The organism is Kineosporia sp. A_224, assembly GCF_002198655.1.
In the GTDB taxonomy this organism is placed as follows: Bacteria; Actinomycetota; Actinomycetes; order Actinomycetales; family Kineosporiaceae; genus R-H-3.
Window position 1 is genome coordinate 1 of record NZ_MWLN01000167.1, and the last position, 57156, is coordinate 57156.

At 74.9% G+C, this 57156-nt stretch carries 49 protein-coding genes and 2 pseudogenes; 28 read left to right on the forward strand and 23 right to left on the reverse strand.

The window, feature by feature from the left end:
* The 10 genes and pseudogenes from EDJALFJO_RS15330 to EDJALFJO_RS15375 form a co-directional block, all read right to left on the reverse strand.
* Window positions 1-958: pseudogene (locus tag EDJALFJO_RS15330) on the reverse strand (hypothetical protein); the annotation flags it as partial.
* Window positions 959-1179: 221 nt separating this feature from the next.
* A complete protein-coding gene (locus EDJALFJO_RS15335; protein ID WP_158220449.1) occupies window positions 1180-3621 on the reverse strand; it encodes a SpoIIE family protein phosphatase in 2442 nt (813 codons plus the stop codon).
* 200 nt (window positions 3622-3821) lie between these two features.
* Window positions 3822-4808 carry an electron transfer flavoprotein subunit alpha/FixB family protein gene (locus EDJALFJO_RS15340; RefSeq protein ID WP_088286738.1) on the reverse strand — a complete coding sequence of 329 codons (987 nt, stop codon included), beginning with the start codon at window positions 4806-4808 and terminating at the stop codon, window positions 3822-3824.
* Entirely contained in the window at window positions 4805-5587 is a 783-nt protein-coding gene (locus EDJALFJO_RS15345) for an electron transfer flavoprotein subunit beta/FixA family protein (protein WP_088286741.1), read from the reverse strand. Before EDJALFJO_RS15345 ends, EDJALFJO_RS15340 begins: the two co-directional genes overlap by 4 nt.
* A 4-nt stretch (window positions 5588-5591) precedes the next feature.
* Entirely contained in the window at window positions 5592-8108 is a 2517-nt protein-coding gene (locus tag EDJALFJO_RS15350; RefSeq protein ID WP_088286744.1) for an FAD-dependent oxidoreductase, read from the reverse strand.
* A gap of 290 nt (window positions 8109-8398) precedes the next feature.
* Window positions 8399-8767, reverse strand: a complete 369-nt coding sequence (locus tag EDJALFJO_RS15355) for a hypothetical protein (RefSeq protein WP_088286746.1) — start codon at window positions 8765-8767, stop codon at window positions 8399-8401.
* Between the two features lie 356 nt (window positions 8768-9123).
* On the reverse strand, window positions 9124-10710 hold the full coding sequence (locus EDJALFJO_RS15360) for a methyl-accepting chemotaxis protein (RefSeq protein ID WP_088286748.1): 1587 nt from the start codon (window positions 10708-10710) through the stop codon (window positions 9124-9126).
* A gap of 198 nt (window positions 10711-10908) precedes the next feature.
* Window positions 10909-11484: an ATP-binding protein gene (locus tag EDJALFJO_RS34370; protein WP_158220450.1), complete on the reverse strand. Its 576-nt coding sequence runs from the start codon at window positions 11482-11484 to the stop codon at window positions 10909-10911.
* Window positions 11485-11612: 128 nt separating this feature from the next.
* On the reverse strand, window positions 11613-12290 hold the full coding sequence (locus EDJALFJO_RS15370; RefSeq protein WP_088286752.1) for a response regulator: 678 nt from the start codon (window positions 12288-12290) through the stop codon (window positions 11613-11615).
* Window positions 12287-14893: an ATP-binding protein gene (locus tag EDJALFJO_RS15375; protein WP_088286753.1), complete on the reverse strand. Its 2607-nt coding sequence runs from the start codon at window positions 14891-14893 to the stop codon at window positions 12287-12289. Before EDJALFJO_RS15375 ends, EDJALFJO_RS15370 begins: the two co-directional genes overlap by 4 nt.
* 132 nt (window positions 14894-15025) lie before the next feature.
* Between EDJALFJO_RS15375 and EDJALFJO_RS15380 the strand changes: the two genes are divergently transcribed.
* The 5 genes and pseudogenes from EDJALFJO_RS15380 to EDJALFJO_RS15395 all read left to right on the forward strand — a co-directional run bounded on the left by EDJALFJO_RS15380 (window position 15026) and on the right by EDJALFJO_RS15395 (window position 18993).
* The gene (locus EDJALFJO_RS15380; protein WP_088286755.1) at window positions 15026-16960 is read left to right on the forward strand and encodes an APC family permease; all 1935 of its coding nucleotides are present in this window, start codon (window positions 15026-15028) and stop codon (window positions 16958-16960) included.
* A gap of 85 nt (window positions 16961-17045) precedes the next feature.
* On the forward strand, window positions 17046-17411 hold the full coding sequence (locus EDJALFJO_RS15385) for a PadR family transcriptional regulator (RefSeq protein WP_088286757.1): 366 nt from the start codon (window positions 17046-17048) through the stop codon (window positions 17409-17411).
* Window positions 17408-17647, forward strand: a pseudogene (locus EDJALFJO_RS35640) (ABC transporter); the annotation flags it as partial. The gene EDJALFJO_RS15385 and the pseudogene EDJALFJO_RS35640, both read left to right, overlap by 4 nt.
* A gap of 93 nt (window positions 17648-17740) precedes the next feature.
* A complete protein-coding gene (locus EDJALFJO_RS36450; RefSeq protein WP_369812542.1) occupies window positions 17741-18268 on the forward strand; it encodes an ATP-binding cassette domain-containing protein in 528 nt (175 codons plus the stop codon).
* Window positions 18265-18993 carry a hypothetical protein gene (locus EDJALFJO_RS15395; RefSeq protein ID WP_198950336.1) on the forward strand — a complete coding sequence of 243 codons (729 nt, stop codon included), beginning with the start codon at window positions 18265-18267 and terminating at the stop codon, window positions 18991-18993. Before EDJALFJO_RS36450 ends, EDJALFJO_RS15395 begins: the two co-directional genes overlap by 4 nt.
* Here the strand turns inward: EDJALFJO_RS15395 and EDJALFJO_RS15400 are convergent.
* On the reverse strand, window positions 18965-19663 hold the full coding sequence (locus EDJALFJO_RS15400) for a VCBS repeat-containing protein (RefSeq protein WP_158220451.1): 699 nt from the start codon (window positions 19661-19663) through the stop codon (window positions 18965-18967). The genes EDJALFJO_RS15395 and EDJALFJO_RS15400 overlap by 29 nt on opposite strands.
* Between EDJALFJO_RS15400 and EDJALFJO_RS34375 the strand changes: the two genes are divergently transcribed.
* The 6 genes from EDJALFJO_RS34375 to EDJALFJO_RS15430 all read left to right on the forward strand — a co-directional run bounded on the left by EDJALFJO_RS34375 (window position 19643) and on the right by EDJALFJO_RS15430 (window position 22547).
* Entirely contained in the window at window positions 19643-19909 is a 267-nt protein-coding gene (locus tag EDJALFJO_RS34375; RefSeq protein WP_088286764.1) for a hypothetical protein, read from the forward strand. The genes EDJALFJO_RS15400 and EDJALFJO_RS34375 overlap by 21 nt on opposite strands.
* A gap of 159 nt (window positions 19910-20068) precedes the next feature.
* A complete protein-coding gene (locus EDJALFJO_RS15410) occupies window positions 20069-20368 on the forward strand; it encodes a hypothetical protein (protein WP_088286766.1) in 300 nt (99 codons plus the stop codon).
* Between the two features lie 114 nt (window positions 20369-20482).
* Window positions 20483-20716 (forward strand): hypothetical protein, encoded by a 234-nt coding sequence (locus EDJALFJO_RS15415; protein ID WP_088286768.1) that lies wholly within the window; start codon window positions 20483-20485, stop codon window positions 20714-20716.
* Between the two features lie 18 nt (window positions 20717-20734).
* Window positions 20735-20860, forward strand: a complete 126-nt coding sequence (locus tag EDJALFJO_RS35995) for a hypothetical protein (RefSeq protein ID WP_255392565.1) — start codon at window positions 20735-20737, stop codon at window positions 20858-20860.
* A gap of 377 nt (window positions 20861-21237) precedes the next feature.
* Window positions 21238-21552, forward strand: a complete 315-nt coding sequence (locus EDJALFJO_RS15425) for a putative quinol monooxygenase (RefSeq protein WP_088286770.1) — start codon at window positions 21238-21240, stop codon at window positions 21550-21552.
* Window positions 21553-21590: 38 nt separating this feature from the next.
* The gene (locus EDJALFJO_RS15430) at window positions 21591-22547 is read left to right on the forward strand and encodes an NAD-dependent protein deacetylase (protein WP_088286772.1); all 957 of its coding nucleotides are present in this window, start codon (window positions 21591-21593) and stop codon (window positions 22545-22547) included.
* Here the strand turns inward: EDJALFJO_RS15430 and EDJALFJO_RS15435 are convergent.
* From EDJALFJO_RS15435 to EDJALFJO_RS15455, 5 genes are all read right to left on the reverse strand, one after another.
* The gene (locus EDJALFJO_RS15435; protein ID WP_088286774.1) at window positions 22513-23757 is read right to left on the reverse strand and encodes an ABC transporter permease; all 1245 of its coding nucleotides are present in this window, start codon (window positions 23755-23757) and stop codon (window positions 22513-22515) included. The two genes, EDJALFJO_RS15430 and EDJALFJO_RS15435, sit on opposite strands and share 35 nt — an antisense overlap.
* Window positions 23754-24635, reverse strand: coding sequence for an ABC transporter ATP-binding protein (locus EDJALFJO_RS15440; protein WP_088286776.1), 882 nt, complete (start codon window positions 24633-24635; stop codon window positions 23754-23756). The genes EDJALFJO_RS15435 and EDJALFJO_RS15440 overlap by 4 nt, the downstream gene beginning before the upstream one ends.
* A gap of 101 nt (window positions 24636-24736) precedes the next feature.
* Window positions 24737-25408 (reverse strand): response regulator, encoded by a 672-nt coding sequence (locus EDJALFJO_RS15445; protein ID WP_369812543.1) that lies wholly within the window; start codon window positions 25406-25408, stop codon window positions 24737-24739.
* Window positions 25409-25482: 74 nt separating this feature from the next.
* Window positions 25483-26895, reverse strand: coding sequence for a sensor histidine kinase (locus EDJALFJO_RS15450; protein ID WP_088286778.1), 1413 nt, complete (start codon window positions 26893-26895; stop codon window positions 25483-25485).
* Between the two features lie 112 nt (window positions 26896-27007).
* Window positions 27008-30058 (reverse strand): hypothetical protein, encoded by a 3051-nt coding sequence (locus tag EDJALFJO_RS15455; RefSeq protein ID WP_088286780.1) that lies wholly within the window; start codon window positions 30056-30058, stop codon window positions 27008-27010.
* 304 nt (window positions 30059-30362) lie between these two features.
* On the opposite strand from EDJALFJO_RS15455, the gene EDJALFJO_RS15460 reads away from it, so the two are divergent.
* The 3 genes from EDJALFJO_RS15460 (at window position 30363) to EDJALFJO_RS15470 (ending at window position 33814) form a co-directional block, all read left to right on the forward strand.
* Window positions 30363-30878 (forward strand): TrmH family RNA methyltransferase, encoded by a 516-nt coding sequence (locus EDJALFJO_RS15460; RefSeq protein ID WP_088286782.1) that lies wholly within the window; start codon window positions 30363-30365, stop codon window positions 30876-30878.
* Window positions 30879-30946: 68 nt separating this feature from the next.
* Entirely contained in the window at window positions 30947-31618 is a 672-nt protein-coding gene (locus EDJALFJO_RS15465; RefSeq protein WP_143448598.1) for a carbonic anhydrase, read from the forward strand.
* Between the two features lie 66 nt (window positions 31619-31684).
* A complete protein-coding gene (locus tag EDJALFJO_RS15470) occupies window positions 31685-33814 on the forward strand; it encodes a SpoIIE family protein phosphatase (protein WP_143448599.1) in 2130 nt (709 codons plus the stop codon).
* Window positions 33815-33884: 70 nt separating this feature from the next.
* On the opposite strand, the gene EDJALFJO_RS15475 is transcribed toward EDJALFJO_RS15470, so the two are convergent.
* Window positions 33885-34097 (reverse strand): BldC family transcriptional regulator, encoded by a 213-nt coding sequence (locus EDJALFJO_RS15475; RefSeq protein ID WP_088286788.1) that lies wholly within the window; start codon window positions 34095-34097, stop codon window positions 33885-33887.
* Window positions 34098-34347: 250 nt separating this feature from the next.
* Here EDJALFJO_RS15475 and EDJALFJO_RS15480 point away from each other — a divergent pair, with 250 nt between their 5' ends.
* The 10 genes from EDJALFJO_RS15480 (at window position 34348) to EDJALFJO_RS15525 (ending at window position 44680) form a co-directional block, all read left to right on the forward strand.
* A complete protein-coding gene (locus tag EDJALFJO_RS15480) occupies window positions 34348-35667 on the forward strand; it encodes an MFS transporter (RefSeq protein WP_088286790.1) in 1320 nt (439 codons plus the stop codon).
* Window positions 35668-35678: 11 nt separating this feature from the next.
* On the forward strand, window positions 35679-36089 hold the full coding sequence (locus tag EDJALFJO_RS15485) for a DUF2510 domain-containing protein (protein ID WP_198950338.1): 411 nt from the start codon (window positions 35679-35681) through the stop codon (window positions 36087-36089).
* Between the two features lie 56 nt (window positions 36090-36145).
* Window positions 36146-36496 carry a thioesterase family protein gene (locus tag EDJALFJO_RS15490; RefSeq protein ID WP_088286794.1) on the forward strand — a complete coding sequence of 117 codons (351 nt, stop codon included), beginning with the start codon at window positions 36146-36148 and terminating at the stop codon, window positions 36494-36496.
* Between the two features lie 175 nt (window positions 36497-36671).
* A complete protein-coding gene (locus EDJALFJO_RS15495; RefSeq protein WP_198950339.1) occupies window positions 36672-37874 on the forward strand; it encodes a glycosyltransferase in 1203 nt (400 codons plus the stop codon).
* A complete protein-coding gene (locus EDJALFJO_RS15500; protein WP_088286798.1) occupies window positions 37871-39466 on the forward strand; it encodes a glycosyltransferase in 1596 nt (531 codons plus the stop codon). Before EDJALFJO_RS15495 ends, EDJALFJO_RS15500 begins: the two co-directional genes overlap by 4 nt.
* The gene (locus EDJALFJO_RS15505) at window positions 39463-40290 is read left to right on the forward strand and encodes an ABC transporter permease (RefSeq protein WP_088286800.1); all 828 of its coding nucleotides are present in this window, start codon (window positions 39463-39465) and stop codon (window positions 40288-40290) included. Before EDJALFJO_RS15500 ends, EDJALFJO_RS15505 begins: the two co-directional genes overlap by 4 nt.
* The gene (locus EDJALFJO_RS15510; protein ID WP_198950340.1) at window positions 40268-41095 is read left to right on the forward strand and encodes an ABC transporter ATP-binding protein; all 828 of its coding nucleotides are present in this window, start codon (window positions 40268-40270) and stop codon (window positions 41093-41095) included. Before EDJALFJO_RS15505 ends, EDJALFJO_RS15510 begins: the two co-directional genes overlap by 23 nt.
* 206 nt (window positions 41096-41301) lie before the next feature.
* On the forward strand, window positions 41302-42468 hold the full coding sequence (locus EDJALFJO_RS15515; RefSeq protein WP_198950341.1) for a glycosyltransferase: 1167 nt from the start codon (window positions 41302-41304) through the stop codon (window positions 42466-42468).
* A gap of 74 nt (window positions 42469-42542) precedes the next feature.
* Window positions 42543-43628, forward strand: coding sequence for a DegT/DnrJ/EryC1/StrS aminotransferase family protein (locus EDJALFJO_RS15520; RefSeq protein WP_088286804.1), 1086 nt, complete (start codon window positions 42543-42545; stop codon window positions 43626-43628).
* Entirely contained in the window at window positions 43628-44680 is a 1053-nt protein-coding gene (locus EDJALFJO_RS15525) for a Gfo/Idh/MocA family protein (RefSeq protein ID WP_088286806.1), read from the forward strand. The genes EDJALFJO_RS15520 and EDJALFJO_RS15525 overlap by 1 nt, the downstream gene beginning before the upstream one ends.
* 40 nt (window positions 44681-44720) lie before the next feature.
* Here EDJALFJO_RS15525 and EDJALFJO_RS15530 read toward each other — a convergent pair whose 3' ends face one another.
* The 5 genes from EDJALFJO_RS15530 to wecB are packed head-to-tail and all read right to left on the reverse strand — an operon-like array spanning window position 44721 to window position 52339.
* A complete protein-coding gene (locus EDJALFJO_RS15530; RefSeq protein ID WP_088286808.1) occupies window positions 44721-46220 on the reverse strand; it encodes a glycosyltransferase in 1500 nt (499 codons plus the stop codon).
* 2 nt (window positions 46221-46222) lie between these two features.
* Window positions 46223-47626, reverse strand: a complete 1404-nt coding sequence (locus EDJALFJO_RS15535) for a glycosyltransferase family 4 protein (protein WP_088286810.1) — start codon at window positions 47624-47626, stop codon at window positions 46223-46225.
* Window positions 47623-48177: a hypothetical protein gene (locus tag EDJALFJO_RS15540; RefSeq protein ID WP_088286812.1), complete on the reverse strand. Its 555-nt coding sequence runs from the start codon at window positions 48175-48177 to the stop codon at window positions 47623-47625. The genes EDJALFJO_RS15535 and EDJALFJO_RS15540 overlap by 4 nt, the downstream gene beginning before the upstream one ends.
* Window positions 48174-51272 (reverse strand): glycosyltransferase, encoded by a 3099-nt coding sequence (locus EDJALFJO_RS15545; RefSeq protein ID WP_088286814.1) that lies wholly within the window; start codon window positions 51270-51272, stop codon window positions 48174-48176. The genes EDJALFJO_RS15540 and EDJALFJO_RS15545 overlap by 4 nt, the downstream gene beginning before the upstream one ends.
* Window positions 51269-52339, reverse strand: coding sequence for a non-hydrolyzing UDP-N-acetylglucosamine 2-epimerase (gene wecB / locus EDJALFJO_RS15550; protein ID WP_088286816.1), 1071 nt, complete (start codon window positions 52337-52339; stop codon window positions 51269-51271). The genes EDJALFJO_RS15545 and wecB overlap by 4 nt, the downstream gene beginning before the upstream one ends.
* Window positions 52340-52637: 298 nt before the next feature.
* On the opposite strand from wecB, the gene EDJALFJO_RS15555 reads away from it, so the two are divergent.
* Complete coding sequence (locus EDJALFJO_RS15555; protein WP_088286818.1) at window positions 52638-53930, forward strand: nucleotide sugar dehydrogenase; 1293 nt, start codon at window positions 52638-52640, stop codon at window positions 53928-53930.
* 33 nt (window positions 53931-53963) lie between these two features.
* On the opposite strand, the gene EDJALFJO_RS15560 is transcribed toward EDJALFJO_RS15555, so the two are convergent.
* Window positions 53964-54590, reverse strand: a complete 627-nt coding sequence (locus EDJALFJO_RS15560) for a DapH/DapD/GlmU-related protein (protein WP_088286820.1) — start codon at window positions 54588-54590, stop codon at window positions 53964-53966.
* A 217-nt stretch (window positions 54591-54807) separates the two neighbouring features.
* Here EDJALFJO_RS15560 and EDJALFJO_RS15565 point away from each other — a divergent pair, with 217 nt between their 5' ends.
* From EDJALFJO_RS15565 to EDJALFJO_RS15575, 3 genes are all read left to right on the forward strand, one after another.
* Entirely contained in the window at window positions 54808-55068 is a 261-nt protein-coding gene (locus EDJALFJO_RS15565; protein ID WP_088286822.1) for a three-helix bundle dimerization domain-containing protein, read from the forward strand.
* 156 nt (window positions 55069-55224) lie between these two features.
* Complete coding sequence (locus EDJALFJO_RS33565; protein ID WP_158220452.1) at window positions 55225-56151, forward strand: HD domain-containing protein; 927 nt, start codon at window positions 55225-55227, stop codon at window positions 56149-56151.
* Window positions 56148-57083 carry an LLM class F420-dependent oxidoreductase gene (locus EDJALFJO_RS15575; protein ID WP_088286824.1) on the forward strand — a complete coding sequence of 312 codons (936 nt, stop codon included), beginning with the start codon at window positions 56148-56150 and terminating at the stop codon, window positions 57081-57083. The genes EDJALFJO_RS33565 and EDJALFJO_RS15575 overlap by 4 nt, the downstream gene beginning before the upstream one ends.
* Window positions 57084-57156: the final 73 nt, after the last annotated feature.

The following is a 57156-nucleotide window of genomic DNA, read 5'->3' on the forward strand; positions in this document are numbered from 1 at the left end:
CGCCCGGGCACGCCCCCTCGGCCGGCGCCGGCGGCCGCGCGGTGCAGGGCCGCTCGAGCGCGGCGCCGACCTCGCTGAGCCCCTGCGCCGGCCGCGTCGCGAGGCCGCTCGCCCGGGACGGGTCGAGCCGGTCCAGCCACGCGCCGAGCAGGGGCAGGCCGGTGCGGTCGGCGTGCCGCCGTGCGGCCTCCAGGTAGCCGGCCGCGACGGCGGGGCGGTCCTCGGACGCCGCGACGACCGCGAGGTGCGCCGTCGCCGCCGCGGCCCGGGCGTCGGACCCCAGCTCGCCGGCGGTCTCGCGGGCCAGCGTCAGGTACCCCCGGGCCCGCACCGGGTCGCGCTGGTCGAGCATGGCCGTGCGGCCGGCGACGAGGGCCAGGTCCGCGCGCACGCCGAGGAGCCGGGTGCGGTCCTGCGCCGAGCGGGGCCGGGTGAGGTCGTGCCGGTTCTCGGCGAGGAGCCGCCCCAGCCCGCCGGGTACCGGCAGGAGCCGGCAACCGTCGGGTCCGGCGATGCAGAGCCGGTCGGCGGCGGCCGCGGCGCACGCGCCGGTGCAGTCCTCGACCGCGGCACCGGCAGGTCGTCGTCGGGCGGCCGGACGGCGGGTCCCGGCGGGCGTCGCGGAGCCCGCGCCGGCGCGCGCCGCGGACGGTGCCTTGACCGCCCGCCCGGACGCCGCCCGCGCCCCCGCGGCAGGCGCCGTACCGGCCGTCGTCGGACCCGTCGCGGCGGGCACCCCGTCCCCGGCCTGCCCGGGGAACGCCGCGAGCAGCGCCCCGCCGGCCTCGAGCGCGGTGTCGCAGCGCGTCGCGAGCTCGAGCGAGCCGGGCTTCTCGCCCCGCTCCACCTGGCCCAGGTAGGTGAAGTCGTACGCCACGAGGGTCTGCAGCCCGCGCAACGAGACCCCCTGTGCCGTGCGTGCCGCGCGCAGCGCCACGCCCCAGTCCGCCTCGCCCACCAGTTGCCTCCCCATCGGGTGCCGCACCACAGTCGGTCCCCGGACGACGATCGCGCGCGACGGCCGACCGTCGCGGCCCCGTTCCCGTCCTGCGGAACGCCGGGCCTCAACGGTGGAGCCGGGTGCCGCCGGCAGCCGGGACCAAGGTCCGTGGACCCGGACGACCCGCCGGCCGCCGGTGGGCCTACGCCCGCCCGTAGGCCCACCGGTGGTCGGCGGGGCTACCGGACAGCGCCCGCGGGGTGTGCGTCCGCGCGGTCCGGGCGGGCGAGCCGGAACCACACGTCCTTGCCCGAGTCCGCCCGCGGCGCCCAGCCCCACGCGTCGGCGAGCGCCTCGACGAGGAGCAGCCCGCGTCCCGACTCGGCGAGGTCGAGGAGGTCGTCGACGTCCTCGCTCGGTCCGCCCTGGGCCGGGACGCGCTGCCCCGCAACGGGTTCGACGGGTGACGCGTCGCCGATCCGGACGACGAGACCGTCCGTGCCGACGTGCAGCGTGAGGTCGATCGGCCCGTGCCCGTGGCGGACGGCGTTCGCCACGAGCTCGCTGACGAGCAGCGTGGCCGTCTCGAGGCAGTCCTCGTAGCCCCAGCGGGCCAGAGCGCCCGCGACGTGCCGGCGGGCCGCCGCCGCGGACTGCGGCCGGGCGCTGAGCCGTACGTGCACCGAGTCCGGCCCGTCGTCGTCCGGGCCGGTGCCTGCCGCGCGGGGCGCGCTCACCCGCACCGCGAGCACCGCGATGTCGTCGTCGTGCGCGCCGTCCCGGCCCATGACCCGCAGCGCAGCGGCGCATGCGGCGTCGGCGGTCGCCGGGCGGCTGCCGCTCAGCCCGCCCGCGAGCCGCTCGAGGCCGTCCACGACGGCGACGTCGCGGTCCTCGACGAGCCCGTCGGTGAAGAGCAGGAGGCAGTCCCCGGCGCCGAGCCGGACCGTCGTGTCGGAGTACGCGGCCGGGTGCCCGACGCCGAGCGGCGGTCCCGGGACGACCTCCACGACGGCGACGTCCTCCGCCGGCGAGCCGCCCGGACCACCGGTCGGGCGCACGAGCAGGGGCGGCGGGTGCCCGGCGCTCGCGACGACGGTCATCCCGGCCGCCGGGTCGTGGACTGCGTAGAGGCACGTCGCGAAGCGGTCCTCGTCGAGGGCCGCCATGAAGCCCGCGAGGCGGCCGAGCACCTCACGGGGCGGGTACCCCTCGGTGGCGTAGGCGCGCAGCGCCGCCCGGAGCTGGCCCATGAGCGCGGCGGCGGTGGCGCCGCGGCCCATGACGTCGCCGACGCAGAGCCCGAGCCGGCCGTCGGGCAGGGGGACGACGTCGTACCAGTCCCCGCCGACGAGCGTCCCGGAGCCGCCTGCGAGGTATCGCCCGGCGACCTGCAGCCCGGGGAGGACCGGCAGCGCGCGAGGCAGCAGTGCCCGCTGCAGGTCGGCCGCGAGGTCGCGCTGGCGCTCGTAGGCGTCGGCGTTGGCCAGGGCGAGGGCGGCACGGCGGCCGAGCTCGGTGAGGAACCGGGCCTCGCCGTCGCTGAAGGCGGTGCCGGTGAGCCGGTTGAGCGAGAGCACGCCGAGGAACGTCCCGCCGGCGACGAGCGGCACGTGCACGCTCGACCGGGTCCCGAGGGCGCGGACGGCGTACGTCGCGTCCGGGCGGCCGGCGAGGACCGACTCGGTGAACGCGGCGTCGATGTTGCGGTGCACCTGGGTGCGGCCGCTCGCCCAGGCCGTCCCCGGCCCGGGCCGCCCGCGCCGGACGTCGAGCCCGGCCAGGAGCGTGTCGAGCCGGTCCTGCGCCGCCGGGTCGCCGTGCCGGGCGGCAGCGGGCCGCAGGGCGTCCGCGGGCTCCGCGACGGGGGTCAGCACGAAGGCGAGGTCGGCGACGTCCGGCACGACGAGCCCGAGCAGCACGTCGAGCACGTCCTGGCGGCGCAGCGACCCCGACAGCGTGATCCCGGCCTCGGCGAGCGTCGCGGCCCGCCGGCGCTCGGCGGCCTCGGCGGCGAAGAGCCGGGCGTTGTCGACGGCGAGGGCGGCCCGGGCGGCGAGGATCTCGACGACGCCGAGCTCGCGGCGGCCGAACGGGCGCCCGGACAGGCCGGTCATGCTCACGGTCAGGGCGCCGATGACGCGGCCGCGGGCGACGAGCGGCACGACCGCCCCGGCACGGTTGTCGAGGGTGGCGAAGAGGGCGGCGAGCTCGGGGTCCCCGGCGGCCCGGGCGGCCTCGAGCTCCTGGGTGAGCCGTTCGAGGAGGAGCGAGGCGCCCGAGGCGATGGCGCGCGGGACGACGGAGGCCCCCGGCCGGCGCGCGTCGAGCTCGCTCATCCGCCAGAGCAGGTGCTGCTGGTCCGGGTCGCGGTGCGCGACGGCGGTCCGCACCCGGCGACGCTCGATCTCGCCGAGGACGTCGGGGGTGTCGCCGCCGTCCTGCTCGGCCGGGACCGGGCCCGGGTGGTCCCCGGGCGGGGCGACGAGCGGGCCGTCCCCGTCGACGAGGTCGAGGGCGCACCAGTCGGCGAGCGCGGGGACGACGGCCGCGACGACCCGGCGCAGCGCCTCGTCGATGTCGAGGCTCGTCGACAGGTCCTCGCCGACCCGTTCGAGCACGGCGAGCGCCACGAGCGCGTGGGCGCCGTCGTCGGGTGCGGGGGGCGGCTCTGCGGGCATGACTCTCCATCGCCGGCCCCCGAGGCTGGACGTGCCACCGCCTCGCGGCAATGACGCTCCGAGCATGGATGACCACGACAGGTGACAGCAAGGACATCCCCGGAGAATCGCCCGAAGGGCCCACCTCGTGCCGACGCCCCCGGACCGTCGTGCGTCCGGGGGCGTCGGTACGGGGTGTCGACCGGGTGCCGGCCGGGCAGTCAGCCCTTGCGCTTGCGGATCTCCGCGTTGACCGCAGGGACGATCTCGTGCAGGTCACCGATGACGGCGTAGTGCGCCTTGGTCACCATCGGCGCCTCGTCGTCGGTGTTGATCGCGATGATCGTCTTCGCCGACGACATGCCCGCCCAGTGCTGGATCGCACCGCTGATGCCGCACGCGAGGTAGAGGTCCGGCGAGACCCGGCTGCCGGTCTGGCCGACCTGCTCGTGGTGCGGGCGCCAGCCGAGGCTCGTGACGACCCGGGAGACGCCGAGCGCACCGCCGAGCAGCTCGGTGAGCTCGAGGAGGTCGCCGAACTGCTCGGCGCCGCCGACCCCGCGGCCCGCGCCGACGACGACGCGGGACGTCGTGAGCGCCCCGCTCTCGTTGACGACGGGCTCGGACCGGACGACGCGCGCCACCAGGTCGGCGTCGGTGAGAGCGGGTGCGAACACCGACACGGACGGCGAGGACGGCGCCGCGGCCGGCGCCGGGTCGACGGCGTGCCCGGCCATCGTCACGAGGGCGGGTGCGCCCGCCGCGCCGGACAGGTGCACCTCCTCGAGCGCCGCGCCGCCCATGACCTGCCGCCGGACGACGAGGGTCCCGGCCGTGCCGGCGTCGGCCGTCACGGCGTTCGCGGCCATCGACAGGTCGAGGCGGGCCGCGACGTGCGCGAGCACCTCGTTGCCGCGCGGGCTGGCCGCGGCGAGCAGCGTGGTCGCGCCGGTGGTCTTGGCCGCGTCGATCGCGGCCGCGGCCCAGGCCGCCGCCGAGTACGCCGCGAGGCGCTCGTCGTCGGCATGGTGCACGGCCGAGACGCCGTGCGCCGCAAGGCCTTCGAGCGTCGCCGCCGGGTGCGGCCCGACGACGAGCGCCTGGACGTCGCCGTCACCGGACGCCGCGATCCCGCGGGCGAAGGTGAGGGCCTCCGCGGACAGCAGCTCGACGCCGTCCGCCTGGGTCTCCACGAGGACGAGGATCATCGCCCGACCACCCCGATCTGCTCGAGCACGTCGACGAGGGCCGGCGCGGCGTCCGCGCCCTCGCCGAGGATCTGCACCTGGCTCGGCTGCTCCGGCGGCAGGTGCAGCCGCACCCGTCCGGAGCCGGCCGGCTCGAACCCCGGCGTGACGTTCTCCACCGGTGCCTTCTTCGCCTTGATCCGGCCCGGCAGCGACGGGTAGCGCGGCGTGATGCCGCCCTCCTTGACCGTCAGGACGGCGGGCAGCGGGACGTCGAAGTGCTCGACGCCGTCCGGCCCGTCGCCGAGGGCGGCCACCCGGCCGCCCTCGGCCGACTCGATGACCTGGAAGGACCGGACGCCGGTGACGACCGGCCAGCCGAGCCGGTACGCCAGCCGGATCCCGACCTGGAAGTCGCCGGTGTCGGCGGCGTCGTTGCCGAGGAGCACGAGGTCGACGGCGTCGTCCGAGCCGGCGCGTGCCCCGACGACGTCCGCGACGGCCCGGGCGACGTCCGCCGGGCCGAACGCGTCGCTGTCGGCGACGACGTGCACGGCGCTCCTCACGCCCATCGCGAGGGCGTCGCGGAGCTGCTCGAGGGCGTCCTCCGGCCCGACGGTGAGCACGGCGGCGGTGCCGCCGTGCGTCTCGACGAGCTGGACGGCCGCCTCGACGGCGCACTCCTCGTGCGGGCTCGTCGTGTAGCCGACGTGCCGGGTGTCGACGCCCATGGCGTCGTCGGTGAGCGTCACGGCCGACGAGGCGGCCGGGACGCGCTTGATGCAGACGAGGGTGTTCATGCGCTCAGCCCCTGATCCGTGCGTTCTCGGGGTCGAACAGCGGCGTCGCGTCGGTGGCCGCGACGGTCACCGGGTACTGCTCGCCGAGGTACTCGACCTTGTACGAAGCGCCGACCACCGCGTGCGACGGCGGCAGGAACGCCATGAGGACGTGCTTGCCGAGGCTCGGTGCCGAGCCCGCCGACGTCACGTACGTGGGGCGGCCGTGCGCGTCCCGGATGAGGCTGCCGTCGGCGGCGAGGACCGGCTCGCCGCCGAGCATGTAGCGCTTCACGCCCGTGGACGACGTGTGGTCGTCGACCGTCAGCGAGCAGAGCACGGTGACCGGCTCGGCGTCCCGTTGCGCGAGGTAGGCCGCCTTGCCGACGAACTCCGCGTCCTTGACCTTGGGCCGCTGCATGCCGACCTCGATGATGTTCCGCTCGGTGTCGAGCTCCGTGCCGTAGGCCCGGTAGCCCTTCTCCAGGCGGCCCGTCGTCCCGTAGACGCCGATGCCGACGGGCACCGCGCCGTGCGGGGCGCCGGCCTCCAGCAGCAGCGACCACAGCCGGGCGCCGGTCTCGAAGGGCACGTAGAGCTCCCAGCCGAGCTCGCCGACGTACGAGATCCGGGAGGCGAGCACGAGCAGCGAGCGCACCTCGATCGTCCTGCAGTCACCGAACTTGAACGCGGCGTTCGACAGGTCGTCCCGGGTCAGCGACTGGAGGATGTCGCGGGCCTTCGGGCCCCAGATCCCGATCGTCGTGAACGCCGAGGTCTGGTCGACGACGTACGCGCCGCCGTCCGCCGGCATGTGGTCCTCGAACCACTTGCGGTCGGCGTTGCCGTGCGCGCCGCCGGTGACGACGCGGAACTGGTTGCGGCCCAGGCGCATCACCGTCAGGTCGGCCTTGAAGCCGCCGTTCGGCGTGAGCACCGGGGTGTAGACGACGCGGCCGTCGGCGACGTCGACGTTGAGGACGACGACGCTCTGCACCGCCTCGCACGCCTTCGGCCCGACGACGTCGAACATGCTGAAGGCCGTGAGATCGATGATCCCGGCGGCGTCGCGCATCGCGAGGTGCTCGGCGTTGATGATCGGCGACCACCAGCGCGCGTCCCACTCGGCCTCGCGCGGCATCACGGCGTCGCCGTACTTCTCGACGAGCGGCGCGTTGCTCTCGTACCACCACGGCCGCTCCCAGCCGGCGGTCTCGTGGAAGACCGCACCGAGCGCCTTCTCCTGCTCGTGCATCGGCGACAGCCGCACGTCGCGGTTGCTCGACCACTGCTCGCCCGGGTGCACGATGCCGTACGTCTTGTTGAACGCCTCGGAGGTGCGCGCCTTGACGTGCTCACGCGTGCGCTGGTGCGGGTAGAAGCGGGCGATGTCGCTGTGGTGGAGGTCGATCTCGCTCTCGCCCTCGACGATCCACTCGGCGACGGCGCGCGCGGTGCCCGGGCCCTCCTTGACCCAGACGGCCGCGGCCGACCACAGGCCCTTCACCTCGGGGGTCTCACCGAGGATCGGGAAACCGTCGGGGGTCAGCGAGAGCAGACCGTTGATGGCGTAACGGATCCCGGCGCTCTCGTCGCCGAGCAGCTCCGGCATGAGCTCGAGCGCCTGCTCGAGCTGCGGGTCGAAGTCGTCGCTCGTGAAGGGCAGCTCGGTGGGGGAGAGCGCGGACTGCTCGATGGACGGGATGTCCTCGGGGTCCCAGAGGATCGGTCGGTGCGCGTAGGAGCCGACCTCCATGTCGCCGCCGTGCTGGCGCTCGTAGCAGAAGGTGTCCATGTCCCGGATGATCGGGAAGTTGATCTCGCCCGGCAGGCCCTGGAAGGCGGCGATCGGGCCGACCGAGATCATCTGGTGGACGGCGGGCGTCAGCGGGATGTGCGCGCCGGCCATCCGGGCGATCTTCGGGCTCCACACGCCGCAGGCGATGACGAGCACCTCGCACTCGATGTCGCCCTGCGACGTCCGGACGCCCTTGACCCGGCCGTCCACGACGTCGACCCCGAGCACCTCGGTGTTCGGGACGCTGACGAGCGCGCCCGTCTCGACGGCCTTCTCGCGCATGAGGGTGCCGAACCGGACCGACTCGACGACCCCGACGGACGGCGTCCAGAAGCCGCCGACGATCACCTCGGGGTCGAGGAACGGGACCTTCTCCTGAACCTCCTTCGGCGTGACGATCTCCGACTCGATGCCCCACGCCTTGGAGCTCGTGATGCGGCGGGCGAGCTCCTGCATGCGGACCTCGGAGCGGGCCACCTCGTAGCCGCCGGACTGCGTGAAGCAGCCGTACTCGGTGTACTGCTTCACCGAGTCGCGGGTGATGTCGGTCATCTCCCGGGAGTGGTCGACCGAGAAGATGAAGTTGCTCGCGTGACCGGTGGAGCCGCCGGGGTTCGGCAGCGGGCCCTTGTCGATCTGCACGATGTCGCGCCAGCCCAGGCGGGCCAGGTGGTAGGCCAGGCTGTTGCCGACGATTCCGGCGCCGACGACGACCGCTCGGGCGCGGGCGGGCAGGGCACTCATGTCAGGTCCTTCCGCGGTGGGTCCCGCTGTTCTCGGCGCCGGGGCGGCGCTGCTGGCATCACGTGCTGGGTGTTGCGCAATAAGAAACGGCAAGCGCCATACGGAACGACTACCAAGGATGCCAAGTCCACGGCGTGCGTCAAGCCTGAGTCCGGTCACAGTGTGCGGACGGGGCAAAACAGGGGCGTCCTCCCATGGGGGCGTCCCGCCGACACCGAGGTTCGGCGGGGCGCCCCCATGGGAGGACGCCGGCGGGCCGGGGCCCGCGGTGGTGCTGCGTGGTGCGCGGGTCAGTCCCGGGGGCCCCGCGGCGCGGGGGTCCGTACGGCGACCGAGGGGTCGGACGAGGCTCGCCGCACCTGGGACAGCGCGAGGGTGTCGGCCGCGGCGGGCTTGCGGTCCCGGCCGGCCCGCTCGACCGTGTCGACGAGCCCGGCGAGGGTCGTGAGCACCTGGTGCGGGGACACGTCCGGCGGCAGGGTGACCCGGGTCTCGAGCCCGGGGCCCTCGACGACGAGGCGGGTCGTCGCGGTCGGCGGGCGCCGGAAGACGCACAGGCAGATCGCCTGCGCCAGGGTGGGGAGCTGGTCCTTGAGGTCCCTCGTCGACGAGACGCCGGTGACGACGTCGAGCCCGTCGATGCTCACCGTCAGGGTCACGCTGTCGCTCGGGACGGCAGGGACCAGGTCCTCCTCGCGAAGCGCTGCGAGAACGTCGGATGGAACGTGGAGCTCAACTGAGGTCACGACACGACTCCGTCGTCATGGGGCCAATTGCCAGCGAAATGGGCTGACCGGAAGATAACGACGGACACTACAAGTAGTTGGCAGGCATTTACCGTCAGTAACACGACAAGATCCCCCGAACACCTGAGTCGAGGTGTGCAATCCGACACGCCGCACTGTCGGCGACGAGTCTTCTGAGTCTTCCGAGGCTCATGAGGCAGGTGTGACCTCCGGGGTTGTCGTGGCGACAGAGCGTGATCTGCTCCGTCGCCACGACCGGTGGTCCGATCTCAGAACTTCCTGAACTTCGACTCGTCGAACGGCAGTGCGTCGGCACGGCCTGCCGCGGCCGCCGCGTTCGCCGCCGGTGGGCTCGACAGCACTCGTCGCCGGGTCTGCGCCGGCACCGCGGCGCCGCGCCCGTCGCCCACGACGAACTGGGCCGTGATCTGCTGGAGCTGGCCGCTCTGGTCGGACATCTCCTCCGACGTCGCCGCGAGCTCCTCGGACGCCGAGGCGTTCGACTGCGTCGTCGAGTTGAGCTGGTTCATGGAGCTGTTGACCTGCGCTGCGGCCGTGGCCTGCTCGGCCGAGGCGGCCGCGATCTCCTGGACGAGGTCCGACGTGCGCCGGATGCTCGGCACGATGTCGTCCAGGAGGGTGCCCGCCCGCTCCGCCGTCCGGACGCTCTCGCCGGCGAGCTGGCCGATCTCCTGTGCGGCGACCTGGGAGCGCTCGGCGAGCTTGCCCACCTCGGTCGCGACGACCGCGAAGCCCTTGCCGTGCTCGCCGGCCCGGGCGGCCTCGATCGTCGCGTTGAGGGCGAGCATGTTCGTCTGGAACGCGATCTCGTCGACGATGGCGATCTTGTCGGCGATCTCCTTCATGGCCTGGACCGTGAGCCGGACCGCGCGGCCGCCCTCCTCGGCGTCGGTCGCGGCCTTCGTGGCGATCGCCTCGGTGGCCTTGGCGTTCTCCGAGTTCTGGGTGATGCTCCCCGCCATCTCCTCCATGCTCGCGCTCGTCTCCTCGACGGTGGCGGCCTGCTCGGTCGTCGACTGCGAGAGGGACTGCGACGCCTGGCTGATCGTCCGGGCGGCGACCGCGAGCTGGTCGGCGGTCTCGACCGCGACCGTCAGGGGTGTCGCGATCGTGTCGAGCGTCGCGTTGACCCCCTCGACGATCTGCCGGAACCCGCCCTGATGCCGGTTCGCGTCGGCACGGACGTCGAGCTTGCCCGCGACGGCGGCGTCCGACAGTCGCGTCGCGTCGGCGACGAGTGCCTGCAGGTTGCCGCGGACCTTCTCGACGGTGTCGTTGATGAAGGCCTTCTTGCCGGGCAGCTGCTCGAGCGGGGCGTCGAAGTCGCCCTCGCCGAAGGCCTTGACGACGGCCATCGCCTTCTTCTTGACCGCGATGTGGGCGCCGACCATCTCGTTGACGCCGCGGGCCATGACGGCGAACTCGCCGGGGAACTGCTCCACGGGGATGACGACGTCGATGTCGCCCCTCTCGTGCTCCGCCGACATCCGGTTCATCGCGGACATCAGGTCCGACAGCAGCGTCTGCACGTCCCGCAGCGCCGTGAGCGCGCGACCCGCCTCGTCGGTGCGCGCGGTCGGCGGGACGGCGGACAGGTCGCCGCCCGCCAGCCCGGTGGCCCCGGCGGCCAAGGCGTGCAGCGCGCCCGTCACCGGCCGCGCGAGCAGGAACCAGACGAGCAGCGCGACCACCGCGAACGCGGCGAGGCCGGTGACGCAGACCCGCACCGGCGCGTCCGACGTCAGGGCGGACTCCACGGTGACCACCGCCATGACGGCGAAGGTCGCGGCCAGCGTGAGCACGGCACGTGCGGTCGTCGAGATCCCTGCGAGCATGTGGTCCTCCTGGCGCGGGCGGTCGGGTGTCGGCCCTCGACATGCCGGACCCGGCGGCACGCCGGGGCCGTGGAGGCCGCCGAATGCTCTCTCGGCCGGCCGGTGCGGCCCATGAAGCGCGCCGCAGGTGATTCATTCCGACGGCCGGACGATCACCCGGACGCAGTCGCGCCGTCCGCCGACCGGGTGACGGCCGCCCTAACGGGAGTCCTGGACCCGGTCGTCCGACCGCGGCGCGAACCACTCGTCCCGCAGCTCGACGGCCGTGGCCGGTGCCTCGTCCCACCGCCCCGGCATGGCCACGGCGGTCCCGCCGGACGCCAGGTCGACCCCGGTCCCGCCGTCCGGCCCGCTGCACACGCACGCGGCGGCGTACGCCCAGCCAGGGGCGAGCGCCCAGCGGGCCCAGATGCCGGCCCGGCCGCCGTCGTAGGACGCGCCCCAGGCGTCGGCCACGGCCGCGACGATCTGCAGCCCGCGACCGCCGGAGCGTTCCCACTCGTCCGGCCCGGCCGCCGTCGCGGCCCGCATCGCGCGGCGCGGCGGCCCGGTGCCGGCGTCGCTGACGAGGATCTCGAGGGTCCCCGAGTCCACGGTGATCCGGCACGCGGCGTCGCCCGGGGAGTGCACGAGCGCGTTCGTCACGAGCTCGTTGAGCACGAGCAGTGCCCTGTCCAGCTCGCCGTCGAGCTCCCACCGACGGAGCACCTCGGCGGCCCACCGCCGGGTCAGGCGCGGCGACTGCGGATCGGCGACGAGGTCGCGTTGCGCCACGCGGCACACGGCCGCATCACATCCTCTCGGGCCGGCCTGTCGGTCGTTCGGTCGTGCCGGACCAATGCACCGCGGAACGGTCCCTCGCGCATCTCGGGCGGTCCCCCGGGTGGCCGGCCGTGACCGGGTCAGGGGACGAAGCGGTACCCGAGCCCCGGGTCGGTCACGAGGTGGCGCGGGTTCGACGGGTCGTCCTCGAGCCGGTCGCGCAGCTGCTTCATGTACTGGCGCAGGTAGTGCGTCTGCTTCTCGTAGGTCGGCCCCCAGACCTCCCGGAGCAGCGTCCGCTGGCCGACGAGGCGGCCGGGGCTGCGCACGAGCATCTCCAGGAGCCCCCACTGGGTCGGCGTGAGGTGCACGGTGGTCCCGTCGTCCGCACGGGCGGTCCGGTCCTCGACGTCGACGGTGAAACGGCCGAGCCGCACCGGCTCGGCCGGCCGGCTGGGGGCGTGCCGCCGGGCGACGGCCCGCAGCCGCGCGAGCAGCTCCTCGACGTCGAACGGCTTCGTCACGTAGTCGTCGGCCCCGGCGTCGAGCGCCGCGACCTTCTGCCGGGCGTCGAGGCGGCCGGACAGCACGAGGATCGGCACCGGCGACCAGCCGCGCAGCGAGCGGACGACGTCCACGCCGTCGATGTCCGGGAGCCCGAGGTCGAGGACGACGACGTCCGGGTGCTCGGCGGGGACGGCGGCCAGCCCGCCCCGGCCGTCCGCGGCCGAGACGACCTCGTAGCCGCGGGCCCGCAGCAGGATCGCGAGCGTGCGGCGCAGGGCCGGCTCGTCGTCGACGACGAGCACCTTCGTCATGCGGGGCTCCCGGTGGTCGTGGCGGCGTCTGCTGCGTCCGCGGCGTCCGCGGCGTCCGCTGCGCCGTCCGCGTCCGGCAGCGGGTCCCGGACGGCGGGCAGGCTGACGGTCATCGTCAGCCCGCCGCCCGGGGTGTGCTCCGGGGTCAGGCTGCCGCCGAACGCCTCCACGAGCCCCCGGGACAGGGCCAGCCCGAGGCCGACGCCGGTGCCCGCCTCGGTGTCGCCGAGCCGCTGGAACGGCAGGAAGATCCGGTCCCACTCGGTGCTCGGCACCCCTGGTCCGGAGTCGACGACGCGGATCTGCACCTCGCCGCCGTGCTCGCTCGCCCGGACGACGGGCGGCGCTCCCGGCGGGCTGTGCCGCAGGGCGTTGGCGAGGAGGTTCACGAGGACCCGCTCGAGGAGCGCGGGGTCGACCCGGACGGCCGGGACCCCGTCGGCCACCCGGACGGCGACGCCCCGGCCGGCCGGGGCGAGGTCGTCGAGCACCTGCGGCAGCACGTCCGCGAGGTCGACGACCTCGAGGGTCATGGCGAGCGCGCCGGCCTGGAGCCGGCTCATGTCGAGGAGGTTCTCGACGAGCCGGCCGAGCCGGGCGAGCGAGGAGCCGGCGTCGTCGAGCAGCGTCGTCCGGTCGTCGTCGTCGAGCATGCCGCCGTGGGTGCGCAGGGTCTCGACGGCGGTCGTCGCCGTCGCGAGCGGGGTGCGCAGGTCGTGGCTCACCGCGTCGAGCAGGGCGGTCCGCAGCCGGTCGATCTCGGCGAGCGGCCCGGCCTGCGCCGCCCGCGCCGCGAGCCGTTCCTGGGTCAGCGCGACGGCGGCCTGCGCCGCGAACGCCTCGACGAGCCGGCGGTCCGCGGCGTCGAGCGACCGCCCGGTGAGCGCGAGGGAGAGGTCGGAGTCCGGGCCGGCGACGGTCACCTCGACGTCGCCGTCCGCGGGCCGCGCCGCCGGCCGGTCGCCGACGGCCGTGACGACCTGCCAGGCGTCGGGGTCGGCGGTGCCGCGACCGACCCGCTCGAGGAGCGTCACACCGGTGAGCCCGAACGTCTCCCGGAGCTGGTCGAGCAGGGCCGGCAGCGGACGGCTGCCGCGCAGCACGCTGCCCGCGAGGGTGGACAGGGTCTCGGCCTCGGCCCGGGCCCGGGCGGCCTCGGTGGTCCGCCGGGCGGCGAGGTCGACGACGGTCGCGACGGCGAGCGCCACGACGAGGAAGACCGACAGGGCGAGCACGTTCTCCCGCTCCGCGATGGTGAAGAGCCCGACCGGCGGGGTGAAGAAGTAGTTGAGCAGGGCGAAGGCGCCCAGGGCCGCGAGCACGGCGGGCCGCCGTCCGCCGACGAGCGCGACGGCGACGACGGCCGCCAGCATGACGAGGATGTCGCTCGGCAGCGACAGTGTGCCGCCGAGGGCGAGCAGCCCGGCCGTCAGCAACGGCAGCCCGAGCACGGTGAGCGCGTAGCCGGTGGCCCGGCGCCGGCCGGAGAGGGCACTGCGCCGAACCGGGTCCGGCCGTGCCCCGGACGTCGCCTCGTGCGTCACGAGGTGGACGTCGATGGTGCCCGAACGGGCGGTCGTCGTCGCGACCGTCCCGGGCGAGAGCAGGTGCGCGAGGCGGCCGCGGCGGCTGGCCCCGAGGACGAGCTGCGTCGCGTTCACCCCGCGGGCGAAGTCGAGCAGGGCCGTCGGGACGTCCCCGCCGACGACCTGGTGGTACGTCCCCCCGACGGCCTCGACGAGCAGCCGCTGCCGGGCGAGGTGCGCCGGGTCGGCCCCGGCGAGCCCGTCGTTGCGGGCGACGTGGACGGCGAGCAGGTCCGAGCCCTTGCTGCGGTCGGCGATCCGGGCCGCGCGGCGCACCAGCGTCTCGCCCTCCGGACCGCCGGTGAGGGCGACGACGACCCGCTCCCGGGCCTCCCAGGTGGTATCGATGGAGTGCGCGGCGCGGTACCGGTCGAGCTCGTCGTCGACCTTGTCGGCGACCCACAGCAGCGCGAGCTCGCGCAGCGCCGCGAGGTTCCCCACCCGGAAGTAGGTGCCGAGCGCGGCGTCGACCCGGTCCGCCGGGTACACGTTGCCGTGCGCCATCCGGCGCCGCAGCGCCTCGGGCGTGGAGTCGACGAGCTCGATCTGCTCGGCGGCCCGGACGACGGCGTCCGGGACCGTCTCGCGCTGGGCGGCACCGGTGATCTGCCGGACGACGTCGTTGAGCGACTCCAGGTGCTGCACGTTGAGCGTCGTGATGACGGTGATCCCGGCGTCGAGGAGCATCTCGACGTCCTGCCACCGCTTGGCGTTCCGTGAGCCGGGCACGTTCGTGTGCGCGAGCTCGTCGACGAGCGCGACCTGCGGGCGGCGGGCGAGGACGGCGTCGACGTCCATCTCGGTGAACGTCACCCCGCGGTGCACGAGGGTGCGCCGCGGGACGAGGTCGAGCCCGTCGACGAGCGCCGCGGTCTGCGCCCGCCCGTGGGTCTCGACGAGGGCGACGACGACGTCGGTGCCGCGCTCCGCGCGCCGGTGCCCTTCCTCCAGCATCCGGTACGTCTTGCCGACGCCCGGTGCGGCGCCGAGGTAGACGCGCAGCTCTCCGCTGGTCATGGCAGCAGTCTCCACCTCCGCGCTCCCGCCGCCTCCGAGATCCCGCCGCGTCCGGGATTTCTACGCGATCCCTACGCGGGACGTCGCCCCGGTCACAGCGCCACAGCCCCTGTCCTGCCTACCGTCGGGATCATGTCCACGACGACGGGCGTGCGCGAGTGGTTCCTCGACGGCATGCCCAAGCGGTCCGGCGAGCCCGCGGGGGGTTCGCCGGCCGGCGCACCCGACGAGCACCGCCGGCCCTGGTGGCAGGTCATGTGCCTCACCGGCGTGGACTACTTCTCGACGCTGGGCTACCAGCCGGGCATCGCCGCCCTCGCCGCCGGGGCCGTCGCGCCGATCGCGACCCTCGTGCTCGTCGCCCTCACCCTGCTCGGCGCGCTGCCGGTCTACCGCCGGGTCGCGACCGAGAGCCCGCACGGCGAGGGCTCGATCGCGATGCTCGAGCGGATCCTGCCGTGGTGGCGCGGCAAGGTCTTCGTCCTGGTGCTCCTCGGGTTCGCGGCGACCGACTTCGTCATCACGATCACCCTCTCGGCCGCGGACGCCACGGCGCACATCCTCGAGAACCCGCTGGTGCCGCACGTGGACCGGGGCCTCGCCGTCCCGGTGACGCTCGTCCTCGTGGCCGCGCTCGGCGTGGTCTTCCTGCGCGGCTTCCGGGAGGCGATCGGGATCGCCGTCGTCCTCGTCGTGGTCTACCTGTCGCTCAACGCCGTCGTCATCGGCGTGGGCCTGTGGCACGTCGTGGAGAACCCGGAGGTGTTCGGCGCGTGGACCCGGCTGCTCGCCGTCCAGCACCCCGACCCGTTCGCGGTCGTCGTCGTCGCGCTCATCGTCTTCCCGAAGCTGGCCCTGGGCCTGTCCGGGTTCGAGACCGGGGTGGCCGTCATGCCACAGGTCCGCGGGCTGCCGACGGACACCGAGAAGGACCCGGTCGGCCGGGTCGCCGGCACCCACCGGCTGCTGACGACGGCCGCCGTGCTCATGAGCTTCTACCTGGTGCTGTCCTGCCTCGTGACGACGCTGCTCGTCCCGGCGGAGCAGTTCGCGGACGGCGGCGCCGCGAACGGTCGCGCGCTCGCCTTCCTCGCGCACGAGTTCCTCGGCCCGGTGTTCGGCACCGTCTACGACGTGAGCACCATCGCGATCCTCTGGTTCGCCGGGGCGTCCGCGATGGCCGGGCTGCTCAACCTCGTGCCGCGCTACCTGCCGCGCTACGGGATGGCCCCGCGCTGGGCCCGGGCGGTCCGGCCGCTCGTGGTGGTCTTCACCGGGGTCGCGTTCTTCATCACGTGGGTCTTCGACGCGGACGTCGACGCGCAGGGCGGCGCCTACGCGACCGGTGTGCTCGTCCTCATGACCTCCGCGTCGGTCGCCGTGACGCTGTCGGCGCGCCGCCGGCGCCGCAAGCTCGCGACCGTGTGCTTCGGCACCGTCTCGGCGGTCTTCGCCTACACGACGGTGACGAACGTCGTCGAGCGCCCCGACGGCCTGAAGATCGGCGGCCTGTTCATCCTCGCGATCGTCGTCGTGTCGCTGCTGTCCCGGGCCGGCCGGGTCTTCCAGCTGCGCGGCGCGGGGATCACCTTCGACGCGAACGCGACGGCGTTCATCGAGGGCGCCGCGAAGTGCGGCACCCTGCGGTTCGTCGCCCACGACCCGACGGAGCGGACGGCCCAGGTGTACCGCGACTCGACCGTGCGGGTCCGCGCCGACAACGACATCCCGCGCTGGGCACCGCTCGTGTTCGTCGAGGTCACCGTCGTCGACGCCTCGGACTTCGAGACGTCGCTGGAGGTCCGCGGCGAGGAGCGGTTCGGGCACCGCATCCTCACGGTCCGCAGCTCGGTGGTCGCGAACACGCTCGCCGAGGTGGCGCTCGCCGTCCGGGACCGCACCGGTCTTGTCCCGCACGTCTACTTCCGCTGGACCGAGGGCAGCCCGTTCACCAACCTCCTTCGGTTCCTCTTCGTCGGCGCCGGCGAGATCGCCCCGGTCACCCGCGAGGTGCTCCGCGAGGCGGAGCCCGACCCGGCCCGGCGGCCGCGCGTGCACGTGGGCTGAGCATGCCGGTGGGGAGCACCGACCAGGCAGGGTGCTAGTCAGTCTGTCTTGCTACCGACCTTCTAGATAGGTAGCCTGCCTAGCCATGTCGGACGTCGCGAAGGGCTTCCCCGGCCCGCTGCTCCACGGCTTCCTCGACCTGTGCCTGCTCGGGCTGCTCGTCGCGGAGCGGGACTACGGGTACGGGCTCGGCCAACGGCTCGGCGCCGCGGGGTTCGGCGAGGTCCCCGGCGGCACCCTCTACCCGGCGCTGCTGCGGCTCGAGCGGGGCGGGCTCGTCGAGGTCGCGTGGGAGGCCTCCGACACCGGCCCCCGGCGCAAGTACTACGCCGTGACCCCGGCCGGGCGCGAGGCCTTCCAGGAGCAGGCCGACCGATGGGCCGCGTTCAGCCGGAGCGTCGACACCGTTGTGGCACAGGCGGTCCCGGCCGCACCGGAGCGGTCCCGGTGAGCGCCGCGGTGCACTGGGAGAGCGACCTCGCCCGGGCGCTCGTCGCGCTCGGCGTCGAGCCCGCGCAGGCCGCGCGGCTCGCGCGGGACAGCGTGGCCGAGGCCCGGGACGCCGCGACGGCACCCCCGGACCTCTACGGCCCGGCGACCGTCTACGCCCGCACCCTGGCCGGGGCGCTGCGCGGGCCCGGCCAGGACGCCGCGTCGGCGGCGGCGTCGGCGGCGTCGAGGACGACGNCGCCGGGCCGTAGAGGCCCGGTCGCGCTGCGGCTGCGCGGTGTCGGCAAGCGGTACCGGCGCCGCGTCGTCCTCGACGGGGTCGACCTCGAGCTGCGGGCCGGCGAGGTCGCGGCCGTCGTCGGCGCCAACGGCTCCGGGAAGTCCACGCTGCTGCGGATCTGCGCCGGCCTGACCCGGGCGTCGTCCGGCCGGGTCGAGCGCGTCGGCGACGTCGGCTACGTCCCCCAGGAGGGCGGCGTCGTCGGCCAGCTGACCCCCGCCGAGCACTTCGAGCTGCTCGGGGCCGCCGCCGGGATCGGCGCCGGCCGGGCCCGGTCCACGGGCGAGCACCTCGCGACCCGGCTGTCGTGGCGCCCGGACCCCGGCCTCGTCGCGGAACGGCTCTCGGGCGGTACCCGGCAGAAGCTCAACCTCGTGCTCGGAGAGCTGCACGCGCCGGGCCTGCTGCTCCTCGACGAGCCCTACCAGGGGTTCGACCAGGGGTCCTACGTCGACTTCTGGGAGCAGGTCTACGTCTGGCGGGACGCCGGGAAGGCGGTGCTCGTCGTGACCCACCTGCTCCACGAGCTCGACCGGGTCGACCACGTCCTCGACCTCGGCGCCGGGGACCCGCGGTGAGCCGGCCGCTGCAGGCGCTCGGCGTCGTGGCCCGGCTCACGGTCCGCGAGGTGCTGCGCCGCCGGACGGTCGTGGCGCTCGTCGTCCTGCTCCCGCTGGCCTTCTACACGGCGCGGCGCGACCTCCAGGGGCAGTCGATCCGGATGCTCGCGCTGGGCCTGGGCTGGGCGGTGTCGACCCTCGCGCTCTTCACCGCCTCGGCGGCGCGGTCGTTCGACCTGAGGCTGCGGCTCACCGGCATCGCCCGGCCGGTGCCGGGTCTCGGCCGGCAGGTCGCGATGACCGGGTGCGGGCTCGTCCTCGCGGCGGGGTACGCCGTCCTCGTCGCCCTGGACCAGGACGTGCGGCGGCCGTGGGCGGTGGTCCTGCTGCTCGTGACGACGGTCCTCGTCGCGGCGCCGCTCGGCGCCGTCGTCGCGACCGTGCTGCCCCGCGAGCTGGAGGGCGCGCTCGCGCTGCTCATCGTGCTGGCGACGCAGATGCTCGCCGACCCGGCGGGGAACCTGGCGAAGGTGCTGCCGTTCTGGTCGACGCGGGAGATCGGCACGTACGCGATCGACGGCACCGACGGCGGCTACCTCGCCCGCGGGCTCACCCACTTCGCCGTGACCTGGCTGCTGCTCACGGGCCTGGCCGTGGCCGCGGCGGGCGTCCGGTTGCGGCTCGTGCGGCTGCCCGCACCGGCCGCGGACGACGTCACGCGAGCGGGCGCAGGTCCGCGGTGAAGCCGGTGCCGAACACCTGGCGCGACCGCAGCCCAGTACCGGTGCCCGGGTAGCGCAGCAGCCGCCCGGTCGCGCGGTCGACGGCCAGCAGGTCGTTCCAGCCGTCCCGGTCGACGTCGCCGGCCCCGACGAGGTCCCGCACCGCGTCCCAGCCCGAGGCACCGATCCGGACCCGCGGCCAGAACCCCGCGGTGGTCCCGGACCCCTTGCCGCGGTAGAGGAAGAGCTCGCCCGTGGCGTTCTTGCGGGCCACCAGGTCCGGGTGCCCGTCCCGGTCGAGGTCGCCGACACCGGCCAGCTCGCCCATCGACGCCCAGGCCAGGCCGACGAGCCGCCGCGCCCCGAGGGACGTCCCCCGGCCGGGCACGAGGTAGAGCCGCCCGGTGGCCTTCTCGACCGCCACGAGGTCGCCGTACCCGTCGCCGTCGAGGTCGCCGACGCCGGTGATCTCGCGCATCCCGGCCCAGCGCGGCCCGCCGATCCGCACCGGTGCGCGCAGCCGGGTCCCGGTGCCCCGGAAGAGCAGGAGGCGGCCCGTCGTCCGCGAACGGGCGACGACGTCCTCGTACCCGTCGCGGTCCAGGTCCCCGACCCGGGTCGTCGCGTCGTAGCCGCCCCAGCCGGTCGCCAGCGTGCGTCGGACGGCGGCGTGCAGGCCGTCGCCGCGCACGAGCAGGAGCCTGCCGGTGGACCGCTGCACGACGAGGACGTCGGCCTGCCGTCACGGTCGACGTCCCCCGTGGAGGTCGGCGGTGCGAGCCGGTCGCGCACGTACAGCTCGCCCTCGATCGGCTCGTCGTCCCACGGGTCCCAGACCTTCTTCCACAGGCCCTCCGGGCTGAGGTTGGTCGAGGACGACGACTGGACCAGCGCCGTCCGGCCGTCGGCACTGATCGAGCGGGACGTGCCGCCGTAGTTCGCGAGCTGCCCCGTCGAGGACGCGGAGAGGAGGTCGAGGGCGCCGGTCCGCCGGTCCTGGACGAACGCGTGGAAGTACCGGGCGGCGGGCTGCGACCCGGCCGGCCGCAGCGTCGAGTAGATCGCGTCGAGCACGACGAACCGGCCGTCCGCGCTCATGGCCGTCGCCGAGCACTGCTGGGTGGGGTCGACGCGGTGGCACACCTCGTCGGCGACCCCGGTGCGGCGGTCGACCACGGCGCCGCCGACGAGCACCAGCCGCCCGTCGGTGCTCAGCGCGACCGGTGGTCCGACGGCCTGCCCGGAGGCACCGCCGCTGGCCTCGACCCGCTGCGTGCGGGCCGCCGCGAGGTCGCGGACGTACACGCCGTTGGTGCTCGGACCCGCGGGGTCGAGGTCCGTCCGGGCCGACGCGAAGGCGAGCACCGACCCGTCGGGGCTGAGCGCCGCGTGGTAGGCGCCGTCGGCCAGCTGCGCGCCGTCGTCGGCCACGTCCGCGCGCACCGTCGTCCCCGCGGCGAGGTCCCGGACGAAGAGGTCGTAGCTGCCGTTCGAGTCGCCCGGCACGAGCGTGCCCGCGAGCGAGCGGAAGGCGACCCGGTGGCCGTCGGCGCTCACGGTGGCGTCGCCCGACTCCGCGTCCGCCTGCGCCCCGGCGCCCGACACGCTCACCCGGGTGGTCGTCCCCGCGACGACGTCGCGCAGGAACACGTCCCACGTGCCGTTCGTGTCACCCGGGACGAGGTCGGACGCCTCGGACTCGAAGGCGACGTACCGGCCGTCCGCGCTGATCGAGGGCCAGTAGGCGTGCCCGCGGGACGGCGTGCCCCGTGAGGTGCGGTTCACCACGATCGTCCGGCCGCTGCGGCGGTCGAGCCGCAGGACGTCGAGCGTCCCGCTCGTGTCGCCCGGCGCGAGCACGGGGGACGCCGTCATGAACGCGACGTAGCGGCCGTCACCGCTGATCGCCCCGCCGAGGCAGTCGGAGGTCGTGTGCACCCCGGTCGCGGACACGCACACCGGGACGGTCGACCCGACCGGGCCCGTCCAGGGCGCTGCGGCGGCGTCCGTCGCGGGCAGGGAACCGACGGCGGCCGCCGCGGCCGCGACGAGGAGGACGAAGGGGGCCCGGGTACGCCGGGAAGGACGGGACATGGTCGAGCAGCTCCCCGTGCGACGAGCCGATCGAGCCCCCCGGCTCTCGACACCAGGCATATCACCGCTGCGAGCGCCTCCCCGGGACCTTGCGCCCCCGAGCGGCTATCGTCGCGACCGCCCCGCCCCGATCCCCCGGAGCGACCCGCACCCGTGCCGCTGAGGAGCCCCATGTCCGTCGTCGTCGTCGCCACGATCACCCCGCAGCCAGGCCAGCACGAGGCGGTCAGGGCCGCCCTGCTCGAGGCGATCCCCGCGGTCCACGCCGAGGACGGCTGCGAGCTCTACGCGCTGCACGAGAAGGACGACCGGCTCGTCATGATCGAGCAGTGGTCCAGCGCCGAGGCGCTCGCCGTCCACTCCAAGGGCGCCGCGCTCGCCGAGCTCGGCCCCAGGCTCGCGGGCAAGGTGACCGCCGCCCCGGAGGTCGTCGTCCTCACCGCCGTCCCGGCGGGTGACCCGGCCAAGGGCGTCGTCGTCTCCTGAGGCGCGCGCCGCCGGACCCCATGAGGCAGCATGGCCGCATGGGTGAGCCGGTCCGTCGCGTCCTGAGCCGCCCCGCGTACCTGCGCGAGCTCGACGCGTCGCAGGTCGTCGAGGTCGGGGACGTCGGCACGCTCGCCGGGCTCGTGGCGGCGGGCGGCGTCGTGGTGCTGTCGGGGGCGGGCCTGTCGACCGACTCCGGCATCCCGGACTACCGCGGCCCGCAGGGCGCCCTGCGCCGGCACGCCCCGATGACCTACCAGGACTTCACCGGCAGCCCGGGCGGCCGGCAGCGCTACTGGGCCCGCAGCTTCGTCGGCTGGCGGCACGTGAGCAAGGCCGCGCCGAACGACGGGCACCGGGCCGTCGCGGCGCTCGAACGGGCCGGGCTGCTCGACGGCATCGTCACCCAGAACGTCGACGGCCTCCACGAGGAGGCCGGGGCACGCGCTGTCGTCGACCTGCACGGCAGCCTCGACCGCGTCGTGTGCCTGCAGTGCGGGGACATCAGCGACCGCGGCGTCCTCGACGACCGGCTGCGCGCCGCGAACCCGGGCTTCGAGGAGGTCGCCCGCCGGGCGCTCGCGCTGCCCGGTGCGGACGGCGAGGTGAACCCGGACGGCGACGTCGCCCTGCCGGACGAGGCGGTCGACGGCTTCGTCGTCGTCGACTGCCTCGTCTGCGGCACCGGGGCGCTCAAGCCCGACGTCGTCTTCTTCGGCGAGACCGTGCCCCGCGACCGTGTGGAGCGCTGCCTGGCCCTTGTGGACGCCGCGCGGCTGCTGCTCGTCTTCGGGTCGTCCCTCACGGTGATGTCCGGCTACCGGTTCGTCCTGCGCGCGGGGGAGCGCGGCGTCCCGGTGGCCATCGTCAACCAGGGACCGACCCGCGGGGACGCGCGGGCCGCCGTCCGCCTCGACGCCCCGCTCGGCCGGGTGCTCCCGGCGCTCGCGGAGCGCGTCCTCACTCCTCGACCCGCCAGGCCTGCCGCACCGTGACCCGCCCGCCGCCCTGGAGCAGCGAGCGGCGGTAGAGCCGCTCGCCGACGCGGACGGTGGCGGCAGCCGCGGCGAGCAGGATCGCGAGCGCCAGCAACGCCTCCGGCCACGACGCGTCGCCCTGGAGCAGCCGGATCGGCATGACGACGGCGGACAGCGGCGGCACGAACGACCCGATCACCTGCCACTGCCCCTCGAGCAGCAGCCCGCCGAAGAGCACGGCCATGACGAGGAACGTCAGCGGCGTCGTCGTCGACTGCAGGTCCTCGGTGCGGCTCGCGAGCGAGCCGGCGACCGCCCAGAGACAGGCGAGCGAGACGAACCCCGCGAGGAAGAAGACGACGAACCACACGACCGGCCCGGAGACCGATGTCACGAGGCTGCTGTAGTCGGTGAAGGCGAGGCCGACGAGCCCCACCGCGACGAACAGCGTCATCTGCGCGACCGCGAGCACGGTGTTCCCGAGCACCTTGCCGGCGAGCAGGTGCCGCACGGGGATCGCCGTCGCGATGATCTCGACGACCCTGGACTGCTTCTCCTCGACCACGCTGTTCGCCAGCGTCACACCGAACATCAGCGCAGCCATGTAGAAGAGGAACGTGAACGCGAACGCGAGGGCGTCGACGAGCTCGGCGCGCTGGGCGTCGCCCTCGAGGAAGGCCGTCCCGAGCGTCGCCCCGCGCTCGAGCGCCTCGAGCGTCGTCCCGGCCGCGGAGGCGTTGGCCCGCAGGGCTTCCGACCGGACCACCTCCTGGACGACGGCCTTCAAGGAGTCGTTCGGCCCGTCCTTGGTCGTGAGCACCCAGCGGTCGCCGTCCCGGTGCAGCCAGGCGTCCGCGGACCCGTCGAGGACGGCGGCCCGCGCCGCCGCGTCGTCCGGCACCGCCAGCGGGTCGACGACGACGTCCTCGTCGATCGCGGCGGCGCCGGCCCGCACCTGCTGGGCGATCGTCGTGGCGGACGGCGTGACGGCCACGTCGTACGTCGACGTCCGGCCGGCGAGGACGACCTGGAGCACCATGATCCCGGCGATGATCGCCAGCGTGACGACCGTCCCGATGAGGAACGAGCGGTCGGTCGCCTTGACCATGATCTCGCGCCTGGTGACGAGCAGCCAGGCACTGCCGGTACCGGTGCGGCCGCCGGGCGCGGCGTCGGACGGTGCGGCGGGGGTGCTGCCACGGCGGTCGAGGTTCGTGGGCGCGGTCATGCCGCCACCTCCCGGTAGAGCTCGCTGAGGGCGGGGACGACGGCCGCGAACTCGCGGATCCCCCCGCGGGACAGGGCTTCTCGCAGCAGTGGCTGGACGACGTCCGGGTCGAGGACCTCGAGCAGGGCGCTCGTGCCGTCGACGTCGACGACGTGCAGGCCGCCGACGCCGCGCACCCAGCCGGCGTCCCCGTCGAGCACGAGCCGGAACCGCTGCGGCGAGCCGCCGCGCAGGTCGTCGGCCGTGCCCTGGGCGACGACCCGGCCGCGGGCCATGATGACGAGCCGGTCGCAGAGCCGGTCCACGAGGTCGAGCTGGTGGGAGGAGAACAGCACGGGCACGCCGCCGCGGGCCCGTTCCCGGAGCAGGTCGGCCATCGACTCGACCGCCGCCGGGTCAAGTCCGGAGAAGGGCTCGTCGAGCACGAGCGCCACCGGGGACGTCATGAGCGCGGCGGTGACCTGGACCCGTTGCTGGTTGCCGAGGCTCAGCTTCTCGACGCGGTCCTTGGCACGGTCCGCGAGCCCGAAGCGCTCGAGCAGCTCGAGTGCCGAGGCGCGGGCAGCGCGACCGTCCATGCCCGCGAGCCGGGCGAGGTAGACGAGCTGGTCGAGGACGGGCTGCTTCGGGTACAGGCCGCGTTCCTCGGGCATGTAGCCGAACCGGCGCCGGTCGGCCGCGGTGATGTCGCGGCCCTGCCAGAGCACCCGGCCGGCGTGGATGCCGAGGACGCCGGTGATCATCCGCATCGTCGTCGTCTTGCCGGCGCCGTTGCCGCCCACGAAGCCGGTGAGCAGGCCGTCCGGGACGGTGATGCTCACGGCGTCGACGGCGGTCACGTCACCGAAGCGTCGGGTGAGGTCGATGGTCTCGAGCATGGCTCCACCGTAGGCAGCGTGGCCGGGCGGCGGATCCGCCGCCCGGCTGAGCCGATGGAGGCGCTGCTGCACCGCGGCTCCGCCCTGCGGCGGACGGGGCCTCAGCCCGCGGTACGGAGCAGGCCGGACTCGTGCGCCACGACGACGGCCTGGACCCGGTCCCGGACGCCGAGCTTGGCGAGCACGTTCGAGACGTGCGTCTTCACCGTCGCCTCGCCGAGGTAGAGCTCCCCGGCGATCTCGGCGTTCGACCGGCCGCGGCCGAGCAGCACGAGCACCTGCCGCTCCCGGTCCGTGAGCCGGTCGAGCCCGGGGTGCGTCGGCCGGGCGGGGTGCGCGGCCGCGGTGGCCGGTGCGCCGCTGCCGGGTGCCGACGTGTGCGCCGCGCCGTCCGCCGGGGAGAGCACGGGGGACAGGGCCGTCATCCGCTCGATGACCCGCAGGGTCACCTCGGGGGCGAGCAGGGCCTGGCCGTGACCGGCCGCGCGGACGGCGTCGACGAGCTGCTCGGGGTCGGCGTTCTTGAGCAGGAACCCGCTGGCCCCGGCGCGGAGCGCGTCGAACAGGTAGTCGTCGCGGTCGAACGTCGTGAGGATGACGACCCGGCCGAGGTTCTCGGCGACGATCCGCCGGGTCGCCTCGATCCCGTCCATGACGGGCATCTGGACGTCCATGAGGATGACGTCCGGCGTCGTCTCCCGGGCCCGCTCGACCGCCTGCGCACCGTCGGCGGCCTCGCCGACCACCTCGAGGTCGTCCTCGACGGAGAGCATGAGCGCGAACCCGGACCGGACGAGCTGCTGGTCGTCGACGAGGAGCACCCGCAGCGTCGCCCCTGCACCGATGCTCACGAGCGGGCCTGGGCGGGGACGGCGTCCGGCGTGGCCCGCGGACCTGCGTGCTCGTACGAGAGCGGCAGCCGTACCCGGACCCGGTACCCGCCGGTGACCCGCGGCCCGATCTCGGCCTGCCCCCGGTGCGAGGCAACCCGTTCGCGGATCCCGAGCTGGCCCAGCCCGCTGCCCGACGTCCCGGCCCGGGGCCGCCCGTCGTCGGTGACCTCGACCTCGGCGTGCCCGCCGCCGGCGCCCGCCTCGCTGACCCGGACGACGACGTTCGCGGTCTGCGCCGTCGAGTGCCGACGGACGTTCGCGAGCGCCTCCTGCGTCGTCCGGTAGATCGACAGAGCGACCGGCGCGGGGACGCGCGCCGATGCTCCGGCGGGCTCCTCGACGAGCCGGTAGGACGCCGTGAGGCCGTCGCCGTCGAACGTCGCGACGAGGTCGGCGAGGTCCGGCAGGCCGGGCTCGGGTGCGCGCCGGCCGTCCGTGGCCGTCGGCGGGCCGTCGTCCCGCTCGTCGACGGAGCGCAGCGTGCCGAGCAGCCCGCGCATCTGGGAGACGGCCTCCCGCGACGACTCCTCGACCTGGGCGAGCGCGCGGCTCGCCGCGTCGACGTCCCGGCCGATGACCCGGCGGCCCGCGGCGGCGTGGATCCCGATGACCGAGACGTGGTGCGCGACGACGTCGTGCAGCTCGCGGGCGATCCGCAGCCGCTCCTCGAGCACGGCCCGGCGGCGCAGCGTCTCGCCCTGCGTCTCGAGCAGGCCCGCCTGCTCGGCGAGCCGCGCCCGCTGCCGGGCGCCGCGCCAGCTGACCTGCCCGACGAGGACGGCGCCGCCGAAGTAGACGACGTTGACGAGGGTCGTGATGAGGACGGCCGCCGCGACCGGGGAGACGAGCCCGAAACGCTTGGTGGCGTCCTCCTCGAGGCCTTCGACGATCTGGTCGACCCCGCTGCCGAACGCGAAACCCCAGGCGAGCCAGGCGAACATGAACGTCACGACGACGCTGACGACCACGAGCATCTCGCGCCGGCTGCGGGCCCACGCGACGCCCGAGAAGATGGCGCAGAAGTAGACGACCTGCATGCTGAGCTGGCCCATGACCTCGGGCATCGTCACGCCGACGACGAACATGTGCGCGGCGGCGAGCACGAGCACCGTGAGCGGCCGGCACCGCCGCCAGACGAGGATCCCCGCGCCGAGCACCACCGCCGCCCACTGCACCCACTCCGGCGCCGTGACGCTCTCCGTCAGCCCCGCGCTGCGCATGAGCTCGAAGGTGACCGCGGAGAACAGCAGGGTCCCGAGCCCGACGACGGCGTCCCAGCCGTCGAGCGCGCCGGGACGCTCCCAGTCGTCGTCGAGCGCGAAGAAGCGCGTGAGGCGCTCGCGGAGGGCGACGGAGGGCGCGGGCATGCGTCCAGCGTACGAACTCCCGCGCGGCGGGGCCTCCACCCCGAGGTGGAGACGACAGCGGCCGGGTGCCGGCCCTCCTCCGCGCGGGGGAGGAGGGCCACCGCACCAGGTGTCAGAACGTGTCTGAGACGGTGAACGTCACTTTCGCCTTGCCGATGCTGTCCGTCTGCGGGTCGACGACCAGCTGCCAGGTGCCGTCGAAGAACAGGGGCGCGCCGAAGGTCCCCGAACTGTCACCCGCGGGGATCTCGATGCTCTGCCAGGGGCTCCCGAAAGGCGTCATGAGTGTGAGCTGGGCTCCCGCGAAGCGGGAGCCGGTCACCGTGTAGTGCACGAACTTGTCCGTTCCGTCCGCCGTGACCTCGAAGGGCAGCACCACATTCTGCACCGGCTGCTTGACCTCGACGTTGGTCGTACGCCCCAGCCTGCCCGGCTGCACCTGGTCCGTGGCGGTCCAGACGGTGAGGGTTGCGCGGCCCGTCGCCGGCCCCTCCGCGTCGAGGACGAGGCTCCATCGGCCGCCCGTGTCAGCCACCAGAGGCATCTCGAGGAAGGACGTCGAGCTGATGTTGTCGAACCATGCGAGGGAGCCGTCGGGCCGCAGCAGCCGGGCCTGGACGGTGCTTCCGGTCGACGTCGAGACCGTCGGGAAGGCGGCGCCGATCCGCTGGCCCGCACGGACCTGGAAGCGGAACACCGGGTTCTGTCCCTTGGTGAAGGTCGACGTCACGCGCGCGCTGATGTCGATCGTCCGGACCGGGTCGGTGGTCAGCCCGACGGTGAGGGCCACGGTACCTACGTCGGTCCCGGTGGGATCGAGCTCCAGGGTCCACGTTCCGGAGGAGGGCAGGACCCCGAGCTCCACGTAAGGGACGTCTAAGAACGACGAGTCGTCGGCGATGACGAGCCCGGTCTCCGAGATCATCCGCATCCTGGTGCCGACCGTGCGCGCCGACACCTCGACGAGCACACGCTGTCCCGCGGTGCCCCGGAAGGTCAGGCGGCGCACGTCACCTGCCCTGTCGAACGTCACGGTCTGCTGCCTGCCGACGGTCAGCGCGGATGTGAGGGTGCGAGGTGCCAGGCGTGTGAGGGTGAGTGACCCCGTGGTGTCCCCGAAGGGGTCCACGAGGATCGTCCAGGTGCCCGCGACGTCGAGCGGGTCGGCGCCCTCGATCCAGGCCTCGCCACTGCCGAAGCTCGAGACGACACCGCCGGCGAACAGGCTCCCGTCCGGGCGGACGACGAACACTTCGGCCGCCGGGTTCTGCGACGAGACGAAGGCGACGTCGGACACGGTGAGCGCGACCCTGTCGCCGATCGCCCCGTCGAAGGTGTAGCGGGCGAGCGCACCGCGCTCGTCGACGGTCACTGTCGTGGGAACCCCTACGGCGATCGGGCCCCCGCCTGCAGCGGGCTCACCGACCTTGAGGTGCACGGTCCCGGTGGCGAGCCCGTTGCCGTCGACGACGATCTTGAGGGCAGGTCCTGAACCGTCCCCCGTGATCTCGAGGAAGGCGGCACCCCCGGGCTGGACGTCGCGCTGGTCGACGCCGCCGTCACCGACCTGGAACGAGAGCCTTGCGGCAGGTTCACCGGCGGGAGCACCGCTGAGCGTCTCGTCGGTCACGGTCGCCACGATCTTCTGCCCGACGGCCAGGGGCACCAGCACGGCCTGGTTCTGACCGACCTCGCCGATGGTGAGGTCGGCCTCGAACGGCAGCGGGGCGTCCTGCGTCACGGTCGTGGCGCGGACGGCCCGGAGGTCCACGGACAGCCCGGAGCCCGAGGGCTCCGTGAGCACGATGTCGAACAGACCGGAGGTGAGACTGGAGAAGGACGTCGACGTCCCGGCCGTACTGCTCAGCGTCGCATCGGCGTAGCGCTCGCCGAAGGAGGACTCGACCTTGACCGGGGAGGCGGTCACGGAAGGGTCACCGTACGATGCCGGCCCGAAGTACAGCTCGACGGGGCTCTGCGCCTCGACGGCGACGGAGTACCTGACCGAGGTCTGTCCGGGGGCCAGCGCCAAGGACGTCGTCGCGCCGAGCGTGACAGGTGTCGCCGTTCCGGGGTCGAGCCGCACCCGAACCCCCATGAAGCCTGTGGTCTCGCCGTCGTTGACCAGCCTGAGAGTCGCGCCCACATCGGGCACGGAGAACTCCGGCACGGTGAACGTCTGGCGCCCGGAGCGGACCGTGCCGACGACAACGGTGGGCGAGCCAGGCACGTCGAGCTCCAGGCTCAGAGCCCCGGGCGTGCCGTCGGGGTGCTGGAGCGAGGCGTCGAGCACGTGCACGAGGGTGTCTGCACCGGTCCGCGTCTCCAGGAAGAACGTCGGCTCGTCCTGTGGCTGGCTGATCGAGAGCTGAGTGGCGTCTGGTGCCCCGTACTCGATCACGCCGGTCCCTCGGGGCACGGCGTTGATGCGTACCTGCAGTGATCCGGTGTGGTCGAAGGTCGGGTCGACGACGACGGTCATCGGCTGGTCAGCCGGCATCTGTCCCACGAAGTGCCCAGGTGAGACCTCCGTGAGGTCCGATCCGACCACGTCGAGCAGGGTCACCCGGAGCTTCGGGAGGGTTCCGACGGGGAGCTGCGCGGTGAGGTTCTCCTGCGTGACGAAGACCGACACCTGGTAGTAGTCCCCCGGCACCGTGAGCCGGGCCCGCTGCCCGGGCGCGGTGAACGCGAGCCCGACGAGCTCGCCGAGCCGGACGGTCTGCACGGTGTCGACCGAGTAGTGGAGGGTGAAGGTCATGGCGCGGGTCGGCGCCGTCACGGAGCAGCCGCAGCTCAGCCGTAGCTCGGCAGGCTGTTCCGTCGTCGGGTCGGGATACGGCGTGAACTCGACGATCCGCTCGAGCGGACGGCTCTCGGAGACAGTGTTGCCACTACGAGCCTCGGGGTTGTTCGCGAAGAACAGGTTCGCGTTCACGGTGAGCCCGGGATCCATCGAGGACACCGTGATCGTCGGTCGCGCTCCGGCCGGCACCGCCAGCGTGTAGACGACGACCGACTCCCCGGGCAGGGTCGTCGTGGTCGTCACATCGGCCACCAGGGCGCCGCCGTTGATCTCCGCCGCCTGCGCAGGGATCGGAACGAGCGCCACCGAGGTCGCGGCGAGGGCCGCGCCGAGGAGCAGGGCAAGACGACGGCGCACGTGTCCCCCAACCGTCCGTCGCGGCGTCGCGGCGGAGCGTCCGGCGACGCCCCGTGCGTCGCGTGACCGCGCATCCTCCGGCAGTCACGCCCGCGCGACAACAGAACCGGAGATCGCCTAACGTGGTGCAACGACCGCTGCGCAGAGCGTGCTGGACGCATCGGACAAATCCGGTGCACGAGGCAGCGGGTAGTCTGGAAAGCCCCATCCCCGTCGACGGTCCGGGCGCACCGAGAAGCGTCCTGCGCATGACGACACTGCTCCAGAGACCCACCTCCCGGGACGGAGACGGCGTCCCGGCCCGATGACGGCCACGGCGCGTACCCGCAAGGAACTGATGCGGTCCCGGCGGGGCCGGGCCCATGGCTGCTGGGACCACCTGTTCGCTGCGGTGCTGTGGCCGCAGCACGGCGCCAACCTGGGCACCCTGCTGCGTACGTGCGACGCCGTCGGTGCCTGCCTCGTCGTCCCGCGGCGCCCGTGGGTCGAGGAGGCCGTCGCCCGGGGGAACACCCTGCGCCACCACTCGTGCGTCCACCGCTTGCGGGGCGATCCGGTCGGATGGCTTGCCGCGCAACGGGTCGTGGGATCCCGGGTGGTCGGTGTCGAGCTCGCCGAGCCGGCGGTCCGGCTCGCGGACCTGCCGCCCGCGCGGGAGCGGACCGTCATGGTCCTCGGTCACGAGAGCACGGGCATCCCCCAGGAGGGGCTCGACCTGCTCGACGTCGCCGTCGAGATCCCCATGCTGGGCACCGGCCACAGCCTCAACGTCGCCGTGGCCGGTTCGCTCGTGCTGTACCGTCTCGCCGGGCTCGTGTGAGCGGGACCGAAGGCCGCGGTCGGCCGGTGCTGCGTGGCTACCGTTGTGCAATGCCTGACCGAGGTGCAGTGCCCGATCGCGACGACAGCGTCCGCCTCGGCCCGGACGAGGCGCTGCTTCGGCTCGTCGAGGGCAACCGCCGGTTCGTGGCCGACGAGGCCGAGCACCCCGACCAGACCGTGTCCCGGCGGGCCTTCCTCGGGGGCAGCCAGCACCCCTTCGCGGCCGTCTTCTCCTGCGCCGACTCCCGGGTCCCGCCGGAGATCGTCTTCGACGCGGGGCTCGGTGACCTGTTCGTCGTCCGCTCCGCCGGCCACGTCCTCGACCACGCGATCCTCGGCACGCTCGAGTTCGGCGTCGACCAGCTGGGCTGCCCGCTGCTCGTCGTCCTGGGGCACACCGGGTGCGGCGCGGTCCGGGCGACGTTCCAGGTGGTGTCCCGGCACACCGGCGCGTCCGGCACGGACATCGACACGCTCGTCGAGGCGATCACGCCCGCCGTCGTCGACGCCGGCCGGGACGGCGTGGACGACGCGCACCTCGTGGACGCCGCGGTGCGGCACAACGTCGAGCGCGTGGTCGCCGGCGTGGTCGCCGCCCCGCTCGTGGCACCGGCCGTCGCGCGTGGCGCAGTGCTCGTCGTCGGTGCCGTGTACGACCTGTCGACCGGGGTCGTCGAGCTCGTCGTCACCCCGCGATCGGGGACGTCGCCGCTGGTCACCCCGCGGATGGCCACCTAGAACTGCCGCCTGCGGGATCCGTTGCCACCCTTGACGGGTGTGTGGTGGCGGACCAGGAGGAGCGTGGTGAGCAGCACGGTCGACAGCACGAGGCCCGTGCCTGCTGGCGCGGCGTACGGTCCTCCGCTGGTCGAGCTCGACGCCCCCGCCGCGGTGCTGCTCGTCGAGCTCGCCTCGCGCAGCGTCGTCCACGCCAACGACGTCGCGGAGCAGCTCGCGCCGGGCGTCGGGCTCCCGGCCGGCATCGACGCCTGGGGCGACGCCGCCGACCTGCGCGACCTCGACGGCGCGGAGCTCACCGACACGGCGCACCCGCTCTCGCTCCTCACCGGTGGGCGTCCCGTCGCCGGGCAGGCCGTCACCGCGGCCCGGCTGTCGAAGCTCGGACGGCGGCGCGCACCGCTGTGGGTGGTCGGCCTGCCGCTCAGCGGCGACCGGCTCGCCGGGTTCGGCCTCGTCGTCCTGCTCCCGCTGCGCCGTCGCGACCAGGCCGACGAGGTCGTCCGCCGCGCGGAGATCCACCTGCGGGAGCGCGCCCTCGTCGCGACCGGGGTCACGTTCACCATCGCCGACGCCCAGGCCCCCGACAGCCCGCTGCTGTGGGTGAACCCGGCGTTCACGACCGTCACGGGCTACACCTCCGAGGAGGTCGTCGGCCGCAACTGCCGCTTCCTCCAGGGGCCGGGCACCGACCCGTCGGCGCGCGCGCAGCTGCGGGAGGCGCTCGCGGCCGGGCAGTCGGTCACGACGACGATCCTCAACTACCGCAAGGACGGCAGCGCGTTCTGGAACCTCGTCGCGATCAACCCCGTGCACGACGACGCCGGCACGCTCACCCACTTCGTGGGCATCCAGTCCGACGTCACGGCCCGGGTCACGGCGGACGCCGAGCGGGACAGGGCGCTCGCCGCGGAGCAGGCCGCCCGGGCGGACGCCGTCCGGGCGCAGGAGCAGCTCGCGCTCCTCGCCGGCGCGAGCGCCCGGCTCGCGTCGACGCTCGACGAGCGGACGTCGCTCGAGCACCTGCTGGCGCTCGCCGTGCCCGGCCTGGCGGACTGGGCCATGGTGACGACCTTCGACGACGCGGGCGGCATAGGTGAGCTCGTCGCGCGGCACCGCGACGGCCGCGAGGGCGACGTCACCGAGCTGACGAAGCGCGCCCGGCACGGGCTCACCGACCGGGCGCCGATGTTCCAGCAGCACCGCGGGGCGCGCGCGTGGCGGGTGGACCGCTACGCCACGAGCCCGCAGCGGGCCGGCTACTCCGACGACCCGGAGCTGCTCGCCCTGAGCGAGAGCCTCGGCCTGCAGTCGGTGATGTTCGTGCCGCTGCCCGGCCGCCGGTCCGTCCTCGGGTCGATGGTCCTCGCCCGTGGCGAGGGCCGGGAGCCGTTCACCGGCACCGAGCTCGCCGTCGCCGAGGACCTCGGCCGCCGGGCCGGCCTGACCCTGGACAACGTCCGGCTCTACGAGGCCGAGCACCACATCGCGGAGACCCTGCAGCGCAGCCTGCTGCCCGAGCTGCCCGCCGTCGACGGGCTGGAGTTCGTCGGCCGCTACCGGGCCGGTGCCGAGATCGCCGAGGTCGGCGGGGACTTCTACGACGTCGTCCCGCTCACCGACGGGACCGTCGGCGTCTGCGTCGGCGACGTCGTCGGGCACGACCTCGCCGCGGCCGCGGCGATGGGCCACCTGCGCGGTCTGCTCCGGGCGTGCGCCTGGGACGCCGCGGACGCCGGCCGGGACTGCGCCGACGTCGTCGCCCGCGTGGACCGGATGGTGCAGGGCCTGCACACCGTGCCGATGGCGACGCTCGTCTACGCCACGCTCGGGCCGCCGACGGGGACGGACGGCGCGTGGACGCTCGCGTACTCCAGCGCCGGGCACCCCCCGATGCTGCTGCGGCACCCTGACGGCCGGGTCGAGACGCTGGACGCCGCGAACGGGCTGCTGCTCGGCGTCGAGGCGTGGAAGCGTTCGGTCGCAACGGTTCCGGTGCCGGCCGGGTCGCTGCTGCTGGCCTACACGGACGGCCTCGTCGAGCGGCGCGGCGAGGACATCTCGCACGGCCTCGACCGGGTCCGCGACGTCCTCGCCGCGGCCCGGCCGGGAGAGCCCGGGCGGCTGTGCGACAGGTTGCTCGCGGAGAACCCGACGGACGACGACACGGCGGTGCTGGCGATCCAGGTCGGCTGACGTGGACCACCGGCCCGGGCCCGTTCACCCGGTGGGCGTCACCCGGCGCTGGTCACCTGCGGACGCCGGGTCAGTCGGCGGAGCCGCGCTGCTGCGGCATCCGGTTGAGCAGCTTGTGCACCTGGTCCGCCGGGTAGCGGCGGTGACCGCCGAGCGTGCGGACCGGCTGGAGCAGGCCGGTGCGGGCCCAGCGGGTCACGGTCTTCGGGTCGACGCCGAACATCGCCGCCACCTCGGCCGGCGTGAGGAGAGCTGGAGGTCGGTCCTGCTGCTGGCTCGCCATGACGTGGGTCCTCTCGTCCACCGGCCGTCGCGACGATGTCCGGCTGGGTATCTTGAGGTTAGATGACCTATTTGTGATCTAAACGTGCTTAGCGGTGAAAGGTATATCACAACGGGCGAACGGTCGAGATTCGGCGACAGGTGGTACATCACTACCCAGCAGAGAGTAACTGACCATGGGCTCGCCGGGCAGCGGCCGGCCCGAAAATGTGCGAGACAGCAGCCGTCGCCGGGCCTAGCGTCCTGACCTCGTGGAGCGGCTCGCCGAGGTGCTGGTCCCGGCCCGGCTCGGGCCGGGCTTCCGGCGGTTGCTCGCCTCGTCGTGGACGAGCAACCTCGGGGACGGCGTCGCCGCCGCCGCGGGCCCGCTGCTCGTCGCCTCGCTCGACGCGTCGCCGTCGGTCGTCGCGCTCGCGGCGACCCTGCGCTGGACGCCCCCGCTGCTGTTCGGGCTCGGCGCCGGGGTGCTCTCCGACCGGCTCGACCGCCGCCGGGTGGCCGTCGCGGCCAACTGCGCCCGGCTGGCCGTCATCGGCGGGCTCGTCGCGGCCCTCGCGACCGGGACGGCGACCGTCGGGCTCGTGCTCGGCGCGCTCGCCCTCGTCTCCACGGCCGAGGTCTTCGCCGACAGCGCGGCCCGCACGCTCACCCCGATGCTCGTCCGCCGCGAGGACCTGCCCCTGGCGAACGCCCGCCTGACGACCGGCTTCATCACCCTCGACCAGCTCGCCGGACCGCCGATCGGCGCCGCGCTGTTCGCCGCCGGCCGGGTCTGGCCGTTCGTCGGGGAGGCCGTGCTCCTCACCGCCGCGATCGCGCTGCTCGCGCGGGTCGTCGTCCCGCGGGTCCGGCCCGGCGGTGAGGGCCCGGACGACGGTCCTCTCGGTGGTCCGGACGGCGGTCCCGACGGCGCAGCACCCGCAGCGTCCGCGGCCGACGGCCGGCGCAGCGTCCGCCGCGACGTCGCCGAGGGCTTCGTGTGGACGTGGCGCCATCCCGCCGTCCGCACGCTCGCCCTGACGATCCTCGTCTTCAACGTCACCTTCGGGGCGGCGTGGGCCGTCCTCGTCCTCTACGTCCACGAGCGGCTCGGGCTCGGCGCCGTCGGCTTCGGGATCCTGTCGACGGTGTCGGCGGCCGGCGGGCTGCTCGGGACCGGGCTCTACGGCTGGATCACCCGGCACGTCAGCCTCGCGGACGTCATGCGCATCGGCCTCGTGCTGGAGACCCTGACCCACCTCGGGCTGGCGCTGACCCGGTCCGCGGTCGTCGCGGGAACGATCCTCTTCGTCTTCGGCGCGCACGCGTTCGTCTGGGGCACGACGTCGACGGCGGTCCGGCAGGCAGCCGTGCCGCTGCGGCTGCAGGGCCGCGTCGACAGCGTCTACACCCTGGCCGTCTTCGGCGGCCTCGTCGTCGGTTCCGCGGTCGGCGGTGCGCTCGGCGAGCGGTTCGGCGTCACGGCGCCGTTCTGGTTCGCCTTCGGCGGCTCGGCGGTCTTCCTCGTGCTGCTGTGGCGCGAGCTCGCGCGGATCGCCCTCAGGTCCGCGCCGGCGGTGCCGACAGGCTGACCATGGACGTCGTGCCGCAGGCCCCCTCGCCCGGGTGGTACCCCGACCCGGTGGCGCCCGGGGGCGTGCGCTGGTTCGACGGCGCCGGCTGGACGCCGCACGTCTGGCCCGCACCGCCGGCGGCGGTCGCGTACGCGCCGGTGCTCACGGCTGCACCGGCGGGGATCGGCGCGACACCCTCGGACCCGGTGCACTGGCTGCTGCCCACCGGCCGGACCTGGCAGTCGATCGTCGCCGGCTACGTCGCCCTCGTCGCCGCGTTCGTGTGGTTCCTCGGACCGGTCGCCCTGCTCCTCGGTGTCGCCGCGCTGCGGGCGTCGGCGGCGGGCCGGGGGCACGGCCGCGGCCGGGCCTGGTTCGCCGTGGTCGTCGGGACGTCCGCCACCCTCGCCGGGCTGGCGCTCGTGGCGTCCTGGCTCTGACGGCTGGCATCCTGGCCCCGACGGCGCCGTCGGCGGCGCTGCACGAGGAGGCGCACGTGCTGGAGTCGCTGCAGGCCGGGATCACGGGGGACGCGACGATCACGGTGACCCCCGAGATGTCGCCCCCGCACCTGCCGGAGAAGGTCCTCTCGACGCCGACGATGGTCCGCCTCATCGAGGAGACCTGCCTGGAGAGCGTGCAGCCGCACCTCGACGCGAACGAGACCTCCGTCGGCACGCACGTGAACTTCAGCCACTCCGCGAAGGTCGTCGCGGGCGAGGCCGTCCGCATCGTCACCGAGGTCACCGAGGTCGACCGCCGCCGGATCGAGTTCGTCACCCGGGTCACCTGCGGCGACCGGGTCGTCTCCGAGGGCACCCACCAGCGCTTCGTCGTCCGCTACTAGCCGCCGCCCGCCCCGGGCTGCTCCGCCCGGGGAACCCTGGCGCCCGGCGGCGGGGCCCGATGTCCGGCCGCCGGTGGCCCGGTGTTCACCTGGAGCCGCCGTCAGTTCACCGCCCCCGCCTAGCGTCGCGGCGCGGCCCGTCGGGCCGTCGGCAGCGGACGACCGGGCGGAGAGGGTGGGAGTGCGCGTCCTCATGCTCGTCGCGACCGCCGTCGCGAACGACACCCGGGTGCTGCGCGAGGCGACCGCTCTCGTCCGGGCGGGGCACGCCGTCCACGTGGTCGGGTTCGGGGTGCCGCCGGGGTTCGCCCCGCCGGACGGCGTCACGGTCTCCTCCGCGGGGCGCCGGGCCCGAGCGTCGCGCCCGGAGACCCCCGGGGCCGTGGTCCCGACGAGCGCCGCGCGCCGCGCGCGTCCCCTCTGGTGGCGCGGCGCCCGCTGGCTGCTGCTGCCCGAGCATCGTGCCCGCGCCTTCGGCCGCTGGGCCCGCGAGGCCTACGCCGACGCCACGGACCGCAGGTTCGACGTCGTCCACGCGCACGACTTCAACACCCTCGAGCTCGGCGACCGGCTCGCCCGCGAGCACGGCGTGCCGCTCGTCTACGACAGCCACGAGCTGTGGTTCGGCCGGCCCGTCGTCGGGCGGCCGACGCCGCTGCGCGACGCCCGCGGACGGCGCACCGAGGCCCGGCTCGGCAGCCGGGCCGACGCCGTGGTGACCGTCGGGGAGGGTGTCGCCGAGGCGCTCGAGGACGCCTACGGCTGGCGCGACGTCCGCGTCGTCCGCAACACGTTCGCCGTCCTTCCGCCGCCGACGGCACCGCTCGTCCCGGCCCGGCTGCTCTACGCCGGGCGGTTGGCGCCCTACCGCGAGCTCGAGGTCGTCGCCGCGGCCAGCCGGGACCTCCCGCTGCCCGTCGACATCCTCGGGCCGGCGGACGAGACATGGCTGCGGGACTTCGACCCCGGTGCCGCCCGGGTGCTCGACGCCGTCCCCGCCGATGAGGTCTCGTGGCTGCTGCGCGGTGCCGGGGTCGCCCTCGTCACGCACTCCGACCGCTGGCCGAACCACCGGCTCGCGATGCCCAACAAGCTCTTCCAGGCCGTCGCCGCCGGGGTCCCCGTCGTCGCGACGGACGTCGGGGAGCTCGCGACCCTCGTGCGCGGGTACCGGCTCGGAGCCCTCTACCGGCCCGGTGACCCCGCCTCTCTCGTGGCGGCCGTCGCCGACGTCCTCGCGGGGTACGACCGTTACGCCGCCGCCGTCCGGGTCGCGGCGGCATCGCTCACGTGGCCGGCCGACGAGCGGATGCTCCTCGACGTCTACGCCGGCCTGCCCACCGGACCGAACCACCTCACCAGGAGCCGCGTCCCATGACCGAGAACGACCCGACGACCCGCCCCGCACCCCTGCTCGCCGTCATCGTCGACAACCACGTCGTCGGTGACTCGCGCGTGCAGAAGTGCGCCCTGGCGGCGGCCGCGGCCGGGTACCGGGTCGTCCTCGTCGGGCGGGCGCCCGGTGCCGCCGACACGTTCACGATCGGCGCCGGGGACGTCACCGTCGAGGTGCGCCGGGTCGAGGCGCCCTTCCAGCTCCTGGGCCTGGCCCGCCGCGTCCCCCGGGGACGGTGGCGCTACCCGTTCGCGTACCCGTCGGTCGACCACAACGCCCGCCGCGGGCTGCGGCTCAAGGCCCTGACCGCCGACCTGCGGGCCCGCAAGCTCATCCTGCGCCAGAGCGGGGAGATCGCGGGCTGGCGCGGGCGCGCGAAGGACCTCTCGCTCAAGGCCGAGACCGTGCCGCTGCGCGCCAGGTGGCTGCTGCACCGGTTCCGGCAGGTCGGGTTCCGCGCGCTGAGCGAGCGGGTCAAGCGGGACGACGGTCTCGCAGTGCGGGCGGGGACCCGGCTGCGGACGGCGCTGCGCGGCCCGGGCGCCTGGCGCGGGCTCGACCCGGTGCTGCTCGACGTCGAGCTCGGCTTCGGCCCGTGCCTCGACGAGCTCGCGCCGGACCTGCTGCACGCCAACGACTTCCGGATGTGCGGTGTGGCGGCCAGGGCTGCGGCACGGGCCGCCGCCCTCGGCCGGCGGGTGCCGGTCGTCTACGACGTCCACGAGTGGGTCGCGGGCGTCGCCTCGAAGACCCCGCGCTGGCGGGCCGCCAACACCGGCCACGAGGCCGAGTACATCGGCCGGGCGGACGCCGTCCTCACCGTCTCCGACCGTCTCGCCGACATGCTCCAGGACCGCTACCGGCTGCCCCGGCGGCCCCGGGTCGTCCTCAACGCCCCGCAGTTCGAGCCCGACGGGCCGGCGCCGGACGGCGGGCTGCGCGCGGTCTGCGGGCTGGCGGACGACGTCCCGCTCCTCGTGTACAGCGGCAGCGCCGCCCCGCAGCGCGGCATCGACACGGTCGTGGACGCGCTGGTCCACCTGCCGCTGGTGCACCTCGCGCTCGTCATCTCGCACCCCCGCCGGGCCGAGGAGATCACCGCCCGCGCCCGGGAGGCCGGGGTCGCGCACCGGGTGCACGTGCTGCCCTACGTGCCACCGCAGGACGTCGTGCCGTTCCTGCGCAGCGCCACCGCCGGGCTGGTCCCGATCCACCACTTCCCCAACCACGAGATCGCGCTCATCACCAAGTACCTCGAGTACGCCCACGCGGGCCTGCCGATCATCTCCAGCGACACCGAGACGATGGGCACCACGACCAGGGCGCTCGGCAACGGCGAGGTCTTCGTCGCCGAGGACGTCGCGGACCTCGTGCGTGCCGTCGCGGCGGTGACCGCCGACCCGCAGCGGTACCGCGCCGCGTACGACCGGCACGCCGACGTGCTCCGGTCGTGGTCCTGGCAGGAGCAGGAGGCCGTCCTCCTCGAGGTCTACGCCGACGTCCTCGCCGCCGCGGGAACCGCTGCGCCGCAGCGGGTCCGTGCCGACCTCGCGGTCCGGGCGGGTGCCCGGTGAGCGACGTCCAGGTCTACACGCCGTTCCGGCGCGGGCTGCCCCGGCTGGGGCCGTACGCCCGCGAGGTGTGGGCGCGCAGGCAGTTCGCCCTGGAGCTCGCCCGCACCGAGATCCGGACCGAGAACACCGGCACCGGGCTCGGCCAGCTGTGGCTCGTGCTCAACCCGCTGCTGCTCGCGTTCGTCTACTACGTCCTCACGTCGATCCTGTCCGGCAGCCCCGGCGGCGCAGCGCGGCTGGCGCACATCATGGCCGGGCTGTTCCTCTACTACTTCTTCTCCAGCGCGGTCATCGGCGGCGCGATGTCGATCCTGTCGAGCAGCCGGCTCATCCTCAACACGGCGTTCCCGAAGATGCTCCTGCCGATCTCCGTGGTGCTCGTGAGCTTCCTGCGGTTCCTGCCCTCGCTGGGGATCTACGCGGTCGTGCACGTGCTGGCCGGGCAGCCCGTCAGGTGGCAGATGCTCTGGGGCGTCGTCCCGCTCGCGCTCGTGCTCGTCTTCGCGACCGGTCTGGCGATGCTGCTCGCGACGGTGAACCTCTACTTCCGCGACACGAAGTCGTTCCTGCCGTACACGATGCGGGTCTGGCTCTACCTGAGCCCCGTGCTCTGGCTCCCCGAGCAGGTGCGCGGCAGCCTCGCGTTCCTGCGGTGGGCCAACCCGCTGTTCCCGCTGCTCGGCTCCTGGTCCGAAGCCGTGGTCGAGGGTCGCGCCCCGCAGGCGTGGATGCTCGGCGCCGGTGCGGCCTGGGCCGTGGTGGCCCTCCTCGTCGGCGCGTGGGCGCTGCTGTCCCGGGAGCGTGAGTTCGCTGTCCGCCTCTGAGGCCTTCCTCGAGACCCCGCCGGTCGACGTACCGGCACCGCTGAGCGTCCGCGTCGAGGACCTCCACGTCACCTACCGTGCGAGCCTCGAGCGCCGGCCGACCGTCGCCCGCCGCCTGCGCCGGCTGGGTCGGGGGGAGCGGGTCGTCCGCGAGGTGCACGCCCTGCGCGGGGTGAGCTTCGACGTCCTGCAGGGGCAGGTCGTGGGTGTCGTCGGGGCGAACGGGGCGGGCAAGTCGACGCTGATGCGGGCGCTGGCCGGGATCCTGCCGCCCACGCAGGGCCGGATCGAGGTCCACGGCCGGGTCAGCACCCTGCTGGCGCTCGGCGTCGGCTTCAACGCCAAGCTCACCGGCCGGCAGAACGTCACCCTCGGCGGCCTCGCGGCGGGTCTCGACCGGGAGGAGATCGCCCGCCGGTACACCGAGATCGCGGACTTCGCCGAGCTCGGCGAGGACTTCATGGACATGCCGATGCTCACCTACTCCTCGGGGATGTACGCGCGGCTCGCCTTCTCCGTCGCGGTCCACATGGAGCCCGACATCCTCATCGTCGACGAGGCCCTGTCGACCGGCGACGCCCGGTTCAAGGAGAAGTCCTTCGCCCGGATGCAGGAGCTCTGCGCGCAGGCGCGGACGATCTTCCTCGTGAGCCACGGCCTGAGCACGATCACGCAGCTGTGCACCGAGGCGATGTGGGTCGACAAGGGGGCGCTCGTCGAGCGCGGCGACCCGGCGAAGGTCGTGTCGGCCTACCGGCGCTTCCTCAAGGTCGGGGCCACGGCCGTCACGCAGGAGGACGTCTGAGCCGGGCCGGCCGACGGCGGCTCCGATCGGACAGGCGCTGACCAGCAGGTGAACGGACGATCTCGCACGGGCGACCTCCTGCCGCCGGAGAGCGTTGCGCCACAACGTGTTCGGCTCCTGCTCACCTTCGGTCCGTCTGTGCAGCGCCTGGCTCTGGTTGCCTGGGGCACGTCGCGGGCACCAGGCCCGCGCGCGAGGCGGAGGCCATGTCCAGTCCGGGGTCGGTCATGAACGCAGCCCTCGCGCGGCCGCGTCCGCGGGCGCTCGCCCCGGACGTCTCCCTGATCACCTCGGGGCACGACGTCGCGGACGCCCGGCTGCACCGCGAGGTCGGCGGGGCCCTCGCCCGTGGCCTGCGCGTCGAGGTGCTCGGGCTCGGTGCTGCCGGGGACGCCCCGCACGGCGTGCACGTGCGCACCTGGGACCGGCCGCGCGGCCTGGTCCGGCGCCTGCTCCACGCGACGGCGCTGCCGTGGCGCGCGAGCGGCCGGGTGCTGCTCGTCGTCGACCCCGAGCTCGTCCTGCCGGCGCTCGTCCGGGCCCGGCTCACCGGGCGCCGGCTCGTCGTCGACCTGCACGAGGACTACGCGGCCCTGCTGCGCGACCGGGCCTGGGCCGCACGCGGTCTCGGCCGCCTCGTCCGGCTCGGCGTCGGCCTCGTCGTGCGGGCCGCCGGCCGCGCAGACCTCGTCGTCGTCGCCGACGACCACGTCCCGCCGCTGGTCGTCGCCGACGCGCGCGACGGCGCGGGCCGGCGCGTCGTCGTCCGCAACCTGCCCACCGCCGTCCACCTGCCGCAGCCGGCGCCGATGGCACCGGCCCCGCGGCTGGTGTACGTCGGGGACGTGCGTGCGAGCCGCGGCCTGCACACGATGCTCGAGGCCGTCGAGCAGGCCCCCGGCTGGTCCCTCGACGTCGTCGGACCCGTCGCCCGTGAGGACCAGGACCGCCTCGAGACCTGGCGCGCGACGTCGTCCGCGGCCGGCCGGGTGCGCTGGCACGGCCGCCGGCCGCCCCGCGAGGCCTGGCACCCCGTGGCCGACGCGTGGGCCGGGCTGTGCCTGCTCGACGACACCCCCGCCTTCCGGGACGCCCTGCCGAGCAAGGTGTACGAGTACCTGTGCTCCGGGCTGCCGGTCATCGTCACGCCCCGCCCGCGGATGGTCGAGATCGTCGGGCGCAGCGGTGCCGGTGTCGTCGTCGCCGACGCCGCCGAGGCGGCCGCCGTGCTCCGTCGCTGGACGGCGGACCCCGCCGAACCGCAACGGCTGCGGGAGGCCGCACGCGCCTTCGCCCGCACGCTCGGCGACGGCACCGACCACTACGCCGACCTCGCCGGCCGGGTCGCGGCCCTGGGCCGCCGCCGCTCGTGACCCGGACCGCCCGGGCCCGGACCGCCGAGCCGGAACACCCTCTGCAGCAACGAACCGAAAGGACCACATCCCCGATGTCCCCGATGATCCCGGTCGGCAAGCCCCTCCTCGGTGAGCAGGAGCGGGCGGCCGTCGACCGTGTCCTGCGCAGCGGGATGATCGCGCAGGGCCCGGAGGTCGCCGCCTTCGAGACCGAGTTCGCGCAGGCGCTCGTCGCCGGCCGCCGCTGCGTCGCCGTCGGTTCGGGGACCGCCGGCCTGCACCTCGGGCTGCTCGCCGCCGGCGTCGGCCCCGGCGACGAGGTCGTCGTCCCGTCGTTCACCTTCGCGGCCACCGCGAACGCCGTCGCGCTCACCGGGGCCACCCCGGTCTTCGCGGACATCGACCCGGTGACGTACTGCCTCGACCCGGCCGCCGCCGAGGCCGCGGTCACGCCGCGCACCGTCGGCATCATGCCGGTGCACCTCTACGGCCACCCGGCCGACATGACGGCGCTCGGTGCCGTCGCGCAGCGGCACGGCCTCGCGCTCTTCGAGGACGCCGCCCAGGCCCACGGCGCGACCTGGCAGGGCAGCCCCGTCGGCTCCTTCGGGCGCTTCGGGATGTTCAGCCTCTACCCGACGAAGAACATGACGGCCGGCGAGGGCGGCATGGTGTCGGCCGCCGACGAGGACCTGGCCCGGGCGGTGCGGCTGCTGCGCAACCAGGGCATGGAGCGCCGCTACGAGAACGAGGTCGTCGGCTTCAACTGCCGGATGACCGACCTGCACGCCGCGATCGGCCGCGTCCAGCTCAGCCGGCTCCCGGAGTGGACGGAACGCCGCCAGAAGAACGCCGCGTTCCTCGACGACAACCTGCACGGTGTCGTCACCCCGACCGTCGTCGACGGTGCGACGCACGTCTACCACCAGTACACCGTCCGGGTCCCGGGCGACCGCGACGCGTTCGTCGCGGCCCTCGCCGACCGCGGTGTCGGCAGCGGCGTCTACTACCCGGTGCCGGTGCACCGGCTCGCGTCCTTCGGGCTCGACCTCGACCTGCCCGCCACGGAGAAGGCCGCGCGCGAGGTGGTCTCGCTGCCCGTCCACCCAGGGCTCACCGAGGCCGAGCTCGAGCAGGTCGTCTCCGCCGTGAACGCCGTCGCCGGGGCGGGTGCCTGATGGCCGCGCTGCGCGCCGGGCTGGTCGGCCTCGGGATGATGGGGCGCCACCACGCCCGCGTGCTCCGTTCGCTGGAGGGCGTCGAGCTCGTCGCCGTCGCGGACCCCGGTGGCGACCCGCACCAGGCCGCGACGGGCGTCCCGCTCCACGACGGCGTCCAGGGGATCATCGACGCCGGGGTGGACTACTGCGTCGTCGCCGTGCCGACGGCCTTCCACGAGGAGACCGCGCTCGTCCTCGCCGAGGCCGGTGTGCACGTCCTCGTCGAGAAGCCGCTCGCCCCGGACGTCGCGTCCGGCCTGCGGATCGTCGAGGCGTTCGAGTCCCGCGGCCTCGTCGGCGCGGTCGGCCACATCGAGCGGTTCAACCCGGCGCTGCAGAGCCTGCGGCGGCGCCTCGAGGCCGGCGAGCTCGGCGACGTCTACCAGGTCGTCACCCGCCGCCAGGGCCCGTTCCCGGCGCGCATCTCCGACGTCGGCGTCGTCAAGGACCTCGCGACGCACGACATCGACCTCACCGCCTGGGTGACCCGCTCCCGGTTCACCTCGGTCGCGGCCCGGACGCTGCACAAGAGCGGCCGCGCCCACGAGGACCTCGTCGCCGTCGTCGGCCAGCTCGAGAACGGTGCGGTGACCAGCCACCTCGTGAACTGGCTGTCCCCGCTCAAGGAGCGGGTCACGGTCGTCACCGGGGAGCGCGGCGCGTTCGTCGCGGACACCCTCACCGCCGACCTGACCTTCCACGCCAACGGCGTCATCCCGACCCAGTGGGACGACCTCGCGACGTTCCGCGGGGTCGCCGAGGGCGACATGGTCCGCTACGCGATCCCCAAGCCCGAGCCGCTGCGGACCGAGCACGAGGCCTTCCGGGACGCCGTCCTGGGCCTCGGCGCAGACGTCGTCACGCTGCGCCAGGGCCTCACGACCGTGGCCGTCGCCGAGGCCTGCCTCGAGTCGGCGCTCACCGGCCGGCCGTCCGCGCTCGGGGCGGACGGCCCGCTGCTCGCAGGGCCGGTCCCCGGCCCCGCGGTGGCACCGGCGCTCGCCGTCTGACCGCACCCGGACGACGTCGCCGCTGCCGCGACCGGCCCCGCTACCGACCCAGCAGGAGGTCGTCGTAGCTGGGCTGCGTCGTCCGGGCGTCGTACCGGTCGCGGACCCACCCGGCGGCCGCGGCCCCCGCCGCGCGCCAGGTCGCGACGTCCGCGGTGAGGGCGAGCACGCGGGCTGCGGCCGCGGCCGGCTCCGGCGTGACCCAGTCCGCCGGGAAGAGGTCCTGCGGGCCGCCGACGGCGGCGAAGAGCGGCCAGTCCCGGACGACGGGCACCGCACCGGACGCCGCCCCCTCGACGAGGCCGAGGTGGAACGACTCGCGCACGCTGGAGGAGACGACGACGCCGACCCGGCGGAGCAGGTCCGGCACGTCGGGGGTGAAAGGCACCCGTTCCACGGCGCCGGCGACGTCGGGTGCGGCGAGCCGCTCCTCGAGCCGGCGCCGGTAGCCCGCCGCGCCGGCCGGCCCGGCCGGGTCGAGGTCCTCCCCGACGAGGAGCAGCCGGTAGCGCCGGTCGTGCCTGCGCAGGAGGGCGAGCGTCTCGACCGCCCACAGCGGGTCCTTCGCGACGACGCCGTACCCGACGACGGCGAGCGTGAACCGGGCGTCGTCCGGCTTCGGACGGGCGAACCGCTGCAGGTCGGCGAGGTTCGCCAGGACGTGGCGGCGCGGCGCGGCGGCCTCCGGCACGAGGTGGTCGAGCAGTCGGCCCAGGTGCGGGCCGACGACGACGAGGTCGTCGACCCGGTCGTACCCGACGAGGTGCGGGAACACGGTGAACGCCTCGAAGCTGTGCAGCCGGACGATGACCCGGGCCCGGCCGGGGTCCAGGGCGGACAGCAGCACGGCCCCGCGCTGCAGCCAGTCGAGGAAGACCGTGTCGGCACCGTCCACCGCGTCCGCGAGCGGGCGCGCCCACGGCAGCGACCGGGCGTCGTCGGGGCCGGTGAGCCGCAGCCGTAGCTGCTGCAGCGGCGAGAGCGGCAGCCCCGGCAGGTCGGCGAGGTCGAGCCGGCGCACCTCGACGCCGGGCCTGCCGGTGTACTGCGCCGCGACCGGTTCGAGGAACTTCCAGTTCTTGAGCGTCACCAGGAGCAGCCGGTGCGGCCGGTCCGTCGGCGCGGCGGCGGGGGGCTGCCTGCGAGGGGGCAGCGGCCGGGTCGCCCGCGTCCATGCGGTGCTGCCGAGCAACGGTTGCATGAAGGCGTTGGAGGAGTCGACGAGCGGCGAGGACGTCCCGTCGAAGTGCAGCGTCCGGTGGAAGGCGATCGCGGCGGCCCGCGCGAGCGGCCCGGCCGCCGAGGCCGGTCCGGACCGGGCCAGCGCGGCGTCCGCCTCCGCGGCACAGGCGGCGACCGCCTCGGTGACCTCGTCGGGGCCGGGCGGCAGGACGCCGGCGTCGAGGGCCGCGAGGACGGCCTCCGCCCGCGACCCGCCGGCTCCGGCGCGCAGACCGACGGCGCGGGTCAGCGCCCGACGGGCGCCGCCCGCCCGCCGGCGCAGCGCGCGCAGTGCCTCCCCGCCGGGCGAGGGCCCCACCGTCAGCGGCCGATCGTGCGGACCGGCTGCACCGGGGTCCCGGGCGTCGTCGCGAGGACGCGGCGGTACACCTCGGCGAGGACCTCGGACTGCCGCTCCCAGGTCCAGTCCTCGAGCAGGCCGGGCCGGTCGTACGCCGCCCGGTAGCGGGGCAGGTCCGCGAGCACCGTGCGGGTCGCCGTCACGAACGAGTCCCGGTCCTCGGCGACGAAGACCTCCCCGTTCCCGAGCTCGCGGGTCAGCGCGGCCATCGCCCGGACGTCGCTCTGCACGACGGGGAGCCTCGCCCGTGCGTAGTCGAAGTACTTCGTCGCGATCGTCACGTCGTAGTTCTCCACGTGGACCATCGACTGGACGCCGACGGACGCGGTGCGCACGAAGGGGACCACGTCCTCGACGGGCACGTAGCCGAGCACGTGGAGCCGGTCCGCCACCCCGAGCCCGGCCGCGGTCTTCTCCAGCAGGTCCACGTAGTCGTTCCGGCGGGTGAGGAGGGCCAGGTGCACCCCGGGCAGGTCGGCCAGGGCCTCGACCGTCGGCAGGAGTCCGCGCTTGGCCGCGCTCACCCCGATGTAGACGAGCAGCGGGACGTCGTCGGCGAGCCCGAGCGTGGTGCGCACGTCCCCCGACCCGGACGCGGACCCGCTCGCCGGCGGGGCGTTCATGACGACGCTCGGCAGCACCGGCAGACGGTGGTGCCCGGCGATCCGTTCGGCCATCTCGGGGGAGACGGCGACGACGGCGTCGGCCTCGTGGATGTGGGCGGCCTCGTACGCCTCGTAGGCGATCCGCCAGCGCAGCGTCGGGCCACCGACCCCCGGGAGGAACTCGTGGGAGTCGAAGACGACGCGCACGTCGACGCCCTTGGCGCGCAGCCGGCGGGCCGACCGGACGGCCACCCCGAGCATCCGGTAGTCGTGCGCGTGGAGGATCTGCGGCCGGATCTGGTCGACGACCGGCCAGTACGCGCGCTCGTAGTCGAGCAGCCGGGGCTCGAGCCGCGCCCAGCACCGGTCCCCGCGCAGCGCGCGCCAGAACCGGGCGCGGGCGGCGTCCAGCACCGTGTCGTCGAGCGCGCGCGGCGGCCGCGCACCTGCGCCGGCCGGCCCCCCGTCGGCCGCCCGGCCGCGCAGCGCCCCGGTGGCCCGGGAGAGCTTGCGGGCGATGCGGCGGTACCGGTCCAGGGCGCGCCGCTGCGCCTGCTCCCTGGCGAACCGCACGGGCACGCGACGGACCGTGGCGGCGCCGAGCGGCCGCTCGTCCCCGGGGCCGACGGCCTGCCCCAGCAGGGTGACCCGGTGCCCCGCGTCCGCCATGGCGCGGGCCGCCTTCTGCACCCGGCCGTCCCCGTCGATCGAGTTGTCGACCATCATGAGGACGACGACGCCGTCCTGCTGCTCGCTCATCCCGAGACTTCCTGCCTGGCCTCACGGCCTGTCGTCCGGCGTGCCCGGGCCTCGTGCCGGCGGGCCGGTGCCGCCGCGTCCAGGTGGCGCAGGGCGGCGGGGATCCCGTAGAACGCGGGCCTGCGGCCCGCCCGCGCGAAGCGCCACACGGGGTAGACCGCGACCCGGTCCAGCGCGACGAGCACGTCCGCGTCGCGGAGGACCGCACGCGACTGCGGGTCCCGCCGGGCCGCCCGGAAGGCGCGCACGCCCGCCGACGACCGCAGGTCGAGCAGCCGCAGCGCGCGGTAGGTCCCGGCGTCGAGGAGACGGCGGACCGGCGAGCGGGTCGGCGCCGCCGGGCGGGAGGACCGCGTGAGGACGAGCCGGCGGTGCCCGTGCAGGCCCAGGCCGGTCAGGACCCGTGCCTCGGGCAGCGTGTGCAGCAGGGCCAGGACCTCGGCGCCGCGGGCGACGAGCGCCGCCACCGGGATCTCCAGGGCCGTGCGGGTCGGCGCGACGACCCCCACGAGGACGACCCGGACGGGTCGGGGCGCCGCGTCGGGGCTCATCGGGACACCCCCGCGGGGGTGGGGCGGGCTGCGGCAGGGGTTGCCGGCGGTGGCACGTCCTGGGTGTGCTGCAACGGGTTCCGCCGCCCGAACCGGTCGTCGAGCATCGCGACGACCGGGTCCAGCTGGAGACTGCGCTCGAACCGGCCCGCGTGGTCGCGGGCTGCGGCGCGGTCCGCCTCGGACGCCGACAGGGCCCGGCGCGCGGTCTCGACGAAGCCGTCGCGCAGCGCCTCCGCCGTGAGCGCCGGCGGCCGGACCCACAGCGGGTACCCCTCGAGGACGTCCTGCGCGGCGTGCGGCATCTCGTGCGCCGACAGCACCGGCAGGCCCGTCGCCATGTACTCGTACACCTTTCCCGAGGTCACGAAACGGCCTCCGGCCAGGGCGAGGAGGAGTGCGTCCCACCGGCCGTAGGTCGCCGCCACGTCGGCCTTCGCCACCGGTCCGCCGTAGGTGACGCCGTGCACCCCGGCCCGGGCGATCACCGCGGCGTTGCCGTTCGCGCCGGCCGCCCAGCCCGCCCCGACGTGCCCGCGGAAGGTCAGCGTCGAGCGGGCGAGCACCTCGTCGCGCTGCCGGGCGGCCACCCAGGCGTCCACGACGAGCGACAGGTGGGCCGGCGTGAGGTTCACCGTGCCCAGGTACCCGAACGCGAGGCCGGCCGCCGGGTCCGGGCGCCGGGCGACCGCGAGGTCGGTACCGAGGTCGGCGTCGAACCCGTTGCGGGCCACGTGGACCCGGGACGCGAGCTCCGGGTACCGGTCGCGGTAGAACTGCGCGATCGGCTCGTTGACGGTGCAGACCGCCTCGGCCCCGGCAAGGACGCGTCGCTCCCAGCGCCCGCGCCGCGTGCGCGTGCCGAAGGCCTCGCCCGCACCGAGGACGTCCACCGACCAGCCGTCGCGGAAGTCGACGACGTACGGCGTCCCGGTCCTGCGCCGCACGTGCCGGGCGACGGCGAGGGTCGTGTACGGGGCGGGGGAGACCAGGAGCAGGTCTGCCGGGCGGTCCCGGACGACGGCCTCGGTCCCGCGCTCGAGGGCGCGCCGCCAGGGCCCGAAGACCTTCTCCGGGAACGGGATCGTGTCGAGCCGGTGGCGCAGGCGGACCCAGCGGGCCGGGTGCCTGGCCCGGAACCAGGAGTACCCGCGCACGTCGGGGTCGAGGTCCGCGCGGCGCAGCGGGAGCTCGACGATCCGGACCCGCGGGTCGACGAGGTCGAGGAGGCTGAGGTCCAGCCCGTACTCGAGGTCCCACGCGTGCCGGTCGATCGTCACGACGGTGACGTCCCAGCCGCGGTCGACGAAGAGGTTGGCCGTGGCCCGCATCCGGTAGGCACTGCTCTTCGCCGCCGGCGGGAAGCCGATGGCGACGTAGACGAGGTGCGGCCGCGTGCCGGGCCGGGCGCCGTCCGCCCCGGTGCGGGCGGGCGGCACGAGGACGTCGAGCAGCCGCGGCAGGACGGCGGCCGAGCCGTAGCGGGCACGGACCAGCCCGGCGGCCTGCGCCGCGGTCCGCGTGCGGACGTCGTCCGGCTCCGCGGCGAGGGCGAGGACCCGGGCGGCCGCCTCCTGCGGCGACCGCACCACCCACTCGGCCGGGAAGACCTCGCCCGCGCCGCCGAACTCCGCGACGTCCGGCCAGTCCCGCGCCACGGGCAGGCAGCCCGCCGTGACGGCCTCGCAGAACGCCACCCCGTGCGACTCGCGCCGGCTCGACGACAGCACGTACCCGGCGTCGCGCAGCACCTCCGGCAGGTCCGCGGTCCACCCCGTGCGGATCACGGCGTCCCCCGCAGCGGCGATCCGGCGCAGCACCTCCGCCCGGTACCGGCGCCCGGGCGGCAGCTGGGGGTCGGCGTAGTCCGCGCCGACGAGGAGCAGCCGCCACCGGGGGTCGTGCCGGCGCAGCTCGTCGAGCACCTCGAGGGCCCACAACGGGTCCTTGACCGGCTGCGCCCAGCCGACCACTGCGACCGTCCGCGCGGCGTCCGGCCGTTCGGCGCGGGACGCGTGGCCGTCCGGCGGCGGACCGTCCAGGGCGACCGGGTTCGGGACGACGTGCACCAGGGGCCCGCCCCGACGTGTCCTCGCCGGGGCGAGGGCCGGGACGACGTGCCGGACCAGGGACTCGAGCTGGCCCCCGACGAGGACGACGTCGTCGACGCGTGACCAGTCGACGAGATGCGGCTCGACGGAGAAGGCCTCGACGCTGTGCAGCCGGACGACGAGGCGGGCGCCCGGCGGGACGACGAGGCTCGCCCACACCGCGGCCGCCGTGCACCAGTCCACGACGACGACGTCCGCCTCGCGCAGGAGCGCGGCGACCTCGGGGGCGGCCGCTGACGCGTCCACCGCGGCACCTGCCGCCGGGTCCCCCAGCCGGGCCCGGGCCAGGACGACCGGCGCCGGCACGAGCCCGTCGGCCCGCGGCCCGGTGAGGTCGAGGCGGGTCACCCGGGCGCCCGCCCCGACGAGCCCCCTCTCGACCTCCCCGAGGAAGTGCGCGTTGCCGTCCGTCACGAGCAGCACCCGCGGCCGGTCGACGGGGGCCGGAGCACCCTCGGCGGCCTGCGTGCGCTGGTGGAGGCGGGTGTAGGCGGCGGACCGGATCACCGGGTCGAGCCAGCCGGAGCCTTTGTGGGACAGCGGGGACGGCGTGTCGAGGGTGTGCAGGCTGCGGTGCAGCAGGACGTGCAGCGCCTGGAGCAGGTGGTCGGCGGCGGCCGCCGCGCGCCCGACCGCGAGGGCCCGGTCGGCGGCGTCCGCGAGCGTCCGGGCGGCCGCGAGGATCGTTGCCCGGTCGACGCGCTCGGCGCCCGTGCTGTTCGGCCCGTCGGCGGACGTGCTGCCGGCGGACGTGTCGACGAGGTCGAGGGCGAGCAGGGCCTGCTGGCCCCCGAGCCGGGCCAGCAGATCGGAGCCGCGGGCGTGACGCAGCGCCCGGTCGACGACGTCGACGGCCTCCGCCTGCCGGCCGTCGCGGCGCAGCCTGTCGACGAGCAGCGGGGCCTGCCGCAGGGCCGCTGTCCGCGTCCTGTCGTCGTCGACCGCGCGCAGCCAGTCCTGGGCGGGCATGTCGGTGGCCGTCACACCCGGGCCGTGACCCGTCGTGCGGCGAGCGCCGTCGCCACCGCGGACGCGGCGGTCCCGGCGCCGTACGGGGTCGCGTCGGTCGGGGCAGGGTCGAGCCGGGCCAGTGCCTGCGGCAGGTCCGCCGGTTCGGCGAGGACGTTCCAGCCGAGGGCGAGCGTCTCGGTCCACTCCGTCTCGGTCCGCAGCGTCACGCACGGCGTCCGTAGCAGGAACGCCTCCTTCTGCAGACCGCCGGAGTCGGTGACGACGGCGCGGGCGCCGACGACGGCGGCCACGGTCTGCGGATACGGCAGCGGGGGGCTGACCCGGACCCGTCCGCGGTCGAGCGCGATGCCGTGCTCGCGGGCCCGGGCGACGAGCCGCGGGTGGGCGAGCAGGAGGACCGGCACGGGGAGCCGGGCGAGCGCGTCGCAGACGGCGGCCAGCCGTTGCGGGTCGTCGGTGTTCTCCGCCCGGTGCACCGTCGCGACGACGTACCCGGACCCCCGCAGGTCCTCGGGCACCGGCGACGGCCGGTCGGCGACCTGGTCGCGCGTCCGCAGGCAGACGTCGGTCATGACGTCGCCGACGAGCACGCTGCGCGCCGACAGCCCTTCGGACGCGAGGTGCGTCATCGCCGCGGCGGTCGGGGCCAGCAGGAGGTCGGCGGCGTGGTCGGTGAGCACCCGGTTGTGCTCCTCGGGCATCCGGCGGTTGAAGGAGCGCAGGCCGGCCTCGAGGTGCGCCACCGGCAGGTGCAGCTTCACGGCCGCGAGCGCGGCGGCGAGCGTCGAGTTCGTGTCCCCGTAGACGAGCACCCAGTCCGCGGCGCTGCCGGCGAGCACGGGCTCGAGGGCCGCGAGCATCGCACCGGTCTGGGCGCCGTGCGGCAGCGAGCCCACTCCGAGATGCACGTCCGGCACCGGGATGGCGAGGTCGTCGAAGAAGACGTCGGACATCGCCGCGTCGTAGTGCTGCCCGGTGTGGACGATGACGTGCTCCGCCCCTGCCTCGTCGAGGGCCCGTGCGACCGGTGCGAGCTTGACGAACTGGGGCCGTGCTCCGACCACGCTGACGATCTTCATCGGGATGGACACCTTCGGGGGTCTTCCGGGGCGCGCCCGGCCGGATCCAGCGTAGGCAGCGCAGGAGGGCCGCCCCGCCGCGGAAGGGTTGCGTCGACAGGTGTTCCCCGGTGCGTCGTCCGCTGTTCCCCGGGGAGTCAGGCAGGTCCCCGACGTGTCGGCTGCCATTGCCTGCGGCGTCGGTTCCTGTTCATCTGCGACGGGTCCGCCCGCACTACGGTGACCCACCGTCCGGGCGCGTCGTCCGGGCGCACGCGGATGCCGGGCCCGTACCGGCGCACCGACCCGAAGGGGCCTCGTGAGGATCGCCGTCGTCGCACTCGGCAAGATCGGCCTGCCGCTCGCCGTCCAGTTCGCCACGAAGGGGCACGACGTCGTCGGCGTCGACGTCGACCCGCGGGTCGTCGGCCTCGTCAACGCCGGCAGCGAGCCGTTCCCGGGCGAGCACGACCTCGCACGGCTGCTCGCGGAGAACGTCGCGGCCGGCCGGCTGCGGGCGACGACGGAGTACAAGGACGCCGTCCCCGGCAGCGACGCCGTCGTCCTCGTCGTGCCGCTGTTCGTCGACGAGCGGACGGCGGAACCCGACTTCGGCTGGATGGACGCCGCGACGGCCTCGCTCGCCGAGTGCCTGACCCCCGGCACGCTCGTCGCCTACGAGACGACGCTGCCCGTCGGGACCACGCGGACCCGCTGGAAGCCCATGCTGGAGAACGGGTCCGGCCTCGTCGAGGGGCGGGACTTCCACCTCGTGTTCAGCCCGGAGCGGGTGCTCACCGGGCGGGTCTTCGCCGACCTGCGCAAGTACCCCAAGCTCGTCGGCGGTCTGACCGCCGAGGGCGCTGCCCGGGCCACGGCGTTCTACGAGGCGGTGCTCGACTTCGACCCGCGCCCGGACCTCGCCCGCGGCAACGGCGTGTGGGACCTCGGCAGCGCCGAGGCGGCCGAGATGGCCAAGCTCGCCGAGACGACGTACCGGGACGTGAACATCGGGCTCGCCAACCAGTTCGCCCGCTTCGCGGGCGCCCACGGCATCGACGTCATGCAGGTCGTCGAGGCGAGCAACAGTCAGCCGTACAGCCACATCCACACCCCCGGCATCGCGGTCGGCGGCCACTGCATCCCGGTCTACCCGCGCCTGTACCTGTGGAACGACCCGGACGCGACCGTCGTCCGGGCCGCCCGGAGGGCCAACGCCGAGATGCCCGACCACGCGGTCGACCTGCTCGAGGCGGCGCACGGGGACCTCGCCGGGCAGCGGGTGGCCGTCCTCGGCGCGGCCTACCGCGGCGGCGTCAAGGAGACGGCGTTCTCCGGCGTCTTCCCGACGGTCGAGGCGCTCGCCGGCCGCGGCGCCGAGCCGGTCGTCCACGACCCGCTCTACACCGACGACGAGCTGGAGCGGCTGGGGCTCACGCCCTACGCGCTCGGCACCCCCGTCGACGCGGCCGTGGTCCAGGCCGACCACGCCGGGTACCGGGCGCTGACCCCCGCGGACCTGCCCGGCGTCCGGACCCTCGTCGACGGCCGCCGGGTCACCGACCCCGCGCTGTGGGCCGGGGTCACGCGGCGCGTCATCGGCGCCCCCTGACCCCGCGGGCCCGCGGCCGGCCGGCCGGCGCGGTCAGCCTTCGACGCGCGTGACCCCGTCCGGGCCCTCGACGTAGCACTCGCCCGTCTGCGGGCAGACCCAGCGCTGCCCGCCGTCCGTCGTGCCGCTCGCAACGAGCCGGACGCCGGCCCGGCCGACCCAGCCGATCCGGCGCGCGGGCACGCCCACGACGAGCGCGTGGTCCGGGACGTCGTCGACGACCACCGCGCCCGCCGCGACGAGCGCCCAGCGGCCGACCGTCACCGGGGCGACGCAGACGGCACGGGCGCCGATCGACGCGCCCTCGCGCACCGTCACCCCGACGACGTCCCAGTCGGACGCCGACTTGAGGTCGCCGTCCGGGGTCACCGCCCGCGGGTTGTGGTCGTTCGTGAAGACGACCGCGGGGCCGACGAAGACGCCGTCCTCGAGGACGGCCGGCTCGTAGACGAGCGCGTAGTTCTGGATCTTGCAGCGGGACCCCACCCGGACACCTGTGCCGACGTACACACCTCGCCCGACGACGACGTCCTCGCCGAGGACGGCGTCCTCGCGGACCTGCGCCAGGTGCCACACGGAGGTGCCGTCCCCGACCCTGGCGGAAGGATGGACCTCCGCCGAGGGGTGGATCCGGGTGCGGGTGGTCGCGGCGGTCGTCATGCGTCCTTCTTCCTCGGGCTTGCTTCCTCGGGCTTGCGCGAACGTCCACGGGCAGGTCGGACCGCTCATGACAGCGGGACGCCCCGACCACGTGGCGTGCTGTGTCCGGCGCCACGCCGTCGTCCTGGTGAACGTTCGCTGAACGCCCTGACGACGGTGAACGGCGCGTGCCTAGACTGCAAACGGTTCCATGTCACAGCCGCCCGGAGGTCGCACCATGGACGTCGACCAGGAGATCCGCCGTCTCTCGGCCACCCTCGCGGTGCGCCACCCGCTCTTCGCACCGCAGACGGTCGAGCGTCTCGTCGCGCGGCTGTTCGAGGGCTACGCGGACGCCAGGGTACGGACGTACCTGCCCGTCCTCGTCGAGCGGGCCGCGGACGCCCAGTTGCGTGACCTCGACCGCGACTACGCCGGCGAGCGCTCCCCGCACGCGGTCTCGCTGCGCGGAGCCGACGAGGCCGCGCTCAGCGCCTGAGGCCCGGTGCGCCGCCCTCCCGATGAACGGTCGGCGACGTGGCGATGAAACCGCGATGCACGCCTCGCGGTCGGGTTCCGCCCGATCGGTACGAGCGTGACGATGGGGACGGGGACGCCGCCGACGGCGGTCCCGGGGCGAGCGGAGGACCACCCGGTGGGCGTGCGGCGCAGGTCGTGGAGCGGTGTCACGGGGTCGCGACCCGGTGAGCCGGTCGAGATCTCGGCCTTCGTCCGGGCGCTGCCGGACGTCGTCGCCGCCGAGCGGCTCGCGGCGGTCCTCCTCGTCGGCTCCCCGGAACGGCTGCGCCACCTGCGGACCGCGGCGGCCGTCGCGCTGACCGCCTCCGAGACCGTGGCCCCGGACCGGCTCGAGATCCTGCTCAGCGCGACCGTCCTGCACGACATCGGGTACGCCGAGGTGGTCCGCAGCACCGGCTTCCACCCCCTGGACGGCGCGGAGTGGCTGCGTGCGCACGGCGCACCGGCCGACGTCGCCGGGGTGGTCGCCCACCACTCCGAGGCGGCCCTGCTGCCCGGCGCCGACGCCTACCTGGCCCGGCTCGGCCGCCTGCCCCACCCCGAGCCGACGCTCTCCGACGTCGTCACGTACGCCGACCAGACGACGACGCCCGACGGCCGCCGGACGGCGCTGCTCGACCGCCTGCGCGAGCGGCGCCTGCGGCGGCCCGCCACCGGTCCGGCCGCCTGCGAGGCGCAGCGCCGGCGTGCGGAACGCCTCGTGCACGCGGTCACCCGGGTCACCGCCCGGCTCGACCGGATCGGTGCCGCCGACGTGTCGCTGCACGCCGTCGACCCGTACCTGGCGCCCAGCCGGCCGCTGCCGGGCGACGACATCGTGGCGCAGGTCCTCGAGGCGGTCCCGCTGCTCGGTGCCGCCGACGGGCTGGACCGCGACGAGCGGGTCGGCGCCGCCGTCCACGCCGCCCGGCTGCTGCTCGCCGCCGACTGCGACCCGGCGTGGGACGACGTGCTCGCCACGGCCTGCCGGCTGCTCGGCCGGGACGCGCCGCCCGTCCCCGGGTCCCTCGCCGAGCCACCCCGGGTTACGCTCCGCCGGTGAGCCTTCGACTCGGGTACCAGATCCCCAACTTCTCCTACGGGACGGGCGTCGACGCCCTCTTCCCCACGGTCGTCGCCCAGGCCCGGGAGGCCGAGGCGTCGGGATTCGACACCGTCCTCGTGATGGACCACTTCTACCAGCTGCCCGGGATCGGGACGCCGGACCAGCCGATGCTCGAGTGCTACACGGCGCTCGGCGCACTCGCGGGTGCGACGTCGACGATCCAGCTCTCCTCGCTCGTCACGGGCAACACGTACCGCAACCCCGCGGTCCTCGCGAAGACCGTGACGACGCTCGACGTCGTCTCGGGCGGCCGCGCGGTCCTCGGGATCGGGGCCGGCTGGTTCGAGCGCGAGCACCTCGACTACGGCATCGAGTTCGGCACCTTCAGCGACCGGTTCGTGCGTCTCGAGGAGGCGCTGAACATCATCACGCCGATGCTGCGCGGGGAGAACCCCACGTACGACGGCCGGTGGTACCACGTGCAGAACGCGATGAACGAGCCGCGGCTGCGCCCGAGCATCCCCGTCATGCTCGGCGGCTCGGGCGAGCAGAAGACGTTCCGGCTGGCCGCGTTGTTCGCCGACCACATGAACATCATCTGCGACAAGCAGGACATCCCCCGCAAGCTCGCCGCGCTCGCGCAGCGCTGCGAGGAGGCGGGCCGCGACCCGGGCTCGATCGAGACCAGCTATCTCGGGTTCGTCTTCATCGCCGAGAACGCGGCGCAGGCCGAGGGCTTCCTCGCCCAGGTGCCGCCGGAGCGCCGCGCGCGGATCTTCGCCGGGACGGCGGAGCAGGTCGCCGACCAGCTGAAGACCGACGTCATCGACGCCGGCATCGGCGGGCTCACGGTGAACATGGTCGTCAACGGCCACGTCCCGGGGGTCGTGACCCTCGCCGGCGAGACGCTGCGTCCGCTCGTGGGCTAGGAGACTGCTGAACAAAACGCCGACCGGGGTCCGTCGCTGACCTTGGTCGGTGGGTCAGGCTGGGCTCGTGCAG

Coding starts and splice junctions, on each gene's coding strand:
- EDJALFJO_RS15360 (WP_088286748.1), bottom strand. CDS start 10,710: ATGCTCGCAGGGATCTCGACGACCGCACGTGCCGTGCTCACGCTGGCC.
- EDJALFJO_RS15520 (WP_088286804.1), top strand. CDS start 42,543: ATGTCCCCGATGATCCCGGTCGGCAAGCCCCTCCTCGGTGAGCAGGAG.
- EDJALFJO_RS15560 (WP_088286820.1), bottom strand. CDS start 54,590: ATGACGACCGCCGCGACCACCCGCACCCGGATCCACCCCTCGGCGGAG.
- EDJALFJO_RS15515 (WP_198950341.1), top strand. CDS start 41,302: ATGTCCAGTCCGGGGTCGGTCATGAACGCAGCCCTCGCGCGGCCGCGT.
- EDJALFJO_RS15475 (WP_088286788.1), bottom strand. CDS start 34,097: ATGGCGAGCCAGCAGCAGGACCGACCTCCAGCTCTCCTCACGCCGGCC.
- EDJALFJO_RS15410 (WP_088286766.1), top strand. CDS start 20,069: ATGGCCGTCGCCGAGCACTGCTGGGTGGGGTCGACGCGGTGGCACACC.
- EDJALFJO_RS15450 (WP_088286778.1), bottom strand. CDS start 26,895: ATGCCCGCGCCCTCCGTCGCCCTCCGCGAGCGCCTCACGCGCTTCTTC.
- EDJALFJO_RS15565 (WP_088286822.1), top strand. CDS start 54,808: ATGGACGTCGACCAGGAGATCCGCCGTCTCTCGGCCACCCTCGCGGTG.
- EDJALFJO_RS15375 (WP_088286753.1), bottom strand. CDS start 14,893: ATGACCAGCGGAGAGCTGCGCGTCTACCTCGGCGCCGCACCGGGCGTC.
- wecB (WP_088286816.1), bottom strand. CDS start 52,339: ATGAAGATCGTCAGCGTGGTCGGAGCACGGCCCCAGTTCGTCAAGCTC.
- EDJALFJO_RS15500 (WP_088286798.1), top strand. CDS start 37,871: ATGACCGAGAACGACCCGACGACCCGCCCCGCACCCCTGCTCGCCGTC.
- EDJALFJO_RS15340 (WP_088286738.1), bottom strand. CDS start 4,808: ATGATCCTCGTCCTCGTGGAGACCCAGGCGGACGGCGTCGAGCTGCTG.
- EDJALFJO_RS15525 (WP_088286806.1), top strand. CDS start 43,628: ATGGCCGCGCTGCGCGCCGGGCTGGTCGGCCTCGGGATGATGGGGCGC.
- EDJALFJO_RS15345 (WP_088286741.1), bottom strand. CDS start 5,587: ATGAACACCCTCGTCTGCATCAAGCGCGTCCCGGCCGCCTCGTCGGCC.
- EDJALFJO_RS15385 (WP_088286757.1), top strand. CDS start 17,046: ATGTCGGACGTCGCGAAGGGCTTCCCCGGCCCGCTGCTCCACGGCTTC.
- EDJALFJO_RS15350 (WP_088286744.1), bottom strand. CDS start 8,108: ATGAGTGCCCTGCCCGCCCGCGCCCGAGCGGTCGTCGTCGGCGCCGGA.
- EDJALFJO_RS15380 (WP_088286755.1), top strand. CDS start 15,026: ATGTCCACGACGACGGGCGTGCGCGAGTGGTTCCTCGACGGCATGCCC.
- EDJALFJO_RS15445 (WP_369812543.1), bottom strand. CDS start 25,408: ATGCTCTCCGTCGAGGACGACCTCGAGGTGGTCGGCGAGGCCGCCGAC.
- EDJALFJO_RS15335 (WP_158220449.1), bottom strand. CDS start 3,621: ATGCCCGCAGAGCCGCCCCCCGCACCCGACGACGGCGCCCACGCGCTC.
- EDJALFJO_RS15540 (WP_088286812.1), bottom strand. CDS start 48,177: ATGAGCCCCGACGCGGCGCCCCGACCCGTCCGGGTCGTCCTCGTGGGG.
- EDJALFJO_RS15370 (WP_088286752.1), bottom strand. CDS start 12,290: ATGACGAAGGTGCTCGTCGTCGACGACGAGCCGGCCCTGCGCCGCACG.
- EDJALFJO_RS15535 (WP_088286810.1), bottom strand. CDS start 47,626: ATGAGCGAGCAGCAGGACGGCGTCGTCGTCCTCATGATGGTCGACAAC.
- EDJALFJO_RS15435 (WP_088286774.1), bottom strand. CDS start 23,757: ATGACCGCGCCCACGAACCTCGACCGCCGTGGCAGCACCCCCGCCGCA.
- EDJALFJO_RS15430 (WP_088286772.1), top strand. CDS start 21,591: ATGGGTGAGCCGGTCCGTCGCGTCCTGAGCCGCCCCGCGTACCTGCGC.
- EDJALFJO_RS15460 (WP_088286782.1), top strand. CDS start 30,363: ATGACGGCCACGGCGCGTACCCGCAAGGAACTGATGCGGTCCCGGCGG.
- EDJALFJO_RS15425 (WP_088286770.1), top strand. CDS start 21,238: ATGTCCGTCGTCGTCGTCGCCACGATCACCCCGCAGCCAGGCCAGCAC.
- EDJALFJO_RS15440 (WP_088286776.1), bottom strand. CDS start 24,635: ATGCTCGAGACCATCGACCTCACCCGACGCTTCGGTGACGTGACCGCC.